51 protein-coding genes and 3 pseudogenes (1 of these 54 running past the window's edge) are annotated in these 56,495 nt (G+C 63.8%); 23 read left to right on the forward strand and 31 right to left on the reverse strand.

Going from position 1 to position 56,495, the window contains the following annotated elements; all coding sequences use genetic code 11:
- Window positions 1-486 precede the first annotated feature (486 nt).
- From ACED18_RS18870 to ACED18_RS18895, 6 genes are all read right to left on the reverse strand, one after another.
- Window positions 487-699, reverse strand: coding sequence for a hypothetical protein (locus ACED18_RS18870; RefSeq protein ID WP_377295172.1), 213 nt, complete (start codon window positions 697-699; stop codon window positions 487-489).
- Between the two features lie 21 nt (window positions 700-720).
- Entirely contained in the window at window positions 721-1,890 is a 1,170-nt protein-coding gene (locus ACED18_RS18875; protein ID WP_377295174.1) for a hypothetical protein, read from the reverse strand.
- A 422-nt stretch (window positions 1,891-2,312) separates the two neighbouring features.
- Window positions 2,313-7,319, reverse strand: a complete 5,007-nt coding sequence (locus ACED18_RS18880) for a multicopper oxidase domain-containing protein (RefSeq protein WP_377295176.1) — start codon at window positions 7,317-7,319, stop codon at window positions 2,313-2,315.
- 15 nt (window positions 7,320-7,334) lie between these two features.
- On the reverse strand, window positions 7,335-8,156 hold the full coding sequence (locus tag ACED18_RS18885) for a DUF2182 domain-containing protein (RefSeq protein WP_377295178.1): 822 nt from the start codon (window positions 8,154-8,156) through the stop codon (window positions 7,335-7,337).
- Between the two features lie 3 nt (window positions 8,157-8,159).
- Entirely contained in the window at window positions 8,160-8,855 is a 696-nt protein-coding gene (locus tag ACED18_RS18890; RefSeq protein ID WP_377295180.1) for a DUF1326 domain-containing protein, read from the reverse strand.
- 8 nt (window positions 8,856-8,863) lie between these two features.
- The gene (locus tag ACED18_RS18895) at window positions 8,864-9,898 is read right to left on the reverse strand and encodes a hypothetical protein (protein WP_377295182.1); all 1,035 of its coding nucleotides are present in this window, start codon (window positions 9,896-9,898) and stop codon (window positions 8,864-8,866) included.
- Window positions 9,899-10,860: 962 nt separating this feature from the next.
- On the opposite strand from ACED18_RS18895, the pseudogene ACED18_RS18900 reads away from it, so the two are divergent.
- Window positions 10,861-11,010: pseudogene (locus ACED18_RS18900) on the forward strand (IS630 family transposase); the annotation flags it as partial.
- A 117-nt stretch (window positions 11,011-11,127) separates the two neighbouring features.
- Here the strand turns inward: ACED18_RS18900 and ACED18_RS18905 are convergent.
- From ACED18_RS18905 to ACED18_RS18930, 6 genes are all read right to left on the reverse strand, one after another.
- Window positions 11,128-11,727 (reverse strand): TetR/AcrR family transcriptional regulator, encoded by a 600-nt coding sequence (locus tag ACED18_RS18905; RefSeq protein WP_377295184.1) that lies wholly within the window; start codon window positions 11,725-11,727, stop codon window positions 11,128-11,130.
- Window positions 11,728-11,742: 15 nt separating this feature from the next.
- Entirely contained in the window at window positions 11,743-12,663 is a 921-nt protein-coding gene (locus tag ACED18_RS18910) for a carbon-nitrogen hydrolase family protein (RefSeq protein WP_377295185.1), read from the reverse strand.
- Between the two features lie 7 nt (window positions 12,664-12,670).
- Window positions 12,671-13,048, reverse strand: coding sequence for a hypothetical protein (locus ACED18_RS18915; protein WP_377295186.1), 378 nt, complete (start codon window positions 13,046-13,048; stop codon window positions 12,671-12,673).
- Window positions 13,045-14,478 carry an APC family permease gene (locus ACED18_RS18920; protein WP_377295187.1) on the reverse strand — a complete coding sequence of 478 codons (1,434 nt, stop codon included), beginning with the start codon at window positions 14,476-14,478 and terminating at the stop codon, window positions 13,045-13,047. Before ACED18_RS18920 ends, ACED18_RS18915 begins: the two co-directional genes overlap by 4 nt.
- Before the next feature lie 519 nt (window positions 14,479-14,997).
- Window positions 14,998-15,255 (reverse strand): hypothetical protein, encoded by a 258-nt coding sequence (locus ACED18_RS18925; protein ID WP_377295188.1) that lies wholly within the window; start codon window positions 15,253-15,255, stop codon window positions 14,998-15,000.
- Between the two features lie 344 nt (window positions 15,256-15,599).
- The gene (locus ACED18_RS18930) at window positions 15,600-16,091 is read right to left on the reverse strand and encodes a histidine kinase (protein WP_377295189.1); all 492 of its coding nucleotides are present in this window, start codon (window positions 16,089-16,091) and stop codon (window positions 15,600-15,602) included.
- Window positions 16,092-16,133: 42 nt separating this feature from the next.
- Between ACED18_RS18930 and ACED18_RS18935 the strand changes: the two genes are divergently transcribed.
- Complete coding sequence (locus tag ACED18_RS18935; RefSeq protein WP_377295190.1) at window positions 16,134-16,538, forward strand: hypothetical protein; 405 nt, start codon at window positions 16,134-16,136, stop codon at window positions 16,536-16,538.
- Window positions 16,535-17,752 (forward strand): M24 family metallopeptidase, encoded by a 1,218-nt coding sequence (locus ACED18_RS18940; protein WP_377295191.1) that lies wholly within the window; start codon window positions 16,535-16,537, stop codon window positions 17,750-17,752. Before ACED18_RS18935 ends, ACED18_RS18940 begins: the two co-directional genes overlap by 4 nt.
- Window positions 17,753-17,830: 78 nt before the next feature.
- Here the strand turns inward: ACED18_RS18940 and ACED18_RS18945 are convergent, their stop codons facing one another.
- From ACED18_RS18945 to ACED18_RS18965, 5 genes are all read right to left on the reverse strand, one after another.
- Window positions 17,831-19,435, reverse strand: coding sequence for a methyl-accepting chemotaxis protein (locus tag ACED18_RS18945; RefSeq protein WP_377295192.1), 1,605 nt, complete (start codon window positions 19,433-19,435; stop codon window positions 17,831-17,833).
- A gap of 41 nt (window positions 19,436-19,476) precedes the next feature.
- On the reverse strand, window positions 19,477-21,216 hold the full coding sequence (locus tag ACED18_RS18950; protein ID WP_377295193.1) for a putative bifunctional diguanylate cyclase/phosphodiesterase: 1,740 nt from the start codon (window positions 21,214-21,216) through the stop codon (window positions 19,477-19,479).
- Between the two features lie 384 nt (window positions 21,217-21,600).
- Window positions 21,601-22,746 (reverse strand): AraC family transcriptional regulator ligand-binding domain-containing protein, encoded by a 1,146-nt coding sequence (locus tag ACED18_RS18955; RefSeq protein ID WP_377295194.1) that lies wholly within the window; start codon window positions 22,744-22,746, stop codon window positions 21,601-21,603.
- A 366-nt stretch (window positions 22,747-23,112) separates the two neighbouring features.
- Complete coding sequence (locus ACED18_RS18960) at window positions 23,113-24,114, reverse strand: helix-turn-helix domain-containing protein (RefSeq protein ID WP_377295195.1); 1,002 nt, start codon at window positions 24,112-24,114, stop codon at window positions 23,113-23,115.
- 325 nt (window positions 24,115-24,439) lie between these two features.
- Entirely contained in the window at window positions 24,440-25,492 is a 1,053-nt protein-coding gene (locus ACED18_RS18965) for a sensor histidine kinase (RefSeq protein WP_377295196.1), read from the reverse strand.
- A gap of 248 nt (window positions 25,493-25,740) precedes the next feature.
- Here ACED18_RS18965 and ACED18_RS18970 point away from each other — a divergent pair, with 248 nt between their 5' ends.
- From ACED18_RS18970 to ACED18_RS19005, 8 genes are all read left to right on the forward strand, one after another.
- A complete protein-coding gene (locus ACED18_RS18970) occupies window positions 25,741-26,073 on the forward strand; it encodes a hypothetical protein (RefSeq protein ID WP_377295197.1) in 333 nt (110 codons plus the stop codon).
- Between the two features lie 185 nt (window positions 26,074-26,258).
- Window positions 26,259-26,825, forward strand: coding sequence for a cytochrome b (locus tag ACED18_RS18975; RefSeq protein ID WP_377295198.1), 567 nt, complete (start codon window positions 26,259-26,261; stop codon window positions 26,823-26,825).
- Window positions 26,826-26,983: 158 nt separating this feature from the next.
- On the forward strand, window positions 26,984-27,538 hold the full coding sequence (locus ACED18_RS18980; protein ID WP_377295199.1) for a YceI family protein: 555 nt from the start codon (window positions 26,984-26,986) through the stop codon (window positions 27,536-27,538).
- Window positions 27,539-27,625: 87 nt separating this feature from the next.
- Window positions 27,626-28,015, forward strand: a complete 390-nt coding sequence (locus ACED18_RS18985) for a hypothetical protein (RefSeq protein WP_377295200.1) — start codon at window positions 27,626-27,628, stop codon at window positions 28,013-28,015.
- Window positions 28,016-28,020: 5 nt separating this feature from the next.
- Window positions 28,021-28,530, forward strand: a complete 510-nt coding sequence (locus ACED18_RS18990; protein WP_377295201.1) for a sigma-70 family RNA polymerase sigma factor — start codon at window positions 28,021-28,023, stop codon at window positions 28,528-28,530.
- The gene (locus ACED18_RS18995) at window positions 28,527-29,303 is read left to right on the forward strand and encodes an anti-sigma factor family protein (RefSeq protein WP_377295202.1); all 777 of its coding nucleotides are present in this window, start codon (window positions 28,527-28,529) and stop codon (window positions 29,301-29,303) included. The genes ACED18_RS18990 and ACED18_RS18995 overlap by 4 nt, the downstream gene beginning before the upstream one ends.
- Window positions 29,304-29,314: 11 nt before the next feature.
- Complete coding sequence (locus ACED18_RS19000; protein WP_377295203.1) at window positions 29,315-29,848, forward strand: cytochrome b; 534 nt, start codon at window positions 29,315-29,317, stop codon at window positions 29,846-29,848.
- Between the two features lie 969 nt (window positions 29,849-30,817).
- On the forward strand, window positions 30,818-32,047 hold the full coding sequence (locus tag ACED18_RS19005; RefSeq protein ID WP_377295204.1) for an acyl-CoA dehydrogenase family protein: 1,230 nt from the start codon (window positions 30,818-30,820) through the stop codon (window positions 32,045-32,047).
- Window positions 32,048-32,318: 271 nt separating this feature from the next.
- Here ACED18_RS19005 and ACED18_RS19010 read toward each other — a convergent pair.
- A pseudogene (locus tag ACED18_RS19010) lies at window positions 32,319-32,939 on the reverse strand (substrate-binding domain-containing protein); the annotation flags it as partial.
- Between ACED18_RS19010 and ACED18_RS19015 the strand changes: the two are divergent.
- Window positions 32,937-33,104 (forward strand): annotated as a pseudogene (locus ACED18_RS19015) (sugar ABC transporter ATP-binding protein); the annotation flags it as partial. The pseudogenes ACED18_RS19010 and ACED18_RS19015 sit on opposite strands and share 3 nt — an antisense overlap.
- Window positions 33,101-34,138: an ABC transporter permease gene (locus ACED18_RS19020; RefSeq protein WP_377295205.1), complete on the forward strand. Its 1,038-nt coding sequence runs from the start codon at window positions 33,101-33,103 to the stop codon at window positions 34,136-34,138. The pseudogene ACED18_RS19015 and the gene ACED18_RS19020, both read left to right, overlap by 4 nt.
- Window positions 34,139-34,236: 98 nt before the next feature.
- Here ACED18_RS19020 and ACED18_RS19025 read toward each other — a convergent pair whose 3' ends face one another.
- The 4 genes from ACED18_RS19025 to ACED18_RS19040 form a co-directional block, all read right to left on the reverse strand.
- Window positions 34,237-34,998, reverse strand: coding sequence for an ATP-binding cassette domain-containing protein (locus ACED18_RS19025; protein ID WP_377295206.1), 762 nt, complete (start codon window positions 34,996-34,998; stop codon window positions 34,237-34,239).
- Window positions 34,998-35,837, reverse strand: a complete 840-nt coding sequence (locus tag ACED18_RS19030; protein WP_377295207.1) for an ABC transporter permease subunit — start codon at window positions 35,835-35,837, stop codon at window positions 34,998-35,000. The genes ACED18_RS19025 and ACED18_RS19030 overlap by 1 nt, the downstream gene beginning before the upstream one ends.
- The gene (locus ACED18_RS19035; RefSeq protein WP_377295208.1) at window positions 35,837-36,790 is read right to left on the reverse strand and encodes a sulfonate ABC transporter substrate-binding protein; all 954 of its coding nucleotides are present in this window, start codon (window positions 36,788-36,790) and stop codon (window positions 35,837-35,839) included. The genes ACED18_RS19030 and ACED18_RS19035 overlap by 1 nt, the downstream gene beginning before the upstream one ends.
- Window positions 36,791-37,103: 313 nt before the next feature.
- Window positions 37,104-38,486: an FAD/NAD(P)-binding protein gene (locus tag ACED18_RS19040; RefSeq protein ID WP_377295209.1), complete on the reverse strand. Its 1,383-nt coding sequence runs from the start codon at window positions 38,484-38,486 to the stop codon at window positions 37,104-37,106.
- A gap of 289 nt (window positions 38,487-38,775) precedes the next feature.
- On the opposite strand from ACED18_RS19040, the gene tauA reads away from it, so the two are divergent.
- The 4 genes from tauA to ACED18_RS19060 all read left to right on the forward strand — a co-directional run bounded on the left by tauA (window position 38,776) and on the right by ACED18_RS19060 (window position 42,506).
- The gene (gene tauA / locus ACED18_RS19045; RefSeq protein WP_377295210.1) at window positions 38,776-39,789 is read left to right on the forward strand and encodes a taurine ABC transporter substrate-binding protein; all 1,014 of its coding nucleotides are present in this window, start codon (window positions 38,776-38,778) and stop codon (window positions 39,787-39,789) included.
- Window positions 39,790-39,966: 177 nt separating this feature from the next.
- On the forward strand, window positions 39,967-40,770 hold the full coding sequence (locus ACED18_RS19050; RefSeq protein WP_377295211.1) for a taurine ABC transporter ATP-binding protein: 804 nt from the start codon (window positions 39,967-39,969) through the stop codon (window positions 40,768-40,770).
- Window positions 40,767-41,642 carry an ABC transporter permease subunit gene (locus ACED18_RS19055; protein WP_377295212.1) on the forward strand — a complete coding sequence of 292 codons (876 nt, stop codon included), beginning with the start codon at window positions 40,767-40,769 and terminating at the stop codon, window positions 41,640-41,642. The genes ACED18_RS19050 and ACED18_RS19055 overlap by 4 nt, the downstream gene beginning before the upstream one ends.
- 213 nt (window positions 41,643-41,855) lie before the next feature.
- The gene (locus ACED18_RS19060) at window positions 41,856-42,506 is read left to right on the forward strand and encodes an RBBP9/YdeN family alpha/beta hydrolase (RefSeq protein ID WP_377295213.1); all 651 of its coding nucleotides are present in this window, start codon (window positions 41,856-41,858) and stop codon (window positions 42,504-42,506) included.
- Between the two features lie 129 nt (window positions 42,507-42,635).
- Here the strand turns inward: ACED18_RS19060 and ACED18_RS19065 are convergent, their stop codons facing one another.
- The 8 genes from ACED18_RS19065 to ACED18_RS19100 all read right to left on the reverse strand — a co-directional run bounded on the left by ACED18_RS19065 (window position 42,636) and on the right by ACED18_RS19100 (window position 51,166).
- Window positions 42,636-43,883 carry an SfnB family sulfur acquisition oxidoreductase gene (locus ACED18_RS19065; protein ID WP_377295214.1) on the reverse strand — a complete coding sequence of 416 codons (1,248 nt, stop codon included), beginning with the start codon at window positions 43,881-43,883 and terminating at the stop codon, window positions 42,636-42,638.
- A gap of 43 nt (window positions 43,884-43,926) precedes the next feature.
- Window positions 43,927-44,703 (reverse strand): ABC transporter ATP-binding protein, encoded by a 777-nt coding sequence (locus ACED18_RS19070; protein ID WP_377295215.1) that lies wholly within the window; start codon window positions 44,701-44,703, stop codon window positions 43,927-43,929.
- Window positions 44,704-44,848: 145 nt separating this feature from the next.
- Complete coding sequence (locus ACED18_RS19075) at window positions 44,849-46,192, reverse strand: ABC transporter substrate-binding protein (protein WP_377295216.1); 1,344 nt, start codon at window positions 46,190-46,192, stop codon at window positions 44,849-44,851.
- 111 nt (window positions 46,193-46,303) lie between these two features.
- Window positions 46,304-47,353 (reverse strand): branched-chain amino acid ABC transporter permease, encoded by a 1,050-nt coding sequence (locus ACED18_RS19080; protein ID WP_377295217.1) that lies wholly within the window; start codon window positions 47,351-47,353, stop codon window positions 46,304-46,306.
- A gap of 2 nt (window positions 47,354-47,355) precedes the next feature.
- Window positions 47,356-48,252: a branched-chain amino acid ABC transporter permease gene (locus ACED18_RS19085; protein WP_377295218.1), complete on the reverse strand. Its 897-nt coding sequence runs from the start codon at window positions 48,250-48,252 to the stop codon at window positions 47,356-47,358.
- On the reverse strand, window positions 48,252-49,178 hold the full coding sequence (locus ACED18_RS19090; RefSeq protein WP_377295219.1) for an ABC transporter ATP-binding protein: 927 nt from the start codon (window positions 49,176-49,178) through the stop codon (window positions 48,252-48,254). Before ACED18_RS19090 ends, ACED18_RS19085 begins: the two co-directional genes overlap by 1 nt.
- A gap of 289 nt (window positions 49,179-49,467) precedes the next feature.
- Window positions 49,468-50,571 (reverse strand): dimethylsulfone monooxygenase SfnG, encoded by a 1,104-nt coding sequence (gene sfnG, locus ACED18_RS19095; RefSeq protein WP_377295220.1) that lies wholly within the window; start codon window positions 50,569-50,571, stop codon window positions 49,468-49,470.
- A 1-nt stretch (window position 50,572) separates the two neighbouring features.
- Entirely contained in the window at window positions 50,573-51,166 is a 594-nt protein-coding gene (locus ACED18_RS19100) for an NAD(P)H-dependent oxidoreductase (protein ID WP_377295221.1), read from the reverse strand.
- A 383-nt stretch (window positions 51,167-51,549) separates the two neighbouring features.
- Between ACED18_RS19100 and ACED18_RS19105 the strand changes: the two genes are divergently transcribed.
- Window positions 51,550-51,804: a plasmid stabilization protein gene (locus tag ACED18_RS19105; protein WP_377295222.1), complete on the forward strand. Its 255-nt coding sequence runs from the start codon at window positions 51,550-51,552 to the stop codon at window positions 51,802-51,804.
- Window positions 51,801-52,220, forward strand: coding sequence for a type II toxin-antitoxin system VapC family toxin (locus tag ACED18_RS19110; protein WP_377295223.1), 420 nt, complete (start codon window positions 51,801-51,803; stop codon window positions 52,218-52,220). The genes ACED18_RS19105 and ACED18_RS19110 overlap by 4 nt, the downstream gene beginning before the upstream one ends.
- A gap of 121 nt (window positions 52,221-52,341) precedes the next feature.
- Here the strand turns inward: ACED18_RS19110 and ACED18_RS19115 are convergent, their stop codons facing one another.
- Window positions 52,342-53,277, reverse strand: coding sequence for a LysR family transcriptional regulator (locus tag ACED18_RS19115; RefSeq protein WP_377295224.1), 936 nt, complete (start codon window positions 53,275-53,277; stop codon window positions 52,342-52,344).
- A 154-nt stretch (window positions 53,278-53,431) separates the two neighbouring features.
- Here ACED18_RS19115 and ACED18_RS19120 point away from each other — a divergent pair, with 154 nt between their 5' ends.
- From ACED18_RS19120 to pcaD, 4 genes are all read left to right on the forward strand, one after another.
- Window positions 53,432-54,613, forward strand: a complete 1,182-nt coding sequence (locus tag ACED18_RS19120; RefSeq protein WP_377295225.1) for a muconate/chloromuconate family cycloisomerase — start codon at window positions 53,432-53,434, stop codon at window positions 54,611-54,613.
- Window positions 54,614-54,623: 10 nt separating this feature from the next.
- On the forward strand, window positions 54,624-54,914 hold the full coding sequence (catC, locus tag ACED18_RS19125; RefSeq protein WP_377295226.1) for a muconolactone Delta-isomerase: 291 nt from the start codon (window positions 54,624-54,626) through the stop codon (window positions 54,912-54,914).
- Window positions 54,915-54,967: 53 nt separating this feature from the next.
- Window positions 54,968-55,906, forward strand: coding sequence for a catechol 1,2-dioxygenase (gene catA / locus ACED18_RS19130; protein ID WP_377295227.1), 939 nt, complete (start codon window positions 54,968-54,970; stop codon window positions 55,904-55,906).
- Window positions 55,907-56,079: 173 nt separating this feature from the next.
- Window positions 56,080-56,495, forward strand: partial view of a 3-oxoadipate enol-lactonase gene (gene pcaD, locus ACED18_RS19135; protein WP_377295228.1) — the 5' portion only. 367 nt of this gene lie beyond the right edge of the window; 416 of the gene's 783 nt are visible here — the first part of the coding sequence; the start codon lies at window positions 56,080-56,082; its stop codon lies beyond the right edge, outside the window.

The raw sequence follows: 56,495 nt of genomic DNA on the forward strand, positions 1-56,495 counted from the left end.
CTTGTAAAACGCCAGATGTACGGCCGAGGGAAAATCGACCTCCTTCAGGCCCGCGTCATTGGTGCCGGATAGAACTCTGACCACCAAAATTGCGTCAGAGCCAATATTCCACGCCGAAACACAGCTTGCGCAACCGTGAGAGCTATCTGCACGCACTGCGCAACGCCGCCGGCGAGATTTCCGAAAAGCTCGGCTTTCACGCCGACCGCACCAAGCACTCCGCGACCGGCTGAGCCGACAGCACCTGAAGCCGAGCCTGTCGATTTGCACTGAAATCTGCGGGAGTGGGTGCCCCCTCTCGACGGCATCGCAAGGTGCCAGAGTGATGTTCGCGGGAACGTCAGCCATACCAAGAAGCACTGATCATGACCCGTGCTCCGAGTCTCGGAGTCCGATGGACAGCAGAGACTGAAACTTCAGATAAACGTTGCCCCGCGCCCATAGGACGCGGGAGCCTATTCGTGTCACGGCTCCAGGCGCTTTCGATCAACCGTCGAGGTGGCCAGCAGCAGCGGCGTCAGCAGCCTTGACGGCAACCGCCAACTTGACGCCCTTGACGACCGACACGCCGCCCTCTGTCAGCGCGAGCGCGTCCGCCAGCTTGCCTTCGGGCACGTCGATCTTCTTCACGCTTCCCGAGGCCAAATCGGCAACCCAGACGCCGTCCTCACCCTCTACTGCGAATACGATGGCCGTCATGATGTCCCTTCTCCTTCTCGTTTAAGGGCTTCGAAAACCTGCCTTGAGCAGCCCTTCGCGGTAGTGGTCGCGATGCGCTGGATCTTTGAAGACGATGACGCTCAACCACTTGTTCACGTCAAAACCCGGAGTGGTCTCCATCACGCGGCGGACGTAGGTTTGCGCCTCGCGAGCATTCCCGAGCATTGCGTGGGCTGCGGCGGCAATCCTGTCGGCGAGGGTCGGGTCCTTCATGCGGTCGATGAACGACAGCGCGGCCTGATAGCGGTGAAGAACGTAATTCGCCCCGGCGGCGGACCAAAGATAGCTGTCCGGTGCGATAGGGCTGTGATCAAGTGCGCTGTTCAGTTTCACAAGCGCCTCCTCCGGCCTCGAAGCATGAACGAGAGTATCCCCGAAGCTGTAGAGGCCGTCTGCATGATGAGGGCTGAGCGTTTCGGCGTAGGCGAGTGCTTCAACGCTCTGGTCAACGTCGCCGAGATAAATCTGGGTCATGCCGAGTTCTCGATATCCGGACGACTGGAGCGGATCGACGGTGATCGCGCGGCGGGCGTAGGTATCGCTCTGTTGCAGCAGCCGGATATCACCACGCGCGGTGAGCAGCCATTCAAGGTAAAGGGTGCGTGCCACGCCCGAGAGCGCAGGCGCAAAGCCGGCGTAGCCCGCCAGGGCGTCTTCGAAATGGCGGCGCGCCTTTCGGATGCCGGGCAGGGTGATCTTGAGCAGGTTGTGGTTTCCAAGCAGGTAGCTTTGGTAAGCTTCGCCTTGAAGCGCATAGAAGCCGTTGAGCGCCTGTGACCGCATGATGTGCTTCGTCACTTGCTGGCAGATGTCTGCGATCAGGCTGAGGCGGCTTTTGAGAAGTCGATCGGCGCGCAGTTCAATCCGCGCGGCCCAGATCATTTCATCCAGCGGGAGAAAGACGAGTTGAACCACCATCGTGTCGCCCGAAAGGCGCGTATCGAGGGCATAGCTCACCCGATGTGTCCGCAAAAACTTAATCTTCGAAGCGTCTCCGCGCAGCTTGTATGCGGTGTAGGGCGAGACAACCGCGAATGTACTCTCCTGGCAGAGCGCGACAGTGACATCCTCAACCAGAGCGCTTGCTATCTGATGCGTATGCTGGTCGTTGCCTGCCACACGCAAAGGCAGCAGAAGGGCGACACGAGGAATGCCGTGTGTTTCACTCAAGATTCCCCCTCCGTCCAAGCAAATGAGCAGGGAAGTGCACGCACCGGGCGTTCAAGCCGTTCGCAATCGACCCCATTCGAGAACCATGGATTGATGATCATACTGACGAAAGCATTCGTGCAAACTCGCGCAAGAGTCGAGGCCAATCATGGTTCGCTGACGAAATATTTGCGACTTCAGACAGGATAAGAGCTGGTGCAGGCAGGAGCGGGGATGCGCCATCGCGTTGCTATGTGGTGTGAGTGTGTCGATTTGCGATGAGAAATGGCTCGTGTTTGCCGCCGTCGTGACGAAGACTTTTTCTGCTTCACCGGAGGGTGAAACATGGCGCAGGTCGCTTCAGGAATTGAGTGGTCTCGGATATCCAGCGCTTTGTACTCCGGCTAACGGGTCGGTGACGTTTCATTAAAGAGCGAAACGTCTCATTTTTTCGACTTGATCTCTGCCCACATGCCCTGCTGGGTTGCCCACAGGAAGCTGCCGGGCCTGACCGCGTGGTCGCCAACGCCTTCCAGCGTGAAGGTGAAGTTCTCCACGCGACAGGGGGAGATGCCCGAGAGGGCGCCGACCAGCGGGCTGTCGTCGATCCATCCCGCCTGTTTCAGCTTTGCGGCGTGAACGACGACGCCGTGCTGGCGGGGCTTGTCGTTGGCGCCGAGCACGCGCAGCCAGACCTTGTCGCCTGGCTCCACCTTCAGAATGGGGTCGGGCAGGAGCGGATCGTTTCCGCGGGCGATCACGCCGTGGTGGACCGGATAGCTGCGATAGTTCACCGCCTTCTGGCCGCAATCCACCGGATCGAGCCCCGGTTCGGCGTCGGGCATCGGCGCATGATGACTTCCGTTCACGAAGAAGCGCAGCCCATCCTGCATGAACCAGAACGTCTCCCGTGCGACCAGCGTCTGCCCGTCCGGTGTGCGGATATCGGCGGAAAAGCTCGTCCAGCCCTCCTTCGTCGTCGATCCCGCCGCATAGGGGCGCACATCGCGCGGCAGGACGACCAGGGCGCCGATCAGCCCGTGATGGCGATGGTTGCGGATATCGGCCATGTCGTGGAGGTAGCAGACCTGCCCCATGCCGCCTTCGGCAGCCGTCGCCGGAGCGAGCTGCTCATCGGCATACCACCAGTATTCGCGCCAGTTGCGCCGTCCCGTATGGTCGGCGCGCGAGACCACCGCATTTTGCGGGTCGAACTCAAGATTGCCGCCGTGCATGCCGTGGGAATCGCTGAATTGCCGTCGTGCTGCCACGGTCGTGTCGGGGTTCAGCCCGACGAAACTGCCATCATCGCTCAGAACGTTGCAGCGCAGCAGGGAGGCATGGATCGAGACACGCGGGCTGACCGTGCGCCGGTCGGGATGTCCCTGCCAGTCGCGATGCTCGGTCGGCAGGCGGGCCGGCGCCGGCTCGGGGCCGAGCCGTTGCAGCCCCTCGCGGCGACGGGTGAGATCGTCGTCGTCGGGCTCCAGCAGGTCATTGACGAGAATGATCCGGACCCATTCGCCCGCAAGGGCGCGCAGCACCAGCGGTGTTTGCGCCTTGGACGACCGCGTCCGACCGACCAGCCTGCGAAAGCCCTCGTTGTCGGGCACATAGCTGCTGCCGGAGGCTTCGATCTTCAGTTCATCGTCAATCGCCCGTTCAAGGGCCGTGCTGCTGCAGGGCACAACGCGGTAGATCAGGCCCCAGGGGTCGGTCAGGATATCGCCGACATAGCGATGCTCATGGCGTTGCGCGACGACGAGATAGGTCCGCGCCGTGCGGGGATCGCGTGGTGGCGGCGTGATCGCCTCCGCCTCCTCCGCATCCGGCGCCGCGGCCTGGGGGCGGGTCAGCGCGGGCAGGGGCTTGAAGGCGTCGTGGTTTGCCGCTGTCGGCGGCAGGACCCGCACGAAGCCCCAATTGCCGAGCCAGAAATCGTCCAGCGTACCGAAATGCCAGAGATGATCGCCCACCCCATAGGGCGAGGCATCCTGCGGGTTGATATCGAGCGTGAAGGCCTCGGAAATGCCGAGCGTCTGCTGGTTGACCAGCGTCGCCTGCGGATGTCCCCAGTCCCGGCGCCAGCGCAGGCCATGGGCGGTGAAGCTGTGCTGCTCTTCATGCGAGCCCTGGATCAGGCGGATGCGCAGCCGCTCGCCGGGATAAGTCCGGATGATCGGCGTGTCCGGATCGCCCTTGTCGCCGGCGAAATTCTTCTTGTCGCGCACGGCGGAGCTGAACCAGGCCGAGGGATCGGGGCCGCGGAAGCGCAGCGGCGCGCACCGATAGTTCACGCCCATCACGCCCGGATCGCTCATGCCCGAGAGCATCGGCGGCGGATTGAGCGCCTTGCCGTTGCGGTTCAGCATGGGAATGTAATCCGCCACGGCCAGGCAGGCTTCGCGATAGGGCGGCAGTTTGCTCGATGCGGGCGGCACGATCACGGCCTGCTGCTCGTGCCAGGCGATCCGGCCCTGGTCGTCGTGCCGCGTCCATTGGGAGCCGTGGGGCTGGACCATCAGCGCGGAAAAAAGGCCGCGCTTCTGGCGGAAATTCGCCAGCAGATGGTCGTGGAAGAAGCAGGGGCCGAACTCCTCGTCCACCACCCAGCGATGCAGGCTGACGTTGCGCATTTCGCCGGGCGCATTCGGCCCGACGGCCTCGGGCGCGCTCGCGCCGGAGAGATAGTTCCATCCGGTCGACGAGCCGTCCGCGGCCAGAACGTCGAACTTGACGAGATGCACGTGCAGCCCGCATTCGACGGGCAACTGGCCGAAATCATACTGGTCGGCGACAAATCCCGGCAGGATATTGTGCTGGCGCCACTCCACGATGTCGCCATGGTTGGCCCGCGGGAAACAGGGTTCCGGGTTGCCGTCGAGGTCTGCGGCAAACGTTTCCTCCTGCACGATCCGGAAAGCGCCCTGCTCGTCTTTCTCCCATATTTTCACGCCCATGAGCCGATAGTGGTGGCCATTCGGATCGAACCAGCCATCGACATTGTAGTCGATGCGGTCGTGACGCACCTCGATGTCGTAGCTGATCTTGCGGGGGGGCGGCAGCTCGGCCGCCTCGTTCCAACGCTCCGCGCATGCATCGAGATCGACGAACAGGGCGCCGGGCCGGCTGCCGTCGCGGCAGCCGGGCGCCATGGCGGCGACTTCCGCAGCCGAGGCATCGGGCATCCCGAGCACGATGCGCCGTCCGTTGCGATGCTCGGGCCGGGCGGCAGGCGGCGGCGGCGACTTGGAGGGGTAGACGCCGTCGATAAACCAGGGAAAGCCCGGCGTTTCCAGCGTCGAGGGCTCGACCTCGCGATCCGGCAGGGCAAAGAGGCGCGGGCAGTGGCTGCCATCGGGATAGGGGCGACTTCCATCCACCAGCCGGTCGTAACTGCGCCAAAGCCCCCACATGCCGTGATGGAAGTGCGGGTAGAGATGGCAATGCCAGATGATGTCGCCGATGGCATGTTGGCGGCTGCCCGACCCGAACAGCGGATCGATGGTCATGCCGGTCTGCGGGCTGATGGTGATCGAGTCCAGAAGATGCGAGCCCTTCTTGTTGGGCGCGCCATTTTTCTCGCTGTAGGCGTCATCGCCATGGACCGAAGGCGTGGCGGTATGCGTGCCGACCGCATGCCATTCATGGACGTGCAGGTGGTAGACGTGGGTTTCCTTGACGCCCGCATGCACCAGCCGCACCCGGCACGGATCGCCCTTGTAGGCGCGCTGGACATGGGTCAGCGGATCGCCAAACAGCCAGCTGCTGTGGTGCTGTTCTTCCCCGGCAACCTTTTCGAGCCACTTGCCCGTCGAGTCCCTGGCCGTCACGAAATATTCGTCGAGCTCCTCCGTCAGAGCCCAGCCGAAGGCGCTGAGATCGACCTTTCCGGCTTCGGGCAGCTTTCGACCGCGGGATTCATGCACCAGTTCGCGCATGCGGTGCGGATAACGATTGTGCATCGGCGCCGCCCGGTAGGACAGCGGCATCAGCGAGTGATCGCCGACCGTGTGGAGCCCGGAATGGATCTCCGGTTCGTCGTGGATGAACACGGTGAATTCGCGAAAATACCGCTTCAGCCCGTTTTTCTTGTCGGTGTGGTAATCGACGTAAGGTTCTGTGGTCAGTTCCTTGTCTGGCACATCCGGCTTGAGGACGACGTCCAGCATGTTCGCCCAGGGGCAGCCGGTCAGATTGTCGCCGGTCTCCTGGTCGAGCCAGAGCGTACCTTCCGGCTCGACGATCAGGGCGCCGAACAGGCCATGCGTGTTGGTGCCGTCCTCATTGCCACGCAGGTCTGCGAGATCGTTGATCGGCCAGACGCCTTCCGCATCCGCCTTCAAGCTCACGGTGACGCTGTGCGGACCGCCAGGGAAGGACCGGGGCGGGCACCGGCTATCGAGATTATCGCCGATGAAGCTTCCGTCGGAAAAATGCGGGCCGCCATTCATGACGTGCCCTTGCACGAAGAGACCGACATGCCGGCGGGACAGGTGGTTCGTCAGCTTGATCCGGACCTCCTCGCCGACGCAGGCTCTCAGAACCAGGGGCCGGAGAAGGGGGATCGGCTTCATCGGATTATAACGGTCGCATGGTCCGACCGGCTTGCCGGTGTGATCGTTGAAGATCAGCCGGGCAAGCCATTCCTGTTTGTCAGCAAGGCCGGCCTTAGTGGCGGCGGCCTGGAGATCCTGATTCTCCAGCGTCGGCCTATAGCGGTGAAACCAGCTCGCAATCGCCTCGTTGATCAGCTTTTCCTGCAAGGTCCAGTGCTCGCGCATCTGCTGACGCTGACGCCGGGTCAGGCTGACGAGGCGCACGGGACGCTCGACCTCGGGGTCTTCGATATCCTCCAGCTCGCTTTGCACGCCCCGCACCTCAAGCGGATCGTAAAAGGCATCGACCGCGTTCCACCGCGCAAGGCCTTTGGTGCGCTGGAGGTCGGTCAGCGCGATCTGCAGCTCCGTCAGCTGGCGCTCGACATTCATCCGCACGGCGCGATCGCGGTCCGTGGCATGATAGCGGCGATGGTCGTCATGCTCATGGTGCGGGTCGCTGTCGTAATGATCGCAGTCATCGAGGCGCGGCCGCTCCTCGCGTGCCGCCAGCCATGCCAGCAGCGCCTGATCCTCCGGCGTTCCGTCCTCAAGGCGTTCGATCATCGCGTCGAGCCGCTCCAGCCCGTCGATCACCAGCCGGGCGCGCTGGCGCCGGTGATGCAGGCGGGGAAGGATCTCGGTGCCCCGGTCCTCGTCATCCGGGTCCGCCGCAGTGCCCTTGGGCCTGCTGTAGCGGGTCTCGTACCAGAGCGACTTGCACCATTCCAGGAGGGGCACAACCGCGCTGTGGACGAAGACCATGCCGTTCGGATCATGATCGCCCTCCGGCGTGTAGACGACGGGAATCGAAAAGGCGACGATGTCGTATTCACGCGGAGTGGACGTCATGAAGCGCTCCCTGAGCTAGAAAAAGGCGGGTGGAAGGGCGCCTGCGAGCAGGAGCGCGCCGACCAGGATCGCGAAGGCGGCCTGCAGCGGGATCAGCGGACGAAACACCGGCAGCATCCGCTCCAGCGTCATCATCAGTGCCGTCACGACCATGATCGGCAGCATGAGCGCGCCGACCAGCACACTGAGGATCATCATGGCCCAGCAGCAGCCGACGCAGATCACGCCGTAGCGCGCGCCGATCCGCAGCGCCGACAGGCGTGGCCGCGCGCCCTGCCAGCCTGTCATCATCACGCTGGTGGGACTGCGACAGGCATCCATGCAGGACATCTTCAGCGACGTGAACTGAAACAGGCCGGCGGCGACGGCGGCGATGGCGGCGGCAATCTGCGGCCGCTCGGCCGCCAGCGGCAGCAAGCGCAGCCCGGCCCGACCCGCGCTGCCGACGGCCAGCAGACAAAGGCCGGCCAGCATCCACACGAGGAGGAAGGCGAGCGGAACGAGAAGCAGAAGCAGCAGCCCGTCGCTGCGGCCCTGAAACAGACGCTGGCTGGCCCGCATCAGCGGCAGGGCCGGCGGAAGCATCATCGCCACGACCATCAGCGCCCAGCCGACCAGCCAGTTGCCGACGCCGGGACCGGAAATGTCGGGCGCCGTGCCGCAGATGCTCAAGAGCCCGAGCATGCCTTGCTCGTCAACCCATGCCGCCTGTTCCGGCATGGCCATGAGGGCAGCGTGAAAAACGATGACCCCTGCCCAGCCAAGCACCGCCGTGCCCAGCACGACAAGCACAAGCCGGATCGAGCCGTCGGGTCCATTCGCGACAGCGACGGCCATCCCCTAATCCTTTGCGACGAGCGGCTGCTTTTCTTCCGCCATCCCGCCGCTGAACGGATCTCCGTGACGGTAGGTGAAGCGGCTGCGCATGCCGGAGCGGCCACGGAAATTCAGCGGGCCACCGGGAAGCGCTGCGACATCGACCGTCAACTGGTCCATCGTCTGGACCACCACCTCGCCATCTCCGATTCCCATTTCCGCACTCAGCGCGGTATCTTTCATCGTCATGAAACGTGACTGATCCGCGAATTTTTTGTTTGTCCCCGCCGCTTTCGCGATGATCTGGTCGCTGGCCTGTATCTCGAGATGGAAGCTTTGCCGCTCGAACGTGGCGGTAATCGTCGCCGGCCGGTAACCGAGATGGACGCCCATCAGCTTCACGAGTGCCTCGAGATCATTGCCACCGCGGCGGCCCGAAAACGCTTCGAGCAGCAATCGCTCTGCCTGTGACGCGGTGTCGACAGCGCCGGTATCGATGAACAACATCACCTGCCCCTTGGCGCGCACGGCATGGTAGGTCGCCGCCGCCACCTTCATCCCGGCCACGGAGACGCCGTCAATCCGGGAGTCTTCGCCGAAGGACCAGAGATAGAGGCCGCTGCAATGGTCCTCGTCGGGAACGTCCGCCACCCAGCAGGGGCAGACGGTAAAGCAGTCACAGCATTCGACGAAATCGCCCGTGAGCCTGTAGCCCATCATGTCACCTCTCAGTTGCGGATGATCAGCGTCGCCTCGACGCGTTTGCCTGAGCCCGACGTGGCCACGATGCGAGAGCGCGGCGGTGGAGCCGTGACTGTGGGCCCGACGCTGGTTTTGCGAATGTCCCAGGCACCGGTGATGTCCGGGAAGGCGATGCCGATCTCCTGATCGTTCAGGGTCACCGTCACATGGTCCGATTTGAAGCCAGCGCCGTCGGCGATCGAGACAGGCGTGATGCGTCCGCGCACGCGATATTGGGCGCGCGACGTCCGATACTCGGCCTCGAGGATCTCGAGCACAGAATTTGCGCCACCAAGCGGTGGCGGCGCTACCGGCGGCGCGCCTGCGATCCGCCCCTGGACAACAAAAAGATCCGTCGTGACCTCACCCGGACCACTCCGGTCCGCGCTGCCTTCATCAATCCGCGGCCCCTTGATCACGACGCGGTTGCTGAACGGCCCGTTCACAACGGGGTGCGGCGTGACGCCGTCGCCGATATAGCCGGCCGGCGCTCCGCTGGCCCAGACCAGAAAGGGCGCGATCTCCCCGGTATCCCGGACACGTTCGGGGTTCTCTTCGGCGATGCCGAGATCACAGGTGTAGGCAACCCGCCCCCGCTCGTCGGCCGTCAGTACCTTCGTTTCGCCGTAGGGGTGCCGGACGACATATTCGGCGCCGGGAATGACATCGTCGATCCGCACCCGCAATCGGGAGAAGACCACGCCACGCCGTTCACGGGGTGTGCCGTCTCCCACGAAAGCGGCTTCCAGCGCCATGATCACGCGGGCGCGCCCGACGACCCCCGCGCCGCCGACCTGAAGCCGCGCCTCCGCATAGAAATAGAAGGCCTCGTCCGGGAAATTGTCGGGGAACTTCACCGGTGAAGCCGGCTGTTCCAGCTCGCCCCTCGCCGGCGCCCGGGGGTCCGCATCGGTTACGAGTTCCAGTGCTGTGCCGTTTGCGTCCTTGAACCACGTCGGGAACATCGTTTCCGGATCGCGTGGCCCCGGCTCACTGAGCCTTTTATCGTTGTCCACGGTCATAAAATCCTCCCGTCATGGTGATAAGGCAGGGAATGACTGCATGCGCGAAGCCTATCGGCGAGCACGCGCAGTCATCGCTGCGGCTCTCACAGATCATCCGGAGGACATGAAGGCTGTTTTATTGACACAAAGAGGACAATCGACGGGATTATTGCCCATCAATTCGAATGCCGGAGCGTTTTATACGTCTTTATAAGACGGGACTTTATCGCGGGTTGCATCAGATAATCAATCCGCCATCACAGATTTTTTTGGGGCGAATGTCGGGCATCATCACTCGTCTCACGGATTCTCACATGCTTTGAACAGAACGCACCTTTGGTCATTGAAATTCCAACCAATTATTATAGCGACCAAGCGTATCGAAGCTCATATAAATTGGAAGCATGCGTAACACTGTCGGGAAAGGGCTCGGGAACGACGCGCAATCTGCAAAGATTGCTCGGCAGTTAAAAAGCCCCGGAGGCCAGAGGCTTACCGTCAGGGAAAAGCGGGGTCGGTAAATCCGCAATCGCGAAAACTGTCGCTCAGGAGTGCGAAACTTTCGGGATCTGTGTCCTTATATTGCGTTGCGATCGCCGCCGGCGCGGCTATCGCACTTATCTACTGGCCGGGCTTCGGTTTCAAACGATGCCTACGGAGCACGTCTTGGGCAAGCTGCCTCACGGCTTTGACGAATTTTCTACGCGATGTGCGCGCCGCGACAAATCAGGGCGCTGTAGGTCGTCTCGGGAAAGCTCGGCAAATAACTGCCGGTCCTCGCTCTGACTTCCAGCGCCACCAGCTCTCGGTAGCAACGCCGATCATCTCGCGCAGTAAATCGGCGTCAGCGCTCGTCTCAAGAGTGAGCGCAGGTTCATCATGTCGTCGGTCGTGTCCCTCAGGTTGGTCATAAGCAACCCGACCCTATCGGAAATCACCGATGGCCATGAAATCCAGCTACACCACTCAACAGGGCACGATCGTTCATGCGTGACAACTGGCTGTCGAACCGGGTCTTCCGGGACTATGACGACATCGTCGATCAATGTTGCCGTGCCTGGAACCGGCTCATCGATCAACCTTGGAAGATCATGTCCATCGGACTACGAGACTGGCCACACAGGTCATGATCAATGCTCGTTGGTATTAAGCAGTTGAATTTGGATATCCAGCGCCTTGCCCCTCGACCAACGGGCCAGCGGTTCGTATCCCTTCAAGAGCAGATGAAACCGGCTCTCATCCAGTGGTTAGCACCGATCGCGGGATAGCCTTCTGACCGGCCGGCTGAAAGCCCTCAGAACGAAGTCTGCGCCCTCACGCGCCAGCCTGTCCGGGTCTTCGATCACAGCTTCCTCGGCATATTCGAGATGAGCGATCGTGATGCTGGCAACCATCAGGCGGCCAAGGGCAGGGTCGATATCGACAAATTCACCGCTGCGTATTCCTTGTGAAATCAGCTCCTCGAGCGAGCGGTAGAATGTTTTGAGCTTGTCGGAGAGTTCAGCCAGTTCCGGCGATTTCAGGGCGTCGCCGGTATAGATGGCCGACATGGCAATCGGCATGCGATGCAGCGTCGACAGATCCCAGACAAGATACTGGTGCAGCCTCTCGGCGACCGGCCCCTCGGCGCGGCATGCCTTTTCGATGCGGATGGCCGCCTCGTTGAGGCTGAGGGAAAAGATCTCCTCGACGATCGCCTTCTTGTTGGGAAAATGATGGAAGAGCGAAGGCTGCTTGATGTTCACAGCCTTCGCGATCTCGCGCGTCGTCGTGGCGCGATAGCCGAGCCTCTTGAACAGCCGCGACGCCTGGATCAGGATTTCCTGTCGGGTATCGGCGGCTTCCATGGGGCTTATCCTGTTTTAAAGGTCGCCTCCGATCTCACGGCGCCGATTGACGGCCAGATTGAAGACGTCCCTGCGATCATAGTGACCGATCACATCGAGATCGTGTTTAAAGCGGATCGTGTCTGCAAGATCAATCGTCGCGACGACCGTTTCTCCGCCGAAGACGGGACCGACGCTGTATTCGCCGTCCGGTCCTACGACGCCAGAACCGCCCTGCAGGCCGTCCTGCCCGCCGAGCCCGATGACAAATGCATCCCGAAGCGGTTCGGGGACGCGGTCGACGGGAAGGTAGGTTCCTGCGCTCACGACGAAGCAACGGCCCTCGAAGGCGTAGGACCGACAGGCAAGTTGATGAGCTGCAGGCATATCGGGCCAGACCGCGATGTGGATCTGCTCATCGGCGGCATGCAGCGCCTGCCGGGCGAGGGGATGCCAATGCTCCCAGCAAACAAGCCCGCCGAGCCGGCCGGCCGGCGTCGGCACGGCGATAAGGCCTGCCGCGTCACCCGGCGTCCAGATGATCCGTTCGGTATGGGTAGGCAGCAGTTTGCGGTGCACATTGAGGATACGGCCATCAGGTCCGATGGTGACGAGGCTGTTGAACAGGATGGCCGATGATGGCCGTGCCCGCTCGTTGATGCCCATGACCACGGTGATCCCAGCCTCGCGCGCGGCGACGCATAGACGCTCGGCCTCGGGGCTATGGAGGGCGAGGCTTGCTTCCACGAGCCTGCCGAACCAGGTTCGGGCCTGCGCACTGTCCCAGCCGGCCATGCCGAAGACCCAGGCAGGGTAACCGCCGAGCCATGTCTCCGGAAACACGATGAGATCAGCGCCATCTTTGCCGGCGGCGCGAATGGCTCGTTCGGCCATGGCGATACCCGCCTCCAGATCGAGGAGCGGCGGTGTATCCTGGATGATGTGAAGTTTTGTCATGAGAACCTCAGATGATGACGAAGGACGATATGGCGGCGGCGATCAGGCCGAGCGAGAAACCGGAAAGCGAGCCGAAGTCGAGCCACCAGGCGAGCCGGTTATGCGTCGGCCAATCCGGCCACCAGGCAAGCGCACCCGTGGCGATTGCCGTGTAGTAGCCGCTGACGACGAGCAACCAGGCGATCGCCGCCGGAAGCGCTGTCAAGGACCCGAGTGCCAGCAGGATCGTACCGATGATGAGCGCATCGATATGGCCTTGCCGAAGGCGGGCGATCTGCCTGATCGCAAGCCATCCCTTGGGCTTTTCGAGCGCCACGTAGAGCAGCATGCCGGAGACGCCGCCGATTGAGAGAAGGACGAGGCCGGCCTGGGTCAGGAAAATCATGCTGCTTCCTTGAGGTGCGCGCGGGCGGCGTTGATCATCGCGAAAAGCGCAACGAGCGCGAAACTCATCAGCGGCGCCCAGATGAGAAGACTGGATGCGCCGGGCGGAGCAAGTTCGGCCCGCGGCCAAGCAATATTGACCGTTTCGAAAGCCAGCCAGATGAAAGCGACGGTGTTGACGGCATAGCCGAAGCCGCCTGTGCGGAATGCGCCGTTCGGCTGCCAGCGTCCCGTCATGCGGGCATAAAGGGCAGCGGCCACGACGAGGAAGAAGGTGACGTAAAGACCCATCGTCCCGAAGGAGATCATCGTGCCGATGGCGTTGTCGTTCAGGCCCAGCAAGAGGGCGAGTGCCGTCATGAGGGTAACGAGTGCCATCGCCGCGACCGGTACCTTGTTGCCCGCACTGACCCTGGCAAGGCGGCGGGCGCCCGGAAGGACACCGTCGCGGGCAAGGCCGAAGACGATGCGGCCGGTATAGGCCTGCATCGAAACGATGCAGGCGAGGAAAGTCGTGACGACGATTGCGTAGAACGGCCGCTCCGACCAGCCACCAAGGCTTTCGGTGACGACCGTCGTAACGGGGTCGGCAATGCCGCCCGAGATGATCGACTGGAGATCGGTGCTCGCGAGCGTGATGGCGCCTGCGACGAGGACGACGAGCGTGCCCACGGCAGCGGTCGCGCCGATGATGGCCTTGGGAATGTTGTTGGTCGCACCGTCTGTTTCCTCGGCGACAGAGGCACTGGCGTCGAAACCGACAAATGCCCAGCCGCAAACGGCCAGTGCCGTCAGGAATGTCGCAAGGGTCGGTGTCGTGCCGAGTGTTTCGAAGAGGATGCTGAACGGCTGGTTCCGGAAGAAGAGGATGAGCACGACGCCGATCCCCAAAGAGCCAATGACTTCCGCCGCGATGCCGATATTGACCAGAATGGCCACGAAACGGATCCCGCAGCTGTTGATGACGAGAGATGCCAGCAGCAATCCCATCGCAATCAACGCGCGGTTGATGCCATGCGGCTCCGAGCCGGTGATCAGCAGGCTGACCCACGGAGCGGCCAGATAGGCGACGGTGGCCAGCGCCGCTGCAACGGCGAGAGCATACACGATGCCCGTAAACATTCCATAACGCGGGCCTGCCAGCCGGGTCGTCCAGTGATAGGGCCCGCCGGCGATGGGGAATTCGGAGGCGAGTTCCGAATAGACGAAGGCAACGGTGAGCTGCCCGGCGAGCGACAGAACCAGCATCAGGATCCAGGCCGGACCGGTCAGCTGAATGCCGAGCGAGAAGATCGCGTAGAGGCCGACGACCGGCGCGACAGTGGCGACGCCGATCGAGAAGACCGAAAACAGCCCGATGTCGCGTTTCAATTGTTGATCGTAGCCCAGTTCCGCCAGTTGGCCGGCGTCGCCTTGGAATGGTTTGGTCATGCTGTGCTCTCCCAGTTGAGCGTTCCCTATCATTTGATAGGGAGGCTATTTGAGAGCTTCGGGTCTTGTCAATCCACCACTGGGGAATAGCTGGCGGGAACCGTGAAGGAGCAACTGTTGATCTGCGCTGAAAGCTGACGGCTTGCGACAGTCCGGCAATGATGGCCGGAACCGAAAATGACGGGGGCTCGTGCTCTAGCTGAGGCGCCGCAATCGCCAAGCCAAGTCAATTCGTACCAAGTCTAGGCGCGGGCGGCTCGTTGGCGCTTGAGGCGACCAGCGAAGGATAGGGACAGAGATCGAGAGGGGCTGGGAATCCGGGAATTGCCCCGGTCAGTGAGCCACGCGCTCGTTGAGCAGTATGTGCCACGGGTCCGCTCGGCTCTAGGGATCGAGCAGACCTCCGCATAGTTACAGATACATTAGCGACGCGGCCGACTGCTCGGCGGCCGGAAACCCGTCGACATGCAGATCCAAACGCCGATTCTTCCGCGCATCCCTCCTCGGACGGGAGGAGGCCTATTTGACCTCGTCCTTGCGGAAGTCGGCGGCCCGTTTTGCAGCCTTGCGGGCTTCCTTCTTGCTAAGCCAGGCTTCGACGGTCTCGACCGCAGCCGCGGCTTTCTCGAGGCCGGACTGCTTTGCGATCAGGAACCATGAGAGCGCTTTTGAGGGGGGCTTGGGGACGCCTTTGCCTTCTAGGTAGGGGTCGCCGAGACGAAACAGGGCTTCATTGTAGCCTTGTCTTGCAGCCCTTGAGACCCATTCGGCTCCCATCGTTCTTGGCCAGCTAGTTCCCGTCGATCAGGACGTTGCCCAGCTGATGTTCGGCGTAGTTATGGCGCATTCCCGACGCGCCGGTGAGCTGGATTTCGGCCTGCGGCATGTCTTTCGGCACCACGGTCGTTGGCGGCGGCTGGGATGAGTGCCAGACCTGCAGAGCTGAGCATGTAGTACCCAAACCCAGAACCCTTGGCGCGTCATTCTACTCATAATGACGCGCCATCGCGTTGAACGCCCGACGTTGCTCCCGAATTCCATATGCAATGTACGTCCAGACGAACCAATGTGGTGCCGAGGACGTCACGGTCACGGTTCTCTTCGGCGTCCCGTCTTCAGCCTCAGCTTGCCGGCTTGAGGGAGGCGAGCATTTCGCCGAGTTCTTTCTGGTGCGCAGCCTGCGTTTCCTTCGAACCCCAATAGGTGAAGATCAGCACTTTTTCACCGGCGGCGGCAAAGCCGATCGAGACGTCAACCGGGCCGTCTGCGTCGGTGCCCTGGTAATCGAGAGAGGAGATCTTGAGGCCGTTCACATCGGTCTCCGGCGACTCCTTCAGCGTAGCCGGGTCGATCTTGACGCCGTTCTTCGTCAGAAAGTCGATGGCGATTTCTGTCGTCTTGTCCGTGGAGGCAGCATCAGCGACATCGATCGAGAAGTAGATTGCCCCGTCTTCGGAGGTGGCATCGACGCCCGTTTCGGTTTCCTTGGGGCCCCAGCTGTCGGGAATGGTGATCGATGCGACCGGAGCATCGCTGGGGAAGATCAGTTCGGCAGCGGAGACGCTGAACGGCAGAGAGAGTGCAAAAGCGCAGGCGAGAAGAAGCTTCTTCATGGTCGACCTTTTCAAGGATGTTCCCGGTAAGGGATGCGGACGATGTCCAGCGGCATCGATATATCCAAGGCGATTGTGTCTCGTAAAGAGATCTCTAAAACGGCGCTGGGCATGGCGATCTGTCGCATCGCGAGTGCCACAACAGCGTGCGAACGTGGTTCTCCCTCTCTGACTAAGGAAGAGCGCATGCTGCCCGGCTGGCGCACCCAGCTTCATGCCGAGCAAAGAAAGCGATCGGCTTGGCAGCCGGGCGTGAGCGCAACGCGGTTGCGTGGCGACCCCGCGCCGCGTCCTGCCCATGCGATCCTGTCGCTTTCAGGCGAGAGACAATGCAGACACAACGGAAAACTCAGGGAATTGTCTTTCAAGACAGGCGCGATCAGAGGATCGTTTTCGCGCTGCCGGCGGGTGACGCGGATGCGACGGACAGGAAGGAAACAGCGATGAGCGAGATCGACCGCAACCGGGCCGTAACGCTGATGGGCGCAGAAGGCATCGAGGCCATGGTCCTGTTTCGGCCCGAGGCCTTCCGCTATGCGACCGGCCTTGCCGCCGGGGTGGCGACCATGTGGGGCCGCGCGGGCGCGGCGATCGCGCTCGTTCCCGCCGATCCGGGCGGGCCGCTGGCCGCCATCATGAGCGACCATGCCGCCGGCCAGGAAAGACCCTTCGACATCCGCACCCACCGCATCTGGATCGACGCGGTGGATGCCACCGGCGCGACCTCCGTCGGCGAGATCGACGCCGCCTACCGCCGCAACGGCAATCTCGGCCCGCGCGCCGAAACCTTCGATCAGGACGCCTGTTTCCGGCTGCTGGCCGATCTTCTCGCCGAACGCGGCCTCTCGCACGCGACACTCGGGGCCGATCTCGACTTTCTGCCGGCCGCCGACTTTGCGCGGCTCCGGGAGATCCTGCCCCATGTCGTCTGGCGCGATGCCAGCGATGTGCTGCGCCGCCTGCGTCTCATCAAGACCCCGCGGGAGATCGATCGCCTGCAGCGCGCCGCCAGCGCCGCCGAGGCCGGCCTTGAAGCCCTGAGGGGCGCCGCACGGCCGGGCGCGGTGGTGGCCGACCTCTCCGCCGCCTGGCTCTCCGGCGCGCGGGCGGCCGCAAGCGCGGCCGGTTTCGCCCTGTCCGGCCACTGGGACTACATCTCCATCGGCCCGGACCTTGCGCGGACGACGTCACCGCTTGGCGACGGCGATCTCATCAAGGCCGATGTCGGAACGCTCGTCGACGGATACTCCTCGGACGGTGCCCGCACATTCGCCTGGAAAACCGTCTCGCCCCTTGCCGCGGACATCTATAAGGCTCTTCTGGAAACCTTCATGGCCGGCATGGAGGTCCTGCGGCCCGGCCGAAGCTTCGGCGAAGTCCACCAGACCATGCTCGCCACCATGCGCCGCAACGGCTTCTCCGAATATGACCGCGGCCACTTCGGCCACTCCGTCGGCGCGGCCGCGGGTATCGAGGAATGGCCGTTCCTCTCGAACACCAACCCTCTCCTCATCGAACCCGGCATGGTGCTGGCCCTCGAAGCTCCCTTCTACGCCCAAGGCATCGGCGCGCTGATGATCGAGGAACAATTCCTCATCACCGAGGCTGGCGCCTCCACCATGAACCGCCTGCCGCGAGACCTCGTCGTTCTCGGTGGTTAGCGGGCAACGGGCGGGAGCATTTCTGCGCGGCCTTCCGATAGACGGAACGTCGCGCAGATCCCGCCATCCCGTCAGGCCTCATGCCCTCAATCGCGGCTTGCTGCCCAGGAGGGAGCCCTCTGCCGCATCACCGCCGGAATGGGTCCGCCTTGCATCGGTCAGGAACTGGTTCGTTGGGCCGTCAAGCTTGAAGTTGGCCAGCAAACGCCGCAGCTGGTCGGCCTCGATCGCGAGGCTCTGGCTGGCGGCGGAGGATTCTTCCACCATGGCGGCATTCTGCTGGGTGTTCTGGTCGATCGATGTCAGAGCGCCGTTGACCGATTGCAAGCCGACGGCCTGTTCCTTGGCGGCATCGACGATCGCTGCGACATGCTTGCTGATTTCCTGAACGTCTGTGACGATCCCCTGCAGCGCCTTTCCGGTTTCTCCGACAAGCGTGACGCCCGCCTTGACCTGATGATCCGACTTGCTGATCAGGGCCTTGATTTCCTTCGCCGCCTCCGATGCGCGCTGGGCCAGGACGCGAACCTCCTGCGCCACCACGGCAAAGCCCTTGCCCGCCTCGCCGGCACGGGCAGCCTCGACGCCGGCGTTGAGCGCCAGCAGGTTGGTCTGGAACGCAATCTCGTCCATGGTCTCGGTGATATTGCCGACCTGAAGCGAGGATTTTTCGATCTCCGACATCATGTGAATGGCCTTGAGCATGACGGCCTCGGATTGTTCCGCACCCTGGCGGGAACGCTCCACGAGACGGCCGGCAGCCTCCGCGCGCTTGGCGGTCTCCTTCACGGTCGTGGTGATTTCCTCGAGGGCTGCTGCCGTTTCCTCGACGAAGGCGGCCTGCTGCTCCGTCCGCTTCGACAGATCGTCGGCGGCGACGCGAATTTCGCTGGCGGAGGAGTCGATGGAAACGGCGTTATGGCCCACTGCCTCCAGAGCCGCCCGCAGCGTGGCGATCGAATTGTTGAGGTCGTCGCGCAGGCCATGATAGGCGGGCGGGACATCGCCATCGACGCGCGAGGTGAGGTCCTGCGCGGCGATGTTCTTGAGCGCGGTCCCGAGACTGTTGCAGACGAATTCCTGTTCGCGCGCGATCGCCTCGGCCTGAGCGATCTGCTTGGATTTTTCCGCCTCCTCCAGATAGACGGAGATGGCCAGATCCATGTCGAGCATCACGGCCTTCGCAAGGCTGCCCAGCGCCTGGCCGAATTCGGCCGTCGACATGCGGGCCTTGCGACCCAGCCACCGGCCGGCCGGGAAATATTCGTCGATGGCGCTCTTGATCAGGTGGTCCAGCACGATGGCATAGCCGCCGATATACCATTTGGGCTCAAGGCCGATGCGCGCATGCACGCTGCCGATCTTGTAGACCTTCTCACCATAGCTGCCGGTGAAGTCGCCATTGGCGATGTTGATCCAGTGGCCGGTCTGCGCGGATTTGGCCGTGTTCATATGGTCGTCGGACCGGAAGAACTGACGCGTGTCGGGATGCTTCTTGACCTGGACATAGAACTGATCGAGCGCGACCGGCAGTTCGCGGTCGATCGTGGCCTTGAGCGAGCGGATGGCCGCGCAGTCCGCGGGGCTCATCTGCATGAATTCCAGCCTCTGGCGGATCGCCTCGACGCGTTCGGCGGCCGCCGCGGCATCGGTTTCGGAGGTATGGGGGTGCATGTTTTTCATGGCTGTCGCGTCCTTCTCTGCGCAAATGCTGACGGGCGGCCTCAGCCGCCGGTTGAAACGGGATCTTTGTTGAGGCGTTCGATCGTGCCGAAGTCACGTTCGTCGGGGGCGGGGCGGCCAAACAGGTAGCCCTGGATTTCCATGCACCCTTCTTCCAGCACGCGATCGAGATGCGCCCGGGTCTCGACGCCTTCGGCCACGGTGACGACATTCAGCCGCTTCCCGAGATCGCAAATGGCGCGAACGATCGCGGCCGCATCCGGATGCTCGACGGCGGCCCTGACGAAGGAGCCGTCGATTTTGATCTTGTCGAAGGGGAACGCCCGCAGGGCGCTGAAGGTGGAGTAGCCCGTGCCGAAGTCGTCGAGCGCAACATGCACGCCGATGGCCCGCAACTGGCGCAGGTCGCCGACGCTGCTGCGGTCCTTGACGATCGCCGTTTCAGTGACCTCGACCTCGAGGCGGTCGGGCGAAAGGCCACTGAGCGTCAAGGCATTCAGAACCGTCTGCAGCAAAGTACCCTTACCCAGCTGGACCGGTGAAATGTTGACGGCGACCCGCGCGCCATCCGCCCATCCGGCCGCGTCGCGGCAAGCGGTCTGCAGCACGCGTGCGCCGAGATCGAAGATCAGGCCGCTTCTTTCCGCGATCGGGATGAACTCGGCGGGGGACACCCACCCCGTGTCCGGATGGTGCCAGCGCAACAGGGCCTCGCGCGTGGAGACTTTCTGGGTCACCGCATCGACAATCGGCTGATAGAAGACGAAGAGGCCCTCGCCAGTTTGCAGGGATTTTTTCAGGCCGGCTTCCAGCCGCATGGCATGCTGCATGCCAAGTTCCAGATCGGGTGAGAAGATCCAGAACATGCCCTTTCCGCCCGCCTTGGCGGCGTAGAGGGCGATATCGGCATGGGCGCACAGGACATCCGCGTTGCCGCCATGGAGCGGCGCGATCGCAATGCCGATCGACACACCGACCTGGACCTGCTGGCCGCTGTCGAGCGTGTAGGGCATCGACAAGGCATCGATGATGCCTGTGGCCAGCCTCTTGATGGCCCCCTCATCGATGCACGGGCACAGAACGGCAAATTCGTCGCCGCCAAGCCGACCGATGGTGATGCCTGTTTCGCGGCAAACGCCGCGTAGCCTTTCAGCAACCATGCGCAGCAGCCCGTCTCCGGCCGGATGGCCGAGCGTGTCGTTGACCAGCTTGAAACCGTCGAGGTCGATGAAGAGGAGGGAGAGGCTATTCTCGGGGCTTGCAAGGCGTGCTTCCAGCCGCTCGCTAAAACTTGCGCGGTTGGCGAGACCGGTCAGCGTATCGAAATGGGCAAGCTGACGGATGCGTTGCTCGGCCGCCACCTCTTTCGTCACGATGGCCCAGGTCAACATCGGGCCGAGATAGCGACCCTCGTCGGAGGTAATCGCCGTCACCTTCAGGTCCAGGACTTCCGAACCCAGATTGATACGTGCAAAATGCGGAAGGTTGTCGCCGTCTGAAAGCAGTTTGCGCTGGGCTTCGGGGTGACGGTGGAAGACGTCGATCGACGAACCGATGAGATTCTCTGCCTTGAGCGGCAAAAGATGCTCGATGCTGCGGATCAGGTCCTTCGATGTTTCATTGGCATAATTGATCTTGAAGGTTTCAAGATCGACCGTCATGACCGCGACCGGCATGTCGTCGATCATCCGTAACAGTCGCTGGCTGGCCTCGGCGTTGCGCACGATCCTCAGGCTTGCGATATCGGCGCACCGTTTCGCGATCTTTTTGCCGGCCTTCATGACGGACGTTCTTCCCGCGGAAGCCGGTGCCGACGCAGCCTTCGATCTGTCCCTCACTATACGATGCATGGCCTACACCCCGCGCCTTTCCGATACACATGAAACGAAGTCCGAGTTTCATTCGGAATTGCACGCGGCGTCATGTCGCGGGTAGCGTGAAAGAAAGTAGCCTTTTCTACAGTATACTTCTCATTGACATTTCATAATTTTCGAATATTTATATGGATGCGTCTCAAATTTGTTAATAGAATTTAATAATTATCCCAGACAATACGAATTTGAATTATATCAAGAAAAAGATATAATAAAATTGGCCAATTTCATTCGGCGGGAACGCAAAGATATTCTTGAGGGACACGATACTTCATAATACGGGACGCGGCTTCACGTCGGGGTGAAGCGGGGTATGTCCGCGTGGAAACGGCTTCTGAAGGCGGACAGCACATCCTCACTTGGCGATGGACCAGCCTCGGTGCCGACCGCCTGTCGGTAGGCGCGAGGCGACGTTCCGGTCCAGCGCTTGAAGGCAAGGTTGAAGGCGGGAGCGGACGAATAATCGAGCTTGGAGCCGACAAGATGGACCGGCAGATGTGTTGTGGCCATCAGGCGAAGCGCTTCGGCTTTGCGGATCCTGTCCAGAAGCTCACCATAGGAGTTTCCCTCCTCCGCCAGCCGCCTTTGCAGCGTCTTCGGCCCGACATCAAGACATCCGGCCAGCGTGTCGAGGCTGATGACACCCACGCCGAGCATGGCACGTATGGCAATCGCAACCCGGGAGGAGACGCTGCCATCGACGTCAGGCAGATCCGCCATCCGGTCATTGATGAGGTGAAGCGCGCAGTTCTTGATGTTTCGCTGCGAACAGAGAATAGGCAGCTCAAGTTGCTTGCTGGCGAAAATGATCTCGTTATGGTCCGCGTTAAACTCGACCGGTGACCTGAAGATGGCCTGGTGGGGCGTAATGTCGGCGGGTCTGGCATGCCGAAAGCGGACAAGGATATGCTTGTTTTCCGTCACGCCGGTCAGCACTTCGAAGATCAGGCTCGTGACGGCAAGTAGATGTTCGATGACCTGACGGCGATCGAGCGTGCGCGAGTTGATCTCGAACCTGTAGGCCAGCTCGGTCCGCACCGACTGGTAGATCAGCCGCGGGCGATAGGCATTCGTGTGTCCCGGCAGATATCGTCCGGCAAGCTCGATGAAGTCCCTGAGCGTCCTGGCATGGGCGCTGGCAAGCATGAGCGGCCCGAGCTGCGGGAAATACGGCTTGCTCCACGCCGCCCAGTCCAGACCGACGGATGGCCTGTTCATGCGGCTTGAAACCAGCTGAAGGGTTGCGCCGAACGGCTGCGCTCCGATGTAGCTGTCGGGCTCGGTCAAACAGGCGGGTGACAATCCCGCGGCTTCCACCAGGCTGTCGAACTGGGCAGATCTTCCGCCAAGCATGTCCGCCAGGCCCCGGAAAGCGCCGGCCCTGATGTAGTTGCGCTCAAAGCCGTCAAAGGTCTGTGTCTTCAGGTTTGTCATCATTTTTCAGCTGCCTTGGCGTATCGAGAACCAGTTTGAACGTGTCGGACGGATAGCGCCTGTCCGTAAGAATGCGGACGACGCGCCGTTGGTCCGGCACGGTTATGCTCCGTGACCTGTTCTGGAATTCGGTGAGAAAGCGCCGGCGTCTTGACGCGTGACGCGCCGGTTTGCGCACTGATCTCTCCCCTCCAAGCGAAAGGCATTGCCGACAGAAGGGGTTTGAGAAAAGTCAAATGTGTTTACTGGTGAATGAAAGTTGCACATCCAGACAAGAATTGCATTTTGGCGACAGAATTCGTCCAGGCTTTCAGGGAAAGTCTGGCGCCCCAGCTCACAGTCTGGCGTTCTTTGACGGGGATCTTGCAGTCACTCGCCGATGGCGTGTGATTCCCAACTCATGCCCAGCGGCTTCACGCGGCCGCTCCAGAGATGCAGTTGCCGGAATTTGTTCGGGGAAACCCCGTATATTTTCTTGAAGACCTGAGAAAAATTGGACGGCGAACTGAAGCCCAGGGATCGGCCGATCTCTTCAATCGAGCGTTCGGCGCTTCTGAGGATTTCGGTACAGGCAAGTTCGATGCGGAGCGCCGTCTGGTATTCGGAGATGGTCCGTCCTGTCGTCTTCTTGAAGGCATATTGCAGGGCGCGCGTGCTGACCCCGCTGACCTGCGCAAGCGTCACAGGACTGATGTGCCGATGGGGCGAGCTATGGATGAGCTCCAGCGCCCGCTTGACCTGGCGGGGCGATATCTGCGGCGTCTTCGACAAGAGATCCGTGTTGTTGTTTGGGAAGTTGAGGATGAGGGAATCGACGATCAAGTCCTCAAGTCCATTGGATTGGCCGGGAAGATTCTCCGCCAGTTGCAGGATAGAGGATCCGTGCAGGCCTTCAAGAGCCGAGACGAACGTCCTGAAGGCATCGACCGGGAAGGCCGCGCTGTCGAACTGCAGGGGGCGCCCTGCACGCCCGTCCAGGAGATGGCACAGCCTCCGCTGAAGGACATGGTTGGGAACGATCAGCGACAGCTGCTCCGACCCATCCGACAATTTCACGTCGACAGGATAGTGATAGACGCTTCCCGTGCCTTTGCCGAGGCGCAGATCGGCGTGTCTCGACTGCACGCCGACGTGATTGTTGAGGACGGTGACGAATGTCGTTGCCTCAAGGGGCTCCTTGGGCCTGATCCCATAGCTGCCGACTGTCCTGGTCAATTCCAGCCTTGCGCTTCCGATCAAGCTGACAGTGCCCGTGAAGCCGAAGCTGTCGTAATCGCCAAGCTTCGTGATTTCGACAGGAGAGTAGGCCGAGGAGATCTGCTCCTCGAGCCTTGCAATGTTCCGGAAACTGTACCCAGCCTTGATCTGCATGGAGGCCGCCTTTGAATCAGTCATGGTGTCTGGATACGGGCCGCGTATCCGACAGAGCCGTTCCGGTGATCGCGGGATCGCCGGCAAAGCCCTTTGCTTGTTATCCGATCGTCCGACGCCGAAGCGACGACGCTTGCGGCGGACATGCTCCAAGTTCCGTCATCTGAAGTATAATCCTGCCGATCCTCCTCTCACTCCCCACGGATTGTGCTGTCTCCACTTGCGCCCTCGAGGTGATCCTCGTTGCAGACTTCGCCTGCCGTGAAGAATCGCGACGTTGACCAAATATGTTCGGACCGCTGCCCTTGGCAGGCAAGACCTATTCTCATGGTTGCAAAGCCGCCATTGTGGGATCGGCATGCCCGACGGTGTCGCGGGCGCGGCCAGCGAACAGCCCGGTGCCATCGTCCGGCTGCGACGGTCCTGCTTCGTCATCGATGGCCTCAAGCGGGGCGCTCAGCTCAAAGACAAGACCTTGCTCCCTGTACTGCAAGGTCGCCGTTCCAGACGCCTCCTGAGCAAGCCATCGCTCGATCATCCGTGTCCCAAATCCCCGGCGCGCTGGCGGGGCAGGTATGGCGGGGCCGCCCTGTTCCTGCCAGGAAAAGAGAAGGGTTTTCGGGCCTTCCGCTTCAAGAACACGCCAGGAGATCAAGACCTCGCCATCGCAGGTGCTCAGGGCGCCATATTTGATCGCGTTCGTGCACAATTCATGCAGCGCGAAAATCATCGCCTTTGCCAGCCGGGACGAAATGAAGGCCTCGTCTCCCGCGACGCGAAAGGGGGAGGGGTCCCTGTCGAACGGACGGATTGCTGCACAGACCACATCCGACAGGGTGGCTCCCTGCCAGTCGTTTCGAATGAGAAGGTGCTGCGCGTTGGCAAGAGCGGTCAGCCGGGCCTGAAACGTCGCCAGCGCCTTCTCGTCCGGTTGCGTCGCCTTCAGCGTGAGGCGCGCAATCGACTGCACCATCATCATGTTGTTCTTGATGCGATGGGCGAACTCTCCCAAAATCAACCCGACGCGCTCTTCGCGCGCCTTCAGTGAGTCGATGCTGACGAAGATGCATTGAAGCTTGCCCGGTTCTACTGGAATGAATTTCGCGAGAAACCAGCGTTTTTCATTTTTTGCCGCGCCGAATGAAAATTCGACTTCGCCGACGGAACTGTTGGCTATACTTCGGTTCATGCACGTAACCAGCGACAGGCGGCTCTCACTCGGCAAGATGCCAAGCGCCTCGGCAAGATTGCTGACCCGGATCGGCGGCTCACCGTCGGCGCATATGTCGAAGGATGAATTTGGCGACGTCATCATGAAGAATATACATGAGCTTGCTCCGTATATTTTCTCCATCCCGATGTATTCGCGATCCACCATCGTCAGCAATTCCCGGCATTTCTGGAGCGTTCCATTTTCAATATGTCAAAAATATAATATGATCACTTTGTGAATTTGCAATCGACAAGTTTTTAATTTTGGAAGTCAAATTGACGATTTTCAATTTATTGAATATTGAATTTCAAGTATTGTTCGTTCTTTTATTGTTGGATGAGTAAATAATCGCATTCGGTAAGGTTCTTTTAGTCTAACAATCCTGTTGATGAAGCAACTGTTGCCATCTATGCGTGTGGACGGCAGACGCCACCCGCAGCCAGCCGGTGGCGGCGACGGCGGCGAGCCCTCACCACGCGGTCCTCATCGGCCGGTATCGCAGCTATTCCCAGTGGTGCCCCACCTTCCGCATCGTGCTGCGCGAAGGCAGGCCCTGGCTGATCTCGCCCGGCGGCGTGGAAGGGCCGGACCCGGACATGGAACTCGTTCCCATCGGCGAAGACCTGTTCCGCATCGGCACCGACCCGCGCCTGCCCGAACGCCTGCGCATCGCCGCCACCTGCAACGGCCAGCCGGTCACCGTCTACCGCGACAGCTGCCGCTATTCGCGGATGTCGATGGGCTAGGTGTTCAGTGCCTTCCGCCGACCCAGGTTGCTGCCCTCGAACGCACTACGGCTGGGCCGATGACATGACGACGCTGAAACAGAGACGCTTCCATCGAACCTCCACACAATCTCAATCAAGCGACCATTTTGACGGATTAGGAGGTCACCGGCGCTGAGACCGGCGTGTGATCTCTGGAGTTGGAAATGAAGACGGGTCTTCCACGTGTCCGCAACCGATATCCCGCTTCAATTCGCGCTGTGCATTGGATCCGGGCCGCGTTGATCGTCGCCCTGCTGGCGACAGGGCTCTACATGACAGGGCGCGCCGAGGACGATGTCATGGCGGGGTTCCTTTATCCCGACCACAAGCAGATTGGCGTTCTGGTCTGGCTGCTTGCCGTCGTTCATCTGGGGCTGCGCTGGAGATATGGTTCTCAACTCCCGCATATGGCGCAAACGCTGAAGCAGTGGGAACAGCGGCTCTCGCTCGGGGTGCATCGCGTGCTCATGGCGCTGACGCTCCTGACGCCGCTGCTCGGCTACGCAATGTCCAGCAGCCTGCCGGATGGCGACGGCGTGCCGTTCTTCGTCGTCGCACGGATACCGGAGATCCTCCCGAAGAGTGATACGGCTTTCCTCGTGTTTCAGGCGCTTCACAAATACAGCGCCTATCTCATGCTCGCCTGCATCGGTCTTCATGTCGCGGGCGCACTCAAGCATCGGCTCAAGGACCGTGGCAGCGATGCGGACGTTCTGCAACGGATGCTCTGACGGCGTTCACACGTTGCGCTGAGAGCCAACGTCCCTCCCGTTTCAGCGCCACCCACCCCCGCACGGAAAAAATCGGCGCGTGCCGGGATTAAAGCGCCGGCGCCGGTGTTCATCTCCTATCGGACGGCAAACGTCGTCTCGCAACAGGGGTTCTGGACATGATCGCCACTCTCATCCGCTGCGCCGCCGTTCTTGCCTTCGCCGTCCCCGCGGTCGCCGCGGCTGAGGTGCAGCATTATCGGATCGACCCGGCCTCCCACATCGGGTTCCACGTTGACCAGGTGGGTGGGGGCGGCATCACCGGGGCCATTCCCGCGGTCGACGGCAGCTTCGACATCGACCGCCAGAACCTCGCCCATTCCAGGGTGGAGATTGTCATTCGGCCGGAAAGCGTGACGACGGGGCAGCCCCGCATCGATACGTTCCTGCGATCCGGCGCCGTCTTCGACGCCGTTGATTACCCCGAGATCACGTTTCGCTCGACGCGCGTGGAGCAGACCGGTCCGAAGAGCGCCACGATCCTGGGCGTGCTGACGGCGCGCGGGACGACGCGAAACGCCACGTTCCAGGCGACGCTCGCCAACGAAGCCGGAAGCCGGATTTCCTTCCACGTGACGGGGGACATCTTCCGCGTGCCCTACGGCATGGGGGTCGGCGTGCCGATCTATTCCAACACCGTCAGCTTCGACATGAAGCTGCATGGCCTGCGCTAACGCGCGCCGTGGATGAGCCTTCCAGCACCCGAATTTTCAACCGATGCGGCTGCCTGTGCATCCGCGCCATCCTCAAGGAGACATGACATGACCAGAGCCTATTTTCTGATGGGCGCCATGCTGGCGCTTGCCGTTCCGGCCGCCGCTGCGGAAGACTATGCCAGCGGTGCGATCACCGAGGTGAAAACCGCCAAGGGCGAGGTTCTTGCCAATGACAAGGGCATGACCCTCTATACCTTCGACAAGGACAAGAAGGGCGTCTCGGCCTGCTACGACAGCTGCGCGAAAAAGTGGCCGCCGCTGGTGGCAGCCAAGGGCGCGCAGGCGAGCGCAGAGTTCACGCTCGTCAAGCGCCAGGACGGCACGATGCAGTGGGCCCATGAGGGCATGCCGCTCTATGTGTGGCAGAACGACAAGAAGCCCGGCGACGTGACGGGCGATGGCGTGGGCGGCGTCTGGCACATCGCCAGGGACTGATGACGATGGGAGATATCCTGAACGACATTGCCAATTGCATACCGGCGCTGCGCCGCTATGCCCGGGCGCTGACCCATGACCGGGACAGCGCCGACGATCTCGTTCAGGATGCCCTGGAGCGCGCGATCGTCAAGCGCGCGCTCTGGCGGCCGATAGGCCCGATCCGGCCATGGCTCTTCCAGATCCTGCTCAACCTGCATCGCAATACGATCCGCGATCGCAAGCGGGATGTCGAACTCATGCCGATGGACGCGCTTGCCGAGCGGATCGGCGTGCCGGCCTCGCAGGCCGAGCGTGCCGTGCTTCTCGAAACTGCCGATGCCATGCAGCGCCTGCCGGACGAGCAACGCGAAGCGCTGCTTCTCGTCGCGGTCGAAGGCCTCAGCTATGCGGAGGCGGCCAAGGTGCTGGACATTCCCGTGGGAACGCTGATGTCGCGCCTCGGACGGGCGCGCGGCGCCCTCAGGCAGATGACGAGCGAAAACGGCAGACCCACTTTGAAGGCCATCAAATGAGCAGCACGGAACAGGATATCACGGAGAGCGACCTCCTCGCCTATGTCGATGGTGAAGTGCAGGGCGTGCATCGCGACCGGATCGAGCAGTATCTTGCGAGCAATGCGGCAGCCGCGACCCTGGTCGAGGAGTGGCGCCAGCAGAACCGGCGACTGGGCGCTCTCTATGGACCTGTCGCGGCCGAAGCCGTGCCGGATCGCCTGCGCGTGCGGGAATGGCAGCGGCCGCGGCCGGCCATGCGGGCCACCACCTGGGCTCGGGCCGCGGCGGCCGCGGCACTCGTCGCCTTCGGGATGGGTGCCGGCTGGTTCGGACACGCGATCGTGACGGGCCGGCATGGTGCCGCCGAGCCCCTCGTGGCACAGGCGGTCGAGGCGCACGACCTCTTCAGCAGCGAAGTCATGCACCCCGTCGAAGTGCGGGCCGAGGACAGTGCGCATCTCAAGGGCTGGCTGTCGAAGCGGCTTGACCGTAACCTGTCGATTCCCGATCTCAGCCCCTTCGGGCTCACCCTCGTCGGCGGGCGGCTTCTGCCCGCGGCCGACGGCACGCCGGCCGCGCAGATCATGTACGAGGATGCCGGCGGAGAGCGCCTGACGCTCTACGTCGCGCCGGTGGCATCCAGTCGCGAGACCGCCTTCCACTATGCCAGCATCAAGGGGCTGGAAACCGTGACCTGGACGGACGAGAACGTGAATTGCGCGGTCGTCGGCGGCTTGCCGCGCGACCGGCTGCAAGCCATCGCCAAAGCCGCCTACGCCCAGCTGATTTGAAGGACGGCAGCATGATGTGGCGCAACACCCGGACATCCTACGGCCTCGTGAGCCGCTGCCTTCACTGGGCGATCGCGGTCCTGTTCATCGGGCAAATCCCGCTCGGTCTGATGACGCAGTGGACCGCAGAGCAGCCGGAGCTTCAGTTCGACCTTTACCAGTGGCACAAATCCACAGGCTTTCTCGTGCTCGCCCTGGCGACGATCCGCATTCTCTGGTCGCTCACCAGTCTGAAGCCCGTAAACACATCCGCCTCCCATCGCTTCGAGGCGATGGCCGCGCGCGCCGTTCATACGGCGCTCCTTGTCTTCACGCTGGCGGTGCCGCTGGCCGGCTGGGCGATTGCCTCCAGCTCTCCCCTCAACATTCCGAGCTATGTGTTCAACCTCGTCCTGGTGCCAAACCTGCCGATAGAGATATCCGATGCCGCCGAGGCCTTCTGGTCGACAACCCACGCATGGCTCGCCTACGGCGCGGCGGCTGTGGTGGCGATCCATGCCAGCGCCGCGATTTTCCATGCCGTGCGGCGCGCATCGCGGCCGTGAACTGCGTCGGCAAAGCCCGTCTTCTGCCTGCCGGCGGCCATCATCTCGTGACATTTGGTCGTCGCCAGACTTTCAAACGGTCACAACCCCTGACTTTCATTTGATCATCGCAGTCATTGCGAAGCTCGCTGAACGAGGATGGCCGTGGCGCTGTATCAAAGGCTTGTCGCGCAACGGGTAGCGGACGCCCTGTCGGATCCGCGGCTTGTGCGGATCGTCGGGCCACGGCAATCCGGAAAGACGACCCTGGACGCCGCACGGCAGGTTCCGGTCGGATATGTCAGGCGAACAGACCGTGCCGCGCGTGTCGGACCGGCTCGCAGGGCGGATGGAAATGGTGCGATTGCTTCCGGCTTGCGCATTCTGGCTGAAGCAACGAAAGAGCGGTTTGCGTCAGGCATCGCCCTATACGATCACGGGACGATTCCGTTCGGGGAGCGCCTGTCCGCAGTCACTGTCTCGGCGTGCTGCTCGGTCAGCATGCCATTGCGCAGTCGTTGCCCGATCGTCGAAGTCTGTTGCGTCTGATCTCGTGAGAGTGTGCTGGGCCACTGTCTCAGCAGATTGTTCCATAATTAAGCTTATCCGATAAAAGCTGGCCGCTGGGTACATTCTATTTTCAAGTGCAACGTGGACACCAATGCCCATGGTGTCAGGAAGCGGGCATGATGCCGGACGTGCCTTCGTTGCCGACGAAAACATGCTCCCGGTCCAAGCCCGCCGCATCCATCGGACGCCATGTTAAGTCACGGCGGCGCAACCAGATTGTCCGCCGCGCCCGGAACGGGGTCAAAACCACGCTCCTATTCTATATATAAAACATATATTTTCTATTCCTCTGTTCTCCGCGGCCCTATGCTGCCGCGGACAGTGCGGATTCCACGTCCCCGCCGGTGGATGGAAAACGCCTGCATTCCAAATGGAGCGATGCTGCTTGGCATCGTGCCTCATCTTTCAGGGACCATCAGCATGACACAGATCGACACTGCCTGGGGCGAAGGGCCCACGGCGCGTTATGAAGCTCTCGCCGAACGCTTTCGCCCGCTGTTTGCGGAGATCGCCAGGGGCGCGGTCGGCCGGGATCTGGAGCGCGGCTTGCCGGTCGGCGAGATTGCGGCGCTGAAGGCGGCCGGTTTTGGGGCTGTGCGCATTCCCGAGGCGGAAGGCGGCGCGGGTGCGACGCTTCCCGAGCTCTTCAACCTGCTGATCGAACTCTCGGCCGCCGATTCCAACATCACCCAGGCGCTGCGCGGCCACTTCGGTTTCGTGGAAGAGGTCGTCAACCGCGCCACGGGACCGCAGCGCTCGCGGTGGGTCGAGCGGATCGTGGCCGGCGATCTCGTCGGCAATGCCTGGACGGAAATCGGCAATGCCAGCCAGGCGGCCTTCTCGACGCGCGTCAGCGAGAAGGATGGTGGGCTGGTCGTCAACGGCGCGAAATACTACACGACCGGCTCTCTCTTTGCGGACTGGATCAATGTGGGCGTGACCGGGCTCGATGGCGCCAGCAGTGCCGCGCAGGTGCGCCGTGATGCAGCCGGTGTGACCGTCTTCGACGACTGGGACGGTTTCGGGCAGATCCTGACGGCATCGGGCACGGCGACCTTCACCGATGTTGCCGTCGATCCGCTCGATGTCGTGCCCGACGAGGTGCAGTTCCGCTATGGCGCGGGCTACTACCAGACCGTCCACCTCGCCACGCTCGCCGGCATCGGCCGCGCGATCGCGAACGAGACGGCGGAAGCGGTCGCCAAGCGCACGCGCCACTATACCAATGCCGCCGGCCCGCGCTCCAGCCAGGATCCGCAGGTCCTGCAGGTCGTCGGCCGCATCCGCTCGAATGCTTATGCCGCAACCGCCATCGTGCTGCAGGTGGCGCGTTCTCTGGAGCGTGCCTATCAGGCGCATTTTTCCGGAGACCCGGCGGCCGAGGAGCGGGCCAATGTCGTTGCCGAAATCGAGACCTCACAGGCGCTGACCGTCGTCACCAATCTGGTGCTGGAGGCCGCCACGATCCTCTTCGACACGCTCGGCGCATCGGCGGCACGCAAGCCGGCCGGGCTCGACCGGCACTGGCGCAATGCCCGCACGCTCGCCTCCCACAATCCGCGCATCTACAAGGATCGCATCGTCGGCGATTTCGCCGTCAACGGAACGCCGCCGCCCTACCAGTGGCGCATCGGCCAGGCGCCGGCGTGACAGCATTTCCGTCTGGAAGAGATCAGCCGGCGTTTGCGGCCCTTCCGGGGGCTTGATGGATCGGGTGCCGGCGCGCCCGATCGCAGCGTGTGAGGCTTGGCAACCCAAGGCGCTGCCTTGGGACCGGCAAGCGAGCGACCGGCCGGCGAGCGGCTGACCCCGTTCTGACGCGGGCCGGGGCAATGCAGGCCCGGGATCATCACGAAAAAGGCCGGAGCAAAGGCGCATCGCGCCCCTTGCTCCGGCCTTTCTGTCTTGCGGGGACCGCGCTTTAGAAGGCGGCGAGCGGGATCCAGGATGCGGTGGCGGCGGCGCTGGTCGAGAAGGCCGGGATCTTCTTGGCGAGTTCATCGATGGTGGTGACGCCGGCATCGCGCAGTTGCTGCTGCGTGACGAGCACGGGTTCGACGACGACGGTCTGTGGCAGGGTTTCGCCAGCGATCTGCAGGGCGGCGGCGCGAACGGAGACGGCGCCGACGACCGCGGGGTTGGTAGCGGCGGTTGCCACCCACGGGCTGCCCGGCTCGACGATTTCCTGGATATCGGCGGTGGAGATGTCGGCCGAATAGATCTTCAGCTTGTCGGCGATGCCGAGATCGACGGCGGCGAGCTTCACGCCGCGGGCAAACTCGTCATAGGGCGCGAAGACGACGGAGATGTCGGGATTGGCCCGCAGCGCAGCCTTTGCCTGGTCGGCCGTGCTGGTCGCGGTCGTGTCGCTGACGACGCCGAAGCGGGCGGCTTCGACGATGCCGGGATTGGCCGCCTTGACCTTTTCCCAAACCTCGTTGCGGCGGTCGAGCGGCGCAAAGCCGGCCACGTAGACATAGCCGGCCTTGAAGGCCGTGCCATTGTCCTTCAGCGCCTGATCGAGCGCGCTTTCGGCCAGATCGCCACCATCCGCAGCCACCGCGACCGCGCCACGCTGATCGCCACATCGGATCCCGAAGAGGCCCATGAAGTGGCCGACCGGGTCTTCGTCATGGACCAGCATGCCCTGCGCGCCATCGAACCGGCACCCGCCCTTCCCTTCGCGCTTGAAAGGTCCGCCCCATGACGACGGTGACTGACAATCCCAACCAAACCACCGCCGCCACCGCTTCGCGCACGCGCCTGGTGCAGGAGACCATACGGCGGGGCGCGGTGTTCATCCTGCTCGCCTCTCTTCTCCTGCTGTTCAGCATCGCCGAGCCGGCCTTCCTCACGCTCAGCAATCTCATGAGCATCCTGCAGGCGGTTGCCGTTGTGGCGATCATCGGCGCGGGGGTGACGGTGACGCTCGCCATCGGCGGCTTTGATCTGTCGGTCGGCGCGGTCGCGGCCTCCGGCGTCATGGCCGCGAGCTACGCTATGATCGTCCTGGGCCTCGGCGCAGGCGCCACCGTGGCACTGGTGCTGGCCTTCGGCGCGCTGGTCGGCGCCTTCAACGCCTTCCTGATCGTGCGGCTGAAAATCCCGGATCTTCTCGCGACGCTCTCGGTCATGTTCCTGCTGACGGGGCTTCAACTGATCCCGACGGCCGGGCGCTCGATTTCCGCCGGCCTCATCCTGCCGGATGGCAGCACGGCGACCGGCAAGGTGGATCCGGCCTTCCTTCTCATCGGACGCTCGAGCCTGGCGGGCATCGTGCCGCTCCCGGTGGTGCTGATGCTCGTCGTCGCGATCCTGCTGCATGTGCTGACGGAACGCACCCGTACGGGCCGGCTCCTGTTTGCGATCGGCGGCAACGCGGTGGCGGCCCGGCTGGCCGGGGCCAATACGGCGCGGCTGAAAGTGCTCGCCTATATGCTGTCCGGCACGCTGGCGTCGCTCGGCGGCATCATCGTGGCCGCCCGCGTCGGGCGCGGCGATGTCTCCTCCGGCGCGTCGCTGCTGATGGATTCCGTCGCGGCCTCGCTGATCGGCTTTGCCGTTCTCGGCCTGCGCCGCCCCAACGTGCTCGGAACCGCCGTCGGCGCCGTCTTCGTGGGCGTGCTTCTCAATGGCCTGACCATGCTCAACGCCCCCTATTACACCCAGGATTTCGTCAAGGGCGCGGTCCTCGTCGGCGCGCTGGCGCTGACCTACGGGGTCAGCCGCAGCGCGGACTGAGGGCGCTGGTCGCGGGGTTTTGATCCTGAAGGCGGGGGAAGCGACACGAAGACGGCCGAGGGCGACGGGGCGGGGTTTTATCCCGCCCCGTCCGTGCATCAGACCGTTTCCAGAATCTGCCGCTGCAGATCGACGGCGCGGGGGTCGGCCAGTTCGCGGCGGGGACGTTCGAGATCGACGGCGATGTCGAGGGCGATCGCCCCTTCCTTCAGCACGATGACGCGATCGGCGAGTGCGACCGCTTCCGCGACGTCATGGGTTATGAGAACCGTGGTGAAGCCGCGCTCCCGCCAGATGCCCTCCAGCAGCTTGTGCATTTCGATCCGCGTCAAGGCGTCCAGCGCGCCGAAGGGCTCGTCGAGCAGCAGGATCTGCGGCCGGCTGACGAGCGCGCGGGCGAGCGCGACGCGCTGGCGCTGGCCGCCGGAGAGAACCGATGGCCAGTCGTTTTCGCGACCGGCAAGGCCGACGGCGGAAAGCGTTTCGGTTGCCGCCGCACGCCAGTCCGGGCCGCGTGCAATGCCGACATTTTCGACCACCCGCTGCCAGGGCACCAGCCGGGCCTCCTGGAACAGCAGCCGCACCTGCGGGTTCAGGCCCTCGACCGCAGCCCGGTCGATCGCCACCTGCCCGGCCGTCGGCCGGTCGAGCCCGGCAATCAGGCGCAGCAGCGTGGACTTGCCGCCGCCGGAGCGGCCGACAACGGCAACAAACTGCCCGGCGGGAATGTCGAGATCGAAGCGCTTGAGAACCTGAAGCGCGCCGAATGCTTTTTCCACACGCGACAGGGAGATAGCCAGACCGCCATCGGTGGCGAGCGCGTGCGCCCCCTGCCGCGTCCAGTGTTCCACGGCCGCCATCAGCGTTTCTCCCCTGCGCCCTGGTAGGCGGGATGCCAGGCCAGCACCCGCTTTTCGATCAGCCGCGTCAGGCTGTCGGCGACCTTGCCGAGCAGCGCATAGATGATGATGCCGAGCAGTACCACATCCGTCAGGAAGAACTCCCGCGCATTCATCGTCATGTAGCCGATGCCGGCATTTGCGGAGATAGTTTCGGCGACGATCAGCGTGAGCCACATGAAACCCAGGGCATAGCGAAGGCCGATGAGGATCGACGGCAGCGCACCGGGAAGAATGATGCGCGTGATCAGCGCCTTGCGATCGAGCCCGTAGATCTGCGCCATCTCGACCACCTGCGGATCGACGGTGCGCACACCATGGAAGGTGTTGATGTAGATCGGGAAGAAGACGCCGATCGACACGAGGAAGATCTTGGCCGTCTCATCGATGCCGAACCAGAGGATGACGAGCGGGATCAGCGCCAGATGCGGAATGTTGCGCAGCATCTGCAGCGTGCTGTCGAGCAGGGTTTCGGCCGGCTTCCACAGGCCGTTGACGATGCCGGCGGCAAAGCCGAGGCCGCCGCCGATGGCAAGGCCGATCAGGGCACGCTGCGTGGAAACGAGCGTATGATAGAGCAACGTTCCGTCGAGGAGCGCCGTCCAGCCGGCCAGCGCCACCGTGCTCGGCGCCGGCATCAGCCGCGCCGTCACGAAGCCGGCCCGTGCCGCGATCTCCCAGATGACGAGGAGAAAGAGCGGCAGGGCCCACGGGGCAAGCCGCTCCCAGAGAATGCGGGAGCGGACGGAGGCCGCCTTCTCCCGTCCGGCCTCATGCGGCGCCAGCGCGACCTCCGCCATCACGCCCCGCCTTTCCAGACGGCATCGGCGATGGTGAGCTTCTTCGGGATCAGGCCGAGCGAGAAGAACGTATCGGCAATGGCCTGCTGCTGGGTAACGACGGCCGCGTCCAGCGTCTTCACGCCGTAGGACTGGCGATCCAGAGCGCGCACGAGAACCGGCTCGGGAATGCCGACGGAGGGCGAGAGTTCGGCGGCCGCGGCGGCCGTATTGGCCTTCGTCCATTCGTCGATTTCGGCAATCGCCTCGATGACGACATCGACGGCCTTGGAATGGGCCTCCACGAAGGGACGGGCGCCGAGATAGAACTGATGATTGGGCACGATGCCCTCGCCATTGCGCAGTTCGCGCGCCTCGATGGCGACTTCTGCCGCCGCCTGGAAGGGATCCCAGATCACCCAGGCATCGACGGCGCCACGCTCGAAGGCGGCACGGCCATCGGCCGGCGGCAGGAAGGAGACCTTGATATCCGTATAGGCAAGGCCGGCCTCCTCCAGCGCCTTGACGAGGAGATAGTGCACGTTGGAGCCCTTGTTGAGCGCGACCGTCTTGCCCTTGAGGTCGGCGACCGTCTTGATCGGGCTGTCCTTGGGAACGAGGATCGCTTCGCCGCGCGGGGCCGGCGGCTCATGGGCGACGTAGACGAGCGGGGCACCGGCGGCCTGCGCGAAGATCGGCGGCGTCTCGCCGGTCGAGCCGAAATCGACCGCCCCGACATTCAGGCCTTCGAGAAGCTGCGGCCCGGCCGGAAACTCCGTCCACTGGACCGTGTAGCCGATCGCCGCCAGCTTCTTCTCCAGCAGACCCTTGCCCTTCAGCAGTACGAGCGTCCCGTATTTCTGGAAGCCGATGCGGACGACCTTCTCATCGGCGAAGGCAGCTTTCGCGCCGACAAGCGGCAGGACGGCGGTACCTGCCAACAATCCGGTGAAGCCACGTCTGGTGATGCGCATCGGAAAACTCCTGTTTGAAATCCCCTGCCCCGACCATTCTGCGAGGCCTGACAGAAAATCCGATAGTTTTTATGGATTTCACAGGAATAAAATACTTTCGTCCGGGCCCATCGGGAATTTCCGGGCCCGGTTGATGGCGGTCGAGGACAAATCGGTTCCGGTGGCCGTGGATCCGGTGTCCGGAACCGCAATTCCCCGCCGGCGCCCGCCCCCTCAGTCGATGCCGCCGAGAGAGGTATGATGCAGATCCGAGCGGGCGGCGAGATCCTGTGCGGTTCCCTCCGGCACGCCGCGCCGCGTTTCCAAACCGTGCCTACGCCGTAACTACTGCGGCCTTGCGGCTCAGCAGCCGGTCATGGATCGTTCCGGCGGCGGCAAAGGCCTGCTGGACGATCTGCGGGGCGAGGTCGATGTCGGGCAGGCTGCCGAGGCCGAGCGGCCCCATGGCGAAGAGCGCTGCCCCCTTGCCCTCTGTGCCCAGCACCTGGCCGGTCGTATCGACGGCGATGCCGAGATCGAGTTCGTCACGGGTCAAAAGCCCATCGCGGATGAGCCCGCGCATCAGCGGGGAATCCACGGCCGCCGGGCGCAAGCGACAATCGATCACTGACGTGACCGCCAGAACCTCGACGCCGGCCGGGGTCGAGAGGAGAATGCCGTTGGACACCCTCCGCTCCACGCGGGCCTTGCGCGCCGTGATCGCCCCGACCGCCATGGCGCGCTTCAGCGCCTCGAACTGCTTGAGCGGCAGGCGGTTGCGGTGGCTGTCATAGATCGGCTTGACATGGCGTTTGAACCGGCGGCGCTCCTCCACGCCGAGCGACTGCCAGAGCCCGTAAGCATGGATGCGGAAGTCGTTCATGATGCCCTGCCAGCCCGTTCCCGCTTCGGCGGCATGGTTGGCCGCCTCGCGCAGATGGCGGAAGGCGCCGCGCAGCGTCTTCGGAAAGGGGCGGTCGATCGCGGTCGTGGGCACTGCGCCGACGCCTTGCGGGGCGTGCGGCTGCGGCAGAAAGCCGGAGGCCGAAACGAGGGTGACATGCGAGGCCGCGCCGCTGGAGAGCAGATGGAGCGCGCGATCTACCGCATGCACGCCGCCGCCGAGAACGGCCACATGCGCCGATGTCGCCTCGGTTGCTGCCGTGACCGGCGCGGGACGAAGGCCGTAGCCGGTCGCGAGAAACACCGCATCGAAGGCCACGGCACCCTCGTCCGTGCCGGAGCGCAGTCTGAGCAGGCCGTCCGGCTGCCGATCCACCGCCGTCACGATATCCTGATGCAACTGGACCAGCACATCGGTGCGGGCCCGGTGCGCCTGCGCAAAGCGCTGATAGACATAGGTGCTGAAGATGTCGCCGGAGACGAAGGCGTGCAGGTCGGCCGATCCCTCCAGGGGTGTCGACAGGGCCGCGCCGTCGGTTTCCAGCCATGTGCCGAAATCGAGCGGCAGGCCGGGATCGATCGAAAGGTCGCGTACCCGGCTGTTGACGAGGCCGGATCGCGACCAGCCGATCTCGCCCGCCACCTCGATCTTCGGATCGGGATCGTAGATCACCAGATGGAACGGCTGGCGGCATGCTTTCAGCAGGGCAATGGCCGTCGCGATGCCGGTCAGTCCACGCCCGACGATGGCGATGCGTGGCAGACGGTCGATGGCAATGCGGCTGGGGGACGGCGAGGCAGGAACGAGGGTCATCCGGGGCTCCTTCCGGTCGAGCTGGGCCGTTTGACGGCCGGTGACTGAAATCACGCATACTCTACCGATATAGTAGGGTATGTGGGCCGAGAAGCAAGCGCTATTGCGGCCCCTGCGGCCGAGCGGCGGCCAAGCCACGGCGCCACAACGCGAATTTTCATGCTTCGAAGCGTGGGAAAATTAGAATGGCCGGCCTCAAGAACGGCACGGCGGCGCTTTCGCATATCTCTATAGAAGATATGGATTGTATAGATTCAATGGCAGTGGAAACACCGACCCGGAGACCCCCATGAACCCGATTTCCCGCCGTTCCCTTGGCGTGCTTGCCGCCGCTGCCCTGCTGACGACGTCGCTGTCCGTGTCCTCGGCCTTCAGCGCCGATGTCACGATCAATATCGGCTACCAGCCGATCGTCGAGCCGTCGCGCGTGCCGCAGGCGGATGGCACCTATGAAAAGGCGACCAAGGCCAAGATCAACTGGCAGAAGTTCGACAGCGGCGCGGATGTGATCGCGGCCATCGCGTCGGGTTCGCTCGACATCGGCTATGTCGGCTCCTCGCCGCTCGCCGCCGCCGCCAGCCGCCAGCTGCCGATCGAGACCATCGCGCTGGTCGGCCTGATCAGCGAGGCGGAAGCGCTGGCCGTGCGCGGCATCGACAAGCCGGAGCAACTGGCCGGCAAGAAGATCGCCACCCCCTTCGTCTCGACCGCCCATTACAGCCTGCTGACGGCGCTCAAGCACTGGAACATCGATCCGAAGTCGGTCGAGATCCTCAACCTGCGTCCGCCGGAAATCGCCGCCGCCTGGTCGCGCGGCGATATCGATGGCGCCTATGTCTGGGATCCGGTTCTCTCCGAGATCAAGAAGACCGGCACGGTTCTGGCAACGTCGGCCGATGTTGCCACCTGGGGCGGCCCGACCTTCGATGCCTGGATCGTCAGCAAGAGCTTTGCCGATGCCCATCCCGATCTCGTCGCGACCTTCGTGAAGGTGACGGGTGACGCGACGGCGGCCTACCGCGCCAAGCCGGATGCCTGGTCGGCGACCTCGCCGGAGGCAGAAAAGATCGCCCGCCTCACCGGTGCCAAGCAGGAAGAGGTTCCGGCGCTTCTCAAGGGCTACATCTTCCCGACGCTCGAAGAGCAGGCCGGTGCCGATCTTCTCGGCGGTGGCACGGTGAAGGCCGTTGCGGCGACCTCCGCCTTCCTGAAGGAACAGGGCAAGATCCCGGCCACGCTCGACGACTACAGCGCCTATGTCTCCCCGCGTTGGGTGAAGGACGCCGCCAAGCTCTCCTTCTGACACCGGACAGACACGATGGAAACCGGCGGGCGGCAGCGCGCCGGTTTTCGGCCTCTCGGGCGCGGTTCGATCTGACAGGATCAGATCGGCGCTCCAAGCCCTCATTTTTAAAGCATAATCTTGTCGATCTTCGTTTCACTCCGGTCGGATTATGCTCTCGCCTCGGGAACCGCGACCATGACCAGCCGCCTCACCTTCGATGCCGTCAGCCTCACCTATCCCGGCCGGGACCGTGCAAGCCCTGCCGTTCCTGTCCTGGCGGGGATCGATCTTTCCGTCTCGAGCGGCGAGTTCGTGGTCATCATCGGCCGCTCCGGCTCGGGCAAGACCAGCCTTCTCAATCTCGCGGCCGGCTTCCAGACGCCGACCTCGGGCGCCGTGCTCATCGACGGCCAGCCGGTTTCCGGCCCCGGTGCGGAGCGCGCCGTCGTCTTCCAGGACGATGCGCTCTACCCCTGGCTGACGGCGCGCGACAACATCGCCTTTCCCCTGACGCTGAAGGGCGTGCCGCTTGCCGAGCGCCGCCGGGCGGCCGACGACCTTCTGGTGCGCGTCGGACTGGAAGGGGCCGGCGACCGGCGGATCTGGGAGCTGTCCGGCGGCATGCGCCAGCGGGTCGGCATTGCCCGGGCGCTGGCGGCGGAGCCACGCTTCCTTCTGCTGGACGAGCCGCTGGGCGCGCTGGACGCGCTGACGCGCTCGAAGCTGCAGCTCTTCCTGCTCGACATCTGGAAGACGAGCCGGGCCGGGGCGCTGCTCATCACCCACAGCATCGACGAGGCGCTGCTGCTCGCCACCCGCATCGTCGTGCTGCCGCCGAACCCCGGCCATATCGGCACCATCCTCGAAGCCGGCTTTGCCGGCGAGATCCTCACGGGCGCCGATCCGCGCAAGGTGCGCCAGTCCGCCCTCTTCCGCAGCATGCATGACGGCCTGACTGCGCTGATCCACGACGTCGCCCAGGAGGAGCTCGCCGCATGACCATTCTCGCCGACAGCTACGCGCCCGCGCAGGCATCGAGGACGACCGCCGCCCCGCCGGCCGCAGACGACAGCCGCCCGGCGCTGCGCCGCCGCCTGCGCATCCCGACACTGGCGATCTCCGTGCTGACCGGCCTGGCGCTGGTTGCCGCCTGGTGGCTGGCGGCGGCCTTCGGCGTCGTCTCGCCGGTCTTCCTCCCCTCGCCGGCCGTCGTCGCGGTTTCCTTCGCCAATCTCGTCACGACCGGCTTCGTGGACTCGACCCTTCTCGAACACTTGTCGGCGAGCCTCGGGCGCGTGCTTGCCGCCCTCGGCGTCTCCGTCGCCATCGGCGTGCCCGTCGGGCTTCTGATTGCCATCAGCCGTGTCGGCCGCGGCATTCTCGATCCGATCGTCGAGTTCCTGCGCCCGCTGCCGCCGCTTGCCTATCTGCCGCTCATCATCATCTGGGTCGGGATCGGCGAAGCCTCGAAGGTGACGGTGATCGCGCTCTCCATGCTGCCGCCGATCATCCTGTCGACCAGTGCCGGCGTGCGTGGCGTGCCCAAGGATTTCGTCAATGCCGCCCGCGCCTTCGGGGCAACGCGGGGACAGGTTCTGATCCGGGTGCTTTTGCCAGCCTCGGTGCCCTCCATCCTCACCGGCGTGCGCATCGCGCTCGGAACGGGCTGGTCGACGCTGGTGGCGGCGGAGCTGGTGGCGGCCACGCGCGGCCTCGGTTTCATGATCCAGTCGGCCGCCCAGTTCCTCGTGACCGATATCGTCATTGCCGGCATCGCCGTCATCGCCGTCGTCGCCTTCGCGCTCGAATGGCTGGCGCGCGTCATCGAGCGGCGCTTCGTGCCCTGGGCGGACCCGGCGCGGCAGCGCTGAGACGGGGCACGGGACGGACGATGGAGGACGCGGGACCCCGACGGTTCCGCGTCCTCTGCCCTTTGATCTCCTGTTCTGGCCCGTCTGTCCACATCGACGCAGGCGCGGCGGGCAAAAAATAATCTACTGACCTTGTAGACAATAGAAGTGCGATCCTTCGCCGGCGATGGGCAATTGTCGATACTACCGGCGATCGCAATGGAGCCGCTGCCCATGTCGAAGCCTCCCGAGACTCCCATCGACACCCTGATCCTTCCCGGCCTGAACGGTTCCGGCGACGGTCACTGGCAGGCCCATTGGGCGCGTGACAATCCGGGGGCCAGACTGCTGGTGCAGGAGGACTGGACCTGCCCGCGCCTGGCCGCCTGGGAAAGCCGGCTGGATGCGGCGCTTTCGGCAAGCCAGGGCGTCTGGCTCGTTGCCCACAGCCTCGGCGCGATCCTCGCCGCCAAGCTCGCCGGCCGGCCGTCTGCGGCAAAGGTGCGCGGTGCCCTGCTGGTCGCGCCGTGCGATCTGGAGCGCGTGGAGGCGATGCATCCCTGTATCGTCGATTTCGGCGCGATGCCGACGGGCCGGCTGCCGTTTCCGAGCGTCATCGTTGCGAGCCGCAACGATCCCTATATGAGCTTCGGCGCCTCACGCCGCTTTGCCAGTCTCTGGGGCAGCGATCTCGTCGATCTCGGTGCATGCGGCCACATCAACATCGCCAGCGGCCACGGCCGCTGGCCGCTCGGCTACCACCTGCTGAACAGCGTCAAGACGCGCGAGATCGACCGGCGTCACCAGATGCAGCGGCGCGCGACAGCCCTTCGCCAGCCCGTCGATGCGCTCGCGCCCGGACAGGGCTTGCAGGATCATCGCTGAGGCGGCGCCTCCCCTTCTGACGCTCTGCAGATCGCCCGCCTTTGTCATCCTGCCCCACAAATTGGTTGCGGCGCCCGTCGCGAGACGGGCGCCGCCAGCCTGTTCATCCCTTCGGCTTCGCTGTGCCGCTCAGCTCCAGGCGTGCAGCGGCGGCTTTTCGCCGTTCAGGAAATAGTTGCCGAGGATCGCATATTTCCAGCGGACGGGATCATGCAGCGTGTGGGTGCGGGCATTGCGCCAATGGCGGTCGAGATGGTGCTCGGCGAGCGTGGAGCGCGTGCCGGCGAGTTCGAAGAGCTTGTTCGTCGCGGCAATGGCGATCTCGGTCGAGAGCACCTTGGCCTCGGCGGTGACGATCTGCGCTTCGGCCACCGTTTCCGCATTGGGGTCGAGAATGGCGCGGTCGATGGCGTGTCCCGCCTTTTCGAGCAGGGCCTGGGCGGCATGCAGGCGCAGGGTCAGGTCGCCGACCGCCTGGATCGTGTAGGGATCCTGCCAGGCATGGTCGAGGCCGCTGTCCACCCAGGCGCGGCTCTTGGTGCGCACGAAGGCGATGGTTTCGTCGATGGCGGCCTGGGCAATGCCGGTATCGACGGCGACCTGGATGATCTGGAAGATCGCGCCATCGGCCGTCGGCACCTCGTAGCCCTTGTAGCCCGGGACCAGATGCGTCTTCGGCACGCGCACATTGTTGAGCAGCACCGTACCCGACAGCGTGGTGCGCTGACCGAAGGAAGACCAGTCGTCGATCACGGTCAGGCCCGGCGCGTCGCGCTCGGCGATGGCATACCAGGCGCGGCCCTCGCCATCGAGCGCGACGATCGGGACGAGATGGGCGAGAAGCGCGCCGGAGGAGTAGAATTTCTGGCCGTTGACGATCACGTGATCGCCGTCATCCACGAACTTGGTCTCGAAATCGACGGCGCGCTTGGAGCCGAACTCCGAGAAGGCATTGCCGAAGCGCACACCCTTCAGCACTTCGCCGAAGAGAAGCGTCTTCTGGGCCTCGTCGGAAACGGTGCGGATGGCGGCGACGACGCTGAGATGGTTCTGGGCGATCTGGCCGATGGAGCTGTCGGCGGCCGAGACGATCTCGATCACCTTGGCGAGGGTGGCATAGGAGACTTCCGGGCCGCCATAGGCCTTGGGAACGTTGATCGACCAGAGGCCGCTCTGGGAGAAGGCGTCGAGCTCCTTGACCGGCCAGATGCGGTCACGGTCGCGCTCGGCGGCACCCGGCGCGATCTCCTTGGCGAGCGCCCTGGCAACGGCGATCGCTTCGGCATCGTCGCGGATGATGTGGGCCGGCTCGGTGGGCTTGGGGAAGGCAGGAACACCGCTTGCGGCGTCCTTGGTATTCACGCTGTTCAGGGTCATGGCGTCACTCCTTGGTTGATGTTTCCGGTTTGTCCTTGGGCTGTCACTGGGCCGCGACGATCGCGGGCGCGGCCTTCTGGCCGAGATAGAAGGCGCGGACGTCGCCGCGCGTCCTCAGATCGCGGGCCGTGCCTTCCAGCACCGTCCGGCCGTTTTCGAGGATCACGGCGCGGTCGGCATAGGCGAGCGCGATCGCCGAGTTCTGTTCGGCGACGAGGATGGACAGGCCCTCCTCCGCATTCAGACGGCGCAGCGCGCGGAAAATGTCCTGCACGACGATGGGGGCGAGGCCCATGGAGGGTTCGTCGAGGATGAGAAGACGCGGACGCGACATCAGCGCCCGGCCGATGGCCGTCATCTGCTGTTCGCCGCCGGAGGTGAGGCCGGATGCCGTGCGCCGCTTCTGCTTCAGGCGCGGAAACCAGGTGTAGACCTTCTCCAGATCCTCGGCGATCTCAGAACGGCCGGACCCGCGGCCGAGGCCGCCGGCGACGAGGTTTTCCTCCACCGACAGAGACTTGAAGCAGTGGCGTCCCTCGAGCACCTGCACGAGGCCGGCGCGCACCAGATCCGCCGGGCTGCGCGTCAGCGTCGTCTGGCCCTCATAGTGCACGTCGCCGGCCGTGACCTGGCCGCGCTCGGCCGGCAGCAGGTTGGAGACGGCCTTCAGCGTCGTCGTCTTGCCGGCGCCGTTGCCGCCGAGGATCGCAAGGATCTCGCCCGGCGCGAGCGACAGATCGACCCCTTCGAGCGCGGTGATCGAATGGCTGTAGGTGGCCTTGAGGCCAGTGACAGCGAGAAGCGGACGTTGCCCGGTCATGCCGGCGATCCTTTCCGATGAGCGATGCGACGGGGTGCGTGAAGGAGAGACGGCCGGGCGCCGACGGCGAGGTGAGCTTCGCCGGCGGCACCCGACCGCTGTCCGCGCGAGGGTGTCGTGTCTCCCCGCGCGGAAAGCGACGACATCAGTTGACGACCGCTGCGGCGTCTTCGGCGGTGCGGATCTTGATGCCCTTTTCGGCCGCATAGGCTTCAGAGGACTTCTCGATGATCGGGCGCAGCAGGGCCCAGTCCGGGGCGATCCAGTCGGAGACGACGTTCCACTTCTTCCCGTCCCACTGCTGGAAGGTCACGTAGCCATTGCCCTCGTGATTGTCCCAGGTGACGTTGATGGAGTGGAACAGGTCCTTGGCGCCCAGCGCCTCGACGCGGGCGGGATCGAGCTGAAGGTGCTCGAAGCCCCAGCGGACTTCATCGCCCGTCAGCGTGCGCTTGCCGAACTTCTCCTGCGCGATGCGGATCGCCTCGACGTTCAGGATACCGTTGACGATGCCGAGATTGTGGTAGACCGAGCCGATGCGCTTCTTGTCCTCGAGGTTGCCCTTGCCCTGGTCATAGAGCGTCTTCACGATCTCCTTGACGACGGGATACTCGGCGCCGGAGGCCTGCGTGGTGATGGCGGTGTAGCCCTTGGCGGCATCGCCGGCCGGGATCACGTCTTCCTCGGAGTTCGACCAGACATTGCCGATGATGTGATCGACCGGGAAGCCGGTCTTGGCGGCCGTCTTGAGCGCCACCGGGTTCATCACGCCCCAGCCACGCAGCACGACATAATCGGGCTTGGCGCGGCGGATGGCGAGCCACTGCGACTGCTGCTCGTTGCCGGGATGCGGCACCTCGATCTGCTGCAGCTCGAAGCCGTACTTCTCAGCCAGCAGCTCATAGATCGGGATGGTTTCCTTGCCGTAGGGCGAGCCGTGATAGAGCACGACGATCTTCTTGCCCTTCAGCCCTTCAAGCCCGCCTTCCTTGGAGGCGATGTAGTTCACGATGCCGGAGGTCTCGCTGTAGGGGTTGAGCAGCAGCGGGAAGACGTAGGGGAAGACGCGGCCGTCGGTCGAATCGGTGCGGCCGTGGTTGATGGTGATCAGCGGCACCTTGTCCGCGGTGATGCGGTCGATCATGGCATAGGCGATGCCGACCGACAGCGGGTTCCAGGCGGCGATGCCGGGGTTGCTCTTCAGCCGCTCATAGGCTTCCACGCCGCGCTCCACCTCGTACTGGGTCTCGGCTTCCGACCAGGTGAGCTTCACGCCATTGACGCCGCCGTCGCGGGTGTTGATGAGGTTGAGATAGTCGATGAAGCCGCCGAAGAAGCCCGTGCCGCCGGCCGCATAGGGACCGACACGATAGCTCTGGAGCGGGAAATGCTGCTCGTCGGCGAGCACGGTGGTCGTGGTGCCGGCAAGGGCGGCAAGGCTGATGCCGGTGGCAAGCGCGGCAATCTTGATCTTGGATATCAGGCTCATGGCAGGCAAGGCTCCTCTGTTCGGCAGGCGCGGGATGCGCCGCTGCCGTTGGTTTCTGGGTTTCAGGTCTGTTTTCTGCTGAAGGGGACGCCCTGGGGCACCCCCGGTTTCTCACGCCCGTCTGAAGACGGCCGCAAAGCGTCGCCTGAGCCGGTCGAGGAGGGCCGAGAGGCCATCCGGTTCGAGGATCAGGAAGGAGATGATGAGCACGCCGAGCACGATGCGCTGCGTCATGTCGAGCACGCCGGAGTCGAAGATGTCGCCGAAGACGAAGGCGCCGAGCCGCGACAGGATGAGCGGGAAGACCACGATCAGCGCCGCACCGAGAAAGGCGCCGCGAATGGTGGCGAGACCGCCGATGATGATGATGAAGAGGATCTGGAAGGACCGGTCGAGATTGAAGCCGGCCGGCTCCACCGTGCGCAGATAGGCAAAGGCCCAGAGCGCGCCGGCAACCCCGATGATGAAGGAGGAAACGGCGAAGGCGAGCAGCTTGGTCTTCAGCACCGGCACGCCGATGATGCGGGCCGCCGTTTCGTTGTCGCGCACCGCAATCAGGTTGCTGCCGGTTTGCGACGTCACGAGACGGTAAGCGAGGAAGGTCAGCACGGTGACGATGGTCAGCGCGAAGAGATAGCGGCCGACCGGGCCCTCGAAGGAGATGCCGGCGAGCGAAAGCGGCGGCGCGTCGATGACGCCGGAGGCGGAATTGTTGGAGAACCAGGAAAACTTCGTCAGCACCCACTGCACGAAGAACTGGGCGGCGAGCGTCGATACCGCGAGGTAGAAGCCGCGCAGGCGAAGGCTCGGCAGGCCGAAGACGATGCCGACGGCCGCCGCCGAAAGCCCGGCCAGGATGAGGCTCGCGATCAGCGGCAGGCCCTCGATGCGCAGGTTGAAGTTATAGGCCGCGAAGGCGCCGACGGCCATGAAGGCGGCGGAGCCCAGCGACACCTGCCCGGCATAGCCCGTCAGGATGTTGAGGCCGACCCCGGCGAGGCTGAGCGCCAGGAAGGGCAGAAGCAGCGCCTCGAACACATAGGACGAGCCGATGAAGGGCACGACGCCATAGGCGACGACGAGAAGGGCTGCGACACCGAGCGCCTTCGGCGTGACCGAAAAACCCGCGGCGGACGGAAGGGCAAGCGTGGTGGTGCTCATGGTCACACCCTTTCGACGAGCTTCTGGCCGAAGAGGCCGGAGGGACGGATGAGGAGGAAGGCGAGCGCCACGACATAGGCAAACCAGCCCTCGATGCCGCCTCCGAAATATTCGCCGATATAGACCTCGGCGAGCTTTTCGGAGGCGCCGATCAGCAGGCCGCCGATGATGGCGCCGAGGATGCTGTCGAAGCCGCCGAGCACCAGCACGGGAAGCGCCTTCAGCACCACCAGCGACAGCGAGAACTGCACGCCGAGCCGCGCACCCCACAGAAGGCCGGCAACGAGCGCGATCAGGCCCGCCGCCGCCCAGACGCTGGCCCAGATCCAGGGCAGCTTCAGGCCGACCGCAAGTGCCGCGAGCTGGTCGTCCGCCACGGCGCGGAAGCCGAGACCGATGCGGGTGTAGCGGAAGAAGGCCGAGAGCAGAGCGACCATCAGCGCCGCCGTCAGCGCGGCGAAGACATCGAACTGGCTGATGAATACCCCGGCGACATCATAGGGCACGTCCTCGATGCCGAGTTCCAGCCCGTGCACCTGCGTACCCCACAGAAGCTGCGCGGCCCCCTCGATGATGTAGGACAGGCCGAGCGTGGCCATGAAGAGGGTGATCGGCGGCTTGTTGGTCAGCGGCCTCAGCACCGTGCGCTCGATGGCGATGCCGATCACCACCATGATGGCGAAGGTGACGGCAAAGGCGAGCGCGAAGGGAACGCCGCGCTCCACGAGGCTGACGAAGGTGAGCGCCGCAAAGAGGAGCAGCGCCCCTTGCGAGAAATTCAGCACGCCAGAGGTCTTGTAGATCAGCACGAAGCCGATCGCCACGAGCGAATACATGACGCCCGACAACAGGCCACCGACGAGCACTTCGGTGAAGAACAACCAGTCGAAATCGGCCATCAGATGCCCTCCCCGTCTTCATTTTCAGGCGCCACGCCGAGATAGGCGTCGATGACCTTCTGGTCGGCGGAAATCTCGTCCGGCGTGCCGTCGGCGATCTTGCGGCCGTAGTCGAGCACGGCGATGCTGTCGGAGAGCTCCATGACGACGCCGATATCGTGTTCGATCAGCACGACCGTCAGCCCGAACTCGGTGCGGGCGGCGGCGACGAACTGCGCCAGCTCGTTCTTCTCCGTCGCCGTCATGCCGGCCATGGGTTCGTCGAGCAGCAGGATGCGCGGCTCGGCGGCGAGCGCGCGGGCAAGCTCGATGCGCTTCTGCACGCCGTATGGCAGCGTGCCGGCAAGCCGCTCCGCATAGGCATCGAGATGCAGGAAGCCGATCAGCGCCTTTGCCCGCTCGCGCGCCTCATCCCGCTCCCGCCGCGCGGCCGGCAGGCCGGCGATCTGCGAAAGAAACGAGGTACGGGCGCGGTAGGCGCGTCCGGTCGCGATGTTGTCGATGACGCTCAGGCCCTTGAAGAGCGCGAGATTCTGGAAGGTGCGTGCGATGCCGAGGGCGGCCAGCTTTTCGGTCGGCACGGCCCGGTGCCTTTTGCCGTCGATGGCGACCGTGCCGCGGTCCGGCCGGTAGACGCCGCTGATGATGTTGATCACCGAGCTCTTGCCCGCACCGTTCGGCCCGATGATCGCCTTGATCTCGCCGTGGCGCACCGACAGATCGACGCCGGAAAGGGCCGTGACCCCGCCGAAGGAAAGCGTGACATCCTCAAGCGCCAGCGCCGGATGGCCGGCGCCCGTCACCGGACCGGCGGAGCGTGGCCGGTCATCGCCGTGCTCCACCGGGCGATCGGCCAGATGTTCGGCGATCTCGGGCGGGATCGGCTGGCTGCCGAAGCGCGAAAAGGCATGCTGGGATAGGGTCATCTCTCACTCACCAGTCTGATCCTTGCGAGGGCACTCGCGTGGGGTGTTCGGAAGGTCGCGTGCATCGCCCGGCCGCAGGACCGGGGGGCTTGCCGGCGGCCACGCGCACCCCGTCGCGGCGCCCGGAGACGCCGCGTCCTTCGGAGGATTAAGGGTGCTGTCGCGACCGGTCCTGCGACCTTCGCCCGCTTAGAGCGCTGTTCGATCCGACAGGATCAGATCGGCGCTCTAAGCTCTTTTTGAAAGCATAATCTTGTCGATCCTCGTTTCACTCCGGTCGGATCATGCTCTATTCCGCCGCGATGGCCGCGGGCGTCTCCTGCGCTTCCAGTTCGCGCACCAGCGGGATCACGTGCTCGCCGAAATAGGCGACCTCTTCCTGGAAATGCAGGAAGCCGAGGAGGATCAGGTCGGCGCCGGCGCGCTTCAGCTCCACGATGCGCTCGGCCACCTGGCGCGGCGTGCCGATCAGGTTGGAGCGGAAACCGTCATTGTACTGCACCAGATCCTCGAAGGTGGACTTGGCCCAGTTGCCCTCGCCCTCGGGCGAGGCCTTGCCGGCATTCTTCACCTCGTGGCCGAAGGCATTGACGGCTTCCGGATTGGCCTTGGCGACGATCTCGTCGAGCACGGCGCGGGCCTCTTCCTCGGTTTCGCGCACGATCGCGAAGGCATTGACGCCGACCTTGACGGAATGGCCGTTTTCGCGCGCCTTCTGCCTGATGTCGTCAACCTGCTTGGCAATGCCTTCCGGCGTGTTGCCGTTGGTGAAGTACCAGTCGGAGACGCGGGCCGCCATGTCGCGGGCCGCGCGCGAAGAGCCGCCCTGGAAGATTTCCGGCTGCGGATCGATCGGCTTCGGCTTCAGCGAATAATTGTCGAAGCGGTAGAAATCGCCGCGGAAGGTGAAGCTGTCCTCGGTCCAGATACCGCGCAGCGCGCGGATGAACTCCTCGGAGCGGCGGTAGCGCTCGTCATGGTCCAGCCAGTGCTCGCCGATCGCCTTGAACTCGCCGCGGAACCAGCCGCTGACGACGTTGACGGCGATGCGGCCGTTCGTCAGGTGGTTGATGGTGGCGATCTGCTTGGCCGCGAGCGCCGGGTTCCACGGACCCGGCAGGATGGCGGCGATGATCTTCAGCTTCGTCGTGGCGGCAGCCAGCGCATGGCTGAAGGAGACCGACTCGTGCTGGAACTCCGCGCCGTAACCGGCCGTGAAGCGGATCTGGCTCAGCGCATAGTCGAAGCCCGCCTTTTCGGCGATCTGCGCGAGCTCACGGTTGTAGTCGATCGTCCAGGATGTCCGCTGCTCGATGTTGGAAATCACCAGGCCGCCGGAAACGTTCGGCACCCAGTAGGCAAATTTCACAGCGTTGCTGCTGGTCTCGGTCATGTCAAAGTCTCCCTCTTGAAAGAAAAGTCCGGGCGCCGGCGGTGCCCTGGGTAATCCGGACGCCCGGCGCGATGTGGGTGGCGAGCGCGGCCACCTCGGCGGCTGCCCGCTCGGCGCGCGCCCGGACCTCGTCGTTGATCAGGCTGTAGTCGGCAAAATCGGCCGTCGTCGCATAGACAGAGGTCGGAACGACGATCGACTGGAAGAAGGCAAAGAGCGGCCGCAACTGATGATCGATCATCAGGCCGTGAAGCGGCGTGCCGCCCGTCGCGGCGAGCACGACGACCTTGCCGGCGAGCAGGCGATAATCAACGAGATCGAAGAGATGCTTCAGCGCGCCGGTATAGGAGGCGCGATAGACCGGCGAGCCGACGACCAGCACATCCGCCGCCTCGACGCGATCCACGATGTTGCGGCCCTCGATGTCGAGCGCGTCACTGCGCAGGGCCCGAAAGAGGACAGGCGCCGCCTCCACCAAGTCGATCCGGTCGACCGGCTGCGACAGATTGCGGCCGACGATCTCGGCCAGCAAACCGATGATCACGCCCGTTCTTGACGGGCTGAATGTGCTGCCGTTGATTGCGACGATGTTCATTCTGGCCTCCAGTTAATTTTTATTTTCTATAGTTTTTGTCGATAAACAAAGACGCTTCTCCTAACCTCGCCGTCATCGCGGGACTTTCTTTCCCCCAAAGGTCGCTTTCGACGAAAAACGTCGCCGACTGTCCCGTTTGCGTCGGCGCTGAAACCGTCACCCAGTGACTGGAGGAATCGGCCGTGGATTGGCTGGTTTCCGGAGCGGCTGTCGGGCAGGCGGTTGCCTCGGCCCAAGCGGCGGTGGTGCAGCGTTGCCGCCGTGTCGGCGGTCTGACAGGACGGCCGGGACAGGTGTTTTTCCGCGCCCATGAGCGTCTTGCAATTTGATATCGGTTTTCTTAGGTTGATATCAGTGTAGTCATTTCGCGTGAGGTGATGTCAGTGCCGGCGGTGACCATTCGAAATCTTTCAGAGGAAACGCATCGTGCTTTGCGGGTGCGGGCGGCTCACCATGGCCGAAGCACCGAAGCCGAGATCCGGGACATTCTGGAGGCCGCCGTTCGCCCTGCGCAGCGTATCCGGCTCGGCTCCCTGTTGACCGCTATTGGCCGCGAGGCCGACCTGTCCGACAGCGATGTCGACGCCTTGCAGCAGGGTCGCGACAGGACACCCGCGGAGCCGCTGACCTTCGAATGATCCTGCTGGATACCAATGTCATCTCCGAGCCGTGGAGACCGGTTCCCGACGCGGTGGTCATCGCCTGGCTCGACGCGCAGGCGATCGAGACGCTTTTCCTTTCGACGATAACGATCGCGGAGCTTCGCTTCGGCATTGCTGCCATGCCTGCCGGCAAGCGGCAGACCATCCTTCGCGAGCGCCTTGAAGACGAGGTGCTGCCCCATTTTTCCGGGCGCATCCTGCCCTTCGATCTGGCGTCTTCCCGATCCTATTCCGAACTGATGGCGCGTGGCCGCATGTCCGGGAAAGCGATTGGCGTGGCGGATGGCTATATCGCGGCCACGGCGGCAGCGAACGGCCTGGCGATCGCAACGCGCGACACAGGCCCCTTCGAGGCGGCCGCGCTGAGGGTGATCAATCCCTGGTCCGGCTGACCGCCGCGCATGTCAACGAGGTGGGCCCGGCCATCCGTCCGTCTCCCGCCAACCGGCACGCCGGTGACGCGACGGGGAGGCGCTCCAGTCTGCATCGCAGCGGATGCAGGGCCATCCAGGCCTAGAGCGATTGCGAGACCGTCACATTGTGCTCCGGTCCCAGCCAGGGTGGATTTTCCCGATAGAGTTCCTGCAGCAGCCGCTTGACCAGCTCGACATGGGGCGAGGCATCGCCCGCCCGGTGGCTGAGAACGATCGGAGAGGTTGCCCTGTCGCCTGAGAGAAGGCGGTAGTGCAGGTCGGATCTAAGCTTTCGCGCGGATGATGGCACAATGCAGAGCCCGGCTTCCGCCGCCACAAGGCCGAGCGCCGTCTGGATCTCGCTGACTTCCTGTATGTCGGCCGGCCGGACGTCGCGGTCGAGGAGAATGTTCAAGATCTGGTCGGCAAAGCTCGGCCGTGGCGCGCGCGGGTAGACGATCAGCTTTTCTCCTGTCAGTTCCTCCGGAGAAAGCGGATCGCCCGTCGCGGCGAGGGGAGATCCTTCGGGAATGGCGACGGCGAGCCGCTCTTCACGCAGGACCGTGCTGACGATCGCGGGATCGCTGTGCCGCAATCGGCCGAAGCCCATATCGATCCGCCCTTCCTTCAGGGCGGGAAGCTGGTGGACGGACATCATCTCCAGAAGCTGGATATCGAGCTGCGGTGCCTGATGCCGGAGTTTGCGGACGAGCGCCGGCAGCCCGCCATAGAGCGTGGATGCGACAAAGCCGATCGACATCACGCTGTTCTGGTTGAGGCCCACACGGCGGGTTGCCTCCTTCATCTGCTCGACGCGCCCGAGGATCTGCAGGGACTGCTCGTAGAAGACACGACCGGCCTCCGTCAGGCGAAGCGGGCGACTGGAGCGGATGACGAGTTCGACGCCCAGTTCCGCCTCCAGCAACTGGATCTGCCGGCTCAAGGGCGGCTGTGCGATGTGCAGCAGATCGGCCGCACGCGTGAAATTGCGCTCCCGCGCCACGGCGACAAAGTAGCGAAGCTGTCTGAGATCCATGACCCTCGCCTGTCCTCTCCTGGTATGATCCCGCCAGAATGCGCCGTTTCGCCTCCGAAATCCAGCAGGCAAGACAGGCATCATACCTTGAAGGTATCATGAGACACCCAAACGGTCTTGGACGGGACGTGCCTTCGGCTCCATGATCCCTGTCATGAACGCGACCATCCACCCTCCCCTTGAGGCGCTTGCCGCCACCGCGACCGTCGAGCGCATCGAGACGATGCTGGTCGATCTCCCGACGATCCGACCGCACAAGCTCGCGGTCGCGACGATGACCGGGCAGACGCTGATGCTGGTCCGCATCCATTGCAGCGACGGGATCATCGGCATCGGGGAAGGCACGACGATCGGCGGGCTCGCCTATGGCGGCGAAAGCCCGGAGGGCATGAAGCTTTCGATCGACCGTTACTTTGCACCCGTCCTGCTTGGGCAGGATGCGACGCGCGTACAGTCCCTGATGGCGCGGCTCGGCAGGATGGTGAAGGACAACCGCTTCGCCAAGAGCGCGGTGGAGACCGCCCTCCTCGACGCCCAGGGCAAGCGGGTCGGCCTGCCGGTCAGCGAACTGATCGGCGGGCGGCGGCGCGATCGCCTCCCGGTTGCCTGGACACTGGCTTCCGGCGACACGGCACGCGATATCGACGAGGCCGAGCAGATGCTGGCGCTCCGCCGCCATTCGATTTTCAAGCTGAAGATCGGCCTGCGCCCGGTGCGCGAGGATGTCGCCCATGTTGCCGCGATCAAGCGCGCGCTCGGGGATCGCGGGGCTGTTCGTGTCGATGTCAACATGGCCTGGAGCGAAACCGAGGCCGGCCTTGGCATCGCAGCCCTTGCCGATGCGGGCTGCGAGCTGGTGGAACAGCCGGTCAGGTCCGCTGCCGCGCTCGGCCGCCTCGTTCGCCGCTTCCCGATCGCCATCATGGCGGACGAGTCCCTGAGCGGGCCGGAAAGCGCCTTCGAGATCGCGCGGGTCGGTGGCGCGGACGTCTTTGCCGTGAAGGTCGAGCAGAGCGGAGGACCGTTCAACGCCCAGCGCGTGGCGGCGATTGCGGATGCGGCCGGCGTCGAGCTCTATGGCGGGACGATGCTGGAAGGCGCGATCGGCAGTGTCATTTCCGCCCATGTCTTTTCGACATTCTCCGAGCTGCAGTGGGGAACCGAGCTTTTCGGGCCGCTGCTTTTGACCGAGGAGATCCTGGAGACGCCGCTCGACTATGGAAATTTTTCGCTGGCCGTGCCGATAGGTCCGGGTCTCGGCATCACGCTGGACGCGGACAAGCTTGCGCGGTTTACCCGCGCGGGATCGCGCCAGATGACCGGCCCGCAGGATTGAGGAAGAGCCCATGCTGTTTCACGTCAGGATGACCGTCCGTCTCCCGCATGACCTGCCCGCCGAACAGGCTGCTGAGATCCTGCAGCGGGAGAAGGCCTATTCGCAGGCGCTGCAGGCCGAGGGCAAGTGGCGGCACATCTGGCGGATCGCCGGCCACTACGCCAACGTCAGCATCTTCGACGTGGCCGATAATGACGAGCTGCATGTGCTGCTCTCCGGCCTGCCCCTTTTCAAGTTCATGGACATCGAGGTGATGCCGCTGCTGCGCCATCCCTCGGCCGTGCGTGACGACGATCGCTGACGACAGTGCCGGAGACTTCCGGCTCGATATCACCCATGTGAGGAGGACATGACATGACCGTAAAGATCTTCAACCGCCCCGATATCCAGGATTTTCTCAAGGTCCTGAGCGGCTTCGAGCAGAAGGATGGCAATCCGCGCGTCAAGCAAATCGTCCACCGGATCGTTTCGGATCTCTTCAAGACCATCGACGACCTCGACGTGACGCCCGACGAGTACTGGACGGCGATCGCCTGGGTCAACGAGATCGGCGCCTCCGGTCAGGCCGGACTGATTTCACCCGGCCTCGGCCTCGACCATTTCCTCGACGAGCGTCTGGATGCCATTGACGATGCGCTCGGCATCCGTAACGAGACGCCCCGCACGATCGAGGGGCCGCTCTACGTGGCCGGCGCTCCGGAATGTCAGGGCTTTGCCCGCCTTGATGACGGCACCGATGAAAACGGCCACACGCTGATAATGCATGGCACCGTCTACGGCGCCGACGGCACGCCGAGCGCCGGTGCGAAGGTCGAGGTCTGGCATTGCGACACGCGCGGCTTCTATTCGCATTTCGATCCGACGGGCAAGCAGGCCCCCTTCAACATGCGCCGCACGATCATCACGGACGCGGATGGCCGTTACACGTTCCGCAGCATCGTGCCGAACGGCTATGGCGTTCCCCCGGGCAGCCCGACCGAGAAGCTCCTGTCGGCGCTCGGCCGTCACGGCCAGCGTCCCGCCCATATCCACTTCTTCGTCAGTGCCGATGGTCATCGCAAGCTTACGACCCAGATCAACATCGCCGGCGATCCGCTGATCAACGATGATTTCGCCTATGCGACCCGCGACGGTCTGGTGCCCGACGTCATCGAGCGGACCGACGAGGCCAGCATCCAGGCGCACGGCCTGACCGGTCCCTTCGCGGAGATCGTCTTCGACATCAAGCTGACGGCCCTTGTCGATGGTGTCGACAACCAGGTGAATGCCCTGCGCCCGCGCGCTGCCGCCTGATCCATGGGCGGTCCGGCAAGACCGGGCCGCCTACCTTCTCAAGGACCCGGGTCACGGAACGTCTCGGGGTCAAAGGAGGGGATCGGAGACAAACCGGGGCCGGCAGCGGCGAGAAGGACTGTGTCAGCCGTCTGAAGGCCCGCGCTCAGGGCCTTCGCATCCAGGAAAAGCCCATGCCCTTTCTCCAGCTCGAGCAGCACAGCCTGCACTATCGCCTCGACGGCGCCGATGACGGCAGGCCGTGGCTCGTCTTCTGCAACTCGCTCGGAACCGATCTCCGCATGTGGGATGGTCAGGTCGAGGCGCTGGGCAGGCACTTCCGGATCCTGCGCTACGATCGTCGCGGGCACGGCCTGTCCTCGGCGCCGCCGCCTCCTTTCACGCTGGCGGAGCTTGCAGACGATGTCCTCGCCCTGATGGATCATCTGGCGATCGGACGGGCCCGCTTCTGCGGGCTTTCCATCGGCGGCCTGGTCGGGCAATGGCTCGCCATCACCGCAGGTCATCGCTTCGACGCCTTCGTCTTCTGCGCCACGGCGGCCAGGATCGGCAGTCCGGCATCCTGGCAGGACCGGATCGACGCGGTTTT

The sequence above is a fragment of the Rhizobium sp. SG2393 genome (assembly GCF_042610495.1).
Taxonomy (GTDB): Bacteria; Pseudomonadota; Alphaproteobacteria; order Rhizobiales; family Rhizobiaceae; genus RU20A.

Bases quoted from the DNA above. Each gene is read 5' to 3' on its own strand.
- ACED18_RS18870 (WP_377295172.1), bottom strand. From the start codon at position 699: ATGACGGCCATCGTATTCGCAGTAGAGGGTGAGGACGGCGTCTGGGTT.
- ACED18_RS18880 (WP_377295176.1), bottom strand. From the start codon at position 7,319: ATGACGTCCACTCCGCGTGAATACGACATCGTCGCCTTTTCGATTCCC.
- ACED18_RS18885 (WP_377295178.1), bottom strand. From the start codon at position 8,156: ATGGCCGTCGCTGTCGCGAATGGACCCGACGGCTCGATCCGGCTTGTG.
- ACED18_RS18890 (WP_377295180.1), bottom strand. From the start codon at position 8,855: ATGATGGGCTACAGGCTCACGGGCGATTTCGTCGAATGCTGTGACTGC.
- ACED18_RS18895 (WP_377295182.1), bottom strand. From the start codon at position 9,898: ATGACCGTGGACAACGATAAAAGGCTCAGTGAGCCGGGGCCACGCGAT.
- ACED18_RS18905 (WP_377295184.1), bottom strand. From the start codon at position 11,727: ATGGAAGCCGCCGATACCCGACAGGAAATCCTGATCCAGGCGTCGCGG.
- ACED18_RS18910 (WP_377295185.1), bottom strand. From the start codon at position 12,663: ATGACAAAACTTCACATCATCCAGGATACACCGCCGCTCCTCGATCTG.
- ACED18_RS18915 (WP_377295186.1), bottom strand. From the start codon at position 13,048: ATGATTTTCCTGACCCAGGCCGGCCTCGTCCTTCTCTCAATCGGCGGC.
- ACED18_RS18920 (WP_377295187.1), bottom strand. From the start codon at position 14,478: ATGACCAAACCATTCCAAGGCGACGCCGGCCAACTGGCGGAACTGGGC.
- ACED18_RS18925 (WP_377295188.1), bottom strand. From the start codon at position 15,255: ATGGGAGCCGAATGGGTCTCAAGGGCTGCAAGACAAGGCTACAATGAA.
- ACED18_RS18930 (WP_377295189.1), bottom strand. From the start codon at position 16,091: ATGAAGAAGCTTCTTCTCGCCTGCGCTTTTGCACTCTCTCTGCCGTTC.
- ACED18_RS18935 (WP_377295190.1), top strand. From the start codon at position 16,134: ATGTCCAGCGGCATCGATATATCCAAGGCGATTGTGTCTCGTAAAGAG.
- ACED18_RS18940 (WP_377295191.1), top strand. From the start codon at position 16,535: ATGAGCGAGATCGACCGCAACCGGGCCGTAACGCTGATGGGCGCAGAA.
- ACED18_RS18945 (WP_377295192.1), bottom strand. From the start codon at position 19,435: ATGAAAAACATGCACCCCCATACCTCCGAAACCGATGCCGCGGCGGCC.
- ACED18_RS18950 (WP_377295193.1), bottom strand. From the start codon at position 21,216: ATGAAGGCCGGCAAAAAGATCGCGAAACGGTGCGCCGATATCGCAAGC.
- ACED18_RS18955 (WP_377295194.1), bottom strand. From the start codon at position 22,746: ATGATGACAAACCTGAAGACACAGACCTTTGACGGCTTTGAGCGCAAC.
- ACED18_RS18960 (WP_377295195.1), bottom strand. From the start codon at position 24,114: ATGCAGATCAAGGCTGGGTACAGTTTCCGGAACATTGCAAGGCTCGAG.
- ACED18_RS18965 (WP_377295196.1), bottom strand. From the start codon at position 25,492: ATGGTGGATCGCGAATACATCGGGATGGAGAAAATATACGGAGCAAGC.
- ACED18_RS18975 (WP_377295198.1), top strand. From the start codon at position 26,259: ATGAAGACGGGTCTTCCACGTGTCCGCAACCGATATCCCGCTTCAATT.
- ACED18_RS18980 (WP_377295199.1), top strand. From the start codon at position 26,984: ATGATCGCCACTCTCATCCGCTGCGCCGCCGTTCTTGCCTTCGCCGTC.
- ACED18_RS18985 (WP_377295200.1), top strand. From the start codon at position 27,626: ATGACCAGAGCCTATTTTCTGATGGGCGCCATGCTGGCGCTTGCCGTT.
- ACED18_RS18990 (WP_377295201.1), top strand. From the start codon at position 28,021: ATGGGAGATATCCTGAACGACATTGCCAATTGCATACCGGCGCTGCGC.
- ACED18_RS18995 (WP_377295202.1), top strand. From the start codon at position 28,527: ATGAGCAGCACGGAACAGGATATCACGGAGAGCGACCTCCTCGCCTAT.
- ACED18_RS19000 (WP_377295203.1), top strand. From the start codon at position 29,315: ATGATGTGGCGCAACACCCGGACATCCTACGGCCTCGTGAGCCGCTGC.
- ACED18_RS19005 (WP_377295204.1), top strand. From the start codon at position 30,818: ATGACACAGATCGACACTGCCTGGGGCGAAGGGCCCACGGCGCGTTAT.
- ACED18_RS19020 (WP_377295205.1), top strand. From the start codon at position 33,101: ATGACGACGGTGACTGACAATCCCAACCAAACCACCGCCGCCACCGCT.
- ACED18_RS19025 (WP_377295206.1), bottom strand. From the start codon at position 34,998: ATGGCGGCCGTGGAACACTGGACGCGGCAGGGGGCGCACGCGCTCGCC.
- ACED18_RS19030 (WP_377295207.1), bottom strand. From the start codon at position 35,837: ATGGCGGAGGTCGCGCTGGCGCCGCATGAGGCCGGACGGGAGAAGGCG.
- ACED18_RS19035 (WP_377295208.1), bottom strand. From the start codon at position 36,790: ATGCGCATCACCAGACGTGGCTTCACCGGATTGTTGGCAGGTACCGCC.
- ACED18_RS19040 (WP_377295209.1), bottom strand. From the start codon at position 38,486: ATGACCCTCGTTCCTGCCTCGCCGTCCCCCAGCCGCATTGCCATCGAC.
- tauA (WP_377295210.1), top strand. From the start codon at position 38,776: ATGAACCCGATTTCCCGCCGTTCCCTTGGCGTGCTTGCCGCCGCTGCC.
- ACED18_RS19050 (WP_377295211.1), top strand. From the start codon at position 39,967: ATGACCAGCCGCCTCACCTTCGATGCCGTCAGCCTCACCTATCCCGGC.
- ACED18_RS19055 (WP_377295212.1), top strand. From the start codon at position 40,767: ATGACCATTCTCGCCGACAGCTACGCGCCCGCGCAGGCATCGAGGACG.
- ACED18_RS19060 (WP_377295213.1), top strand. From the start codon at position 41,856: ATGTCGAAGCCTCCCGAGACTCCCATCGACACCCTGATCCTTCCCGGC.
- ACED18_RS19065 (WP_377295214.1), bottom strand. From the start codon at position 43,883: ATGACCCTGAACAGCGTGAATACCAAGGACGCCGCAAGCGGTGTTCCT.
- ACED18_RS19070 (WP_377295215.1), bottom strand. From the start codon at position 44,703: ATGACCGGGCAACGTCCGCTTCTCGCTGTCACTGGCCTCAAGGCCACC.
- ACED18_RS19075 (WP_377295216.1), bottom strand. From the start codon at position 46,192: ATGAGCCTGATATCCAAGATCAAGATTGCCGCGCTTGCCACCGGCATC.
- ACED18_RS19080 (WP_377295217.1), bottom strand. From the start codon at position 47,353: ATGAGCACCACCACGCTTGCCCTTCCGTCCGCCGCGGGTTTTTCGGTC.
- ACED18_RS19085 (WP_377295218.1), bottom strand. From the start codon at position 48,252: ATGGCCGATTTCGACTGGTTGTTCTTCACCGAAGTGCTCGTCGGTGGC.
- ACED18_RS19090 (WP_377295219.1), bottom strand. From the start codon at position 49,178: ATGACCCTATCCCAGCATGCCTTTTCGCGCTTCGGCAGCCAGCCGATC.
- sfnG (WP_377295220.1), bottom strand. From the start codon at position 50,571: ATGACCGAGACCAGCAGCAACGCTGTGAAATTTGCCTACTGGGTGCCG.
- ACED18_RS19100 (WP_377295221.1), bottom strand. From the start codon at position 51,166: ATGAACATCGTCGCAATCAACGGCAGCACATTCAGCCCGTCAAGAACG.
- ACED18_RS19110 (WP_377295223.1), top strand. From the start codon at position 51,801: ATGATCCTGCTGGATACCAATGTCATCTCCGAGCCGTGGAGACCGGTT.
- ACED18_RS19115 (WP_377295224.1), bottom strand. From the start codon at position 53,277: ATGGATCTCAGACAGCTTCGCTACTTTGTCGCCGTGGCGCGGGAGCGC.
- ACED18_RS19120 (WP_377295225.1), top strand. From the start codon at position 53,432: ATGAACGCGACCATCCACCCTCCCCTTGAGGCGCTTGCCGCCACCGCG.
- catC (WP_377295226.1), top strand. From the start codon at position 54,624: ATGCTGTTTCACGTCAGGATGACCGTCCGTCTCCCGCATGACCTGCCC.
- catA (WP_377295227.1), top strand. From the start codon at position 54,968: ATGACCGTAAAGATCTTCAACCGCCCCGATATCCAGGATTTTCTCAAG.